Genomic DNA, 57,671 nt, shown 5'->3' with positions numbered 1-57,671 from the left:
GTCGTCACGATGCGGGAGCTGCTGGAGAGCGGCGTCCACTTCGGTCACCAGACCCGCCGTTGGAACCCGAAGATGAAGCGCTTCATCTTCACGGAGCGCAACGGCATCTACATCATCGACCTGCTCCAGTCGCTGTCGTACATCGACCGCGCCTACGAGTTCGTCAAGGAGACCGTCGCCCACGGCGGCACGGTCATGTTCGTCGGCACGAAGAAGCAGGCGCAGGAGGCCATCGCCGAGCAGGCCACCCGCGTCGGCATGCCCTACGTCAACCAGCGCTGGCTGGGCGGCATGCTCACCAACTTCTCGACCGTCTACAAGCGTCTGCAGCGCCTCAAGGAGCTCGAGCAGATCGACTTCGAGGACGTGGCCGCCTCCGGCCTCACCAAGAAGGAGCTGCTGGTCCTCTCCCGCGAGAAGGCGAAGCTGGAGAAGACCCTCGGCGGTATCCGCGAGATGTCCAAGGTGCCCAGCGCCGTCTGGATCGTGGACACCAAGAAGGAGCACATCGCGGTCGGCGAGGCCCGGAAGCTCAACATCCCGGTCGTCGCCATCCTCGACACCAACTGCGACCCCGACGAGGTCGACTACAAGATCCCGGGCAACGACGACGCGATCCGCTCCGTCACCCTGCTCACCCGCGTGATCGCCGACGCCGTCGCCGAGGGCCTCATCGCCCGCAGCGGTGTCGCCACCGAGGGCAAGGGCGAGAAGGCCGCCGGCGAGCCGCTGGCCGAGTGGGAGCGCGACCTGCTCGAGGGTGAGAAGAAGGCCGACGAGGCTCCGGCTGCCGCCGAGGCCCCCGCCGCCGAGGCCCCCGCCGCCGAGGCCCCCGCCGCGGAGGCCCCGGCCACCGAGGCCCCGGCCACCGAGGCTCCGGCCGCCGAGGGCGAGCAGGCCTGACACCGTCAGGGTTGACGGCGGGAGCGGTTGGATCCCACGGCCCCCGTGCCGCGGTGAAACCCGCTCCCGCCGTTCACCTGTAGGTCGACGAAAGGCCGGCGGCCCCGGCCGGTCCATGGTGGCCGCAGACCCCGTAGATCTTCGATCTTCCAGACTTCCAGAAAGATTCACAGACTCATGGCGAACTACACCGCCGCTGACGTCAAGAAGCTCCGCGAGCTCACCGGCGCCGGCATGATGGACTGCAAGAAGGCGCTGGACGAGGCCGAGGGCAACGTCGAGAAGGCCGTCGAGGCGCTCCGCATCAAGGGCCAGAAGGGCGTCGCCAAGCGCGAGGGCCGCTCCGCCGAGAACGGCGCCGTAGTCTCGATCATCGCCGACGACAACTCCTCCGGTGTCCTCGTCGAGCTGAAGTGCGAGACGGACTTCGTCGCCAAGGGCGAGAAGTTCCAGGCCGTGGCCAACGCCATCGCCGAGCACGTCGCCAAGACCTCCCCGGCCGACCTCGAGGCCCTGCTCGCCTCCGAGATCGAGGCCGGCAAGACCGTCCAGGCGTACGTGGACGAGGCCAACGCCAACCTCGGCGAGAAGATCGTCCTGGACCGCTTCGCGCAGTTCGGCGACGGCTACGTGACGGCCTACATGCACCGCACGATGCCCGACCTGCCCCCGCAGATCGGTGTCCTCGTCGAGCTCGACAAGCCGAACGCCGAGATCGCCAAGGGCGTCGCCCAGCACATCGCCGCCTTCGCGCCGAAGTACCTCTCCAAGGAGGACGTGCCGGCCGACGTCGTCGAGTCCGAGCGCCGCGTCGCCGAGGAGACCACCCGCGCCGAGGGCAAGCCCGAGGCCGCCCTGCCGAAGATCGTCGAGGGTCGCCTCAACGGCTTCTTCAAGGACGCCACGCTGCTCGGTCAGCCGTACGCGCTCGACAACAAGAAGTCCGTCCAGAAGGTTCTGGACGAGGCCGGTGTCACCCTGAAGCGCTTCACGCGCATCAAGGTCGGCATCTGAGTCCGTACCGCGCTCGACGCCCCGCCCCTATAGGGTCGAAGGCAGTCGATGGCGGACGCCGCCACCGCGCTCGCGCGGGTGACGGACGACAGCAGATCTGACGAGGAGGCCATTGCCGCGCATGGGATGCGAACACACCCCAACCGGCAATGGCCTTCCTCGCATGTGCACCCAGTAACAAAGGCGGGATCTCGATGACCACCAAGGCCCAGAAGAGCGACGACGGCAAAGTACACGGCCGGTTTCTGCTGAAGCTGTCCGGAGAGGCCTTCTCCGGTGGCGGGGGACTCGGTGTCGACCCGGACGTGGTGCACAAGATCGCCCGTGAGATCGCGGCCGTCGTACGCGACGGCGCGGAGATCGCCGTCGTCATCGGCGGCGGCAACTTCTTCCGCGGTGCCGAACTCCAGCAGCGCGGCATGGACCGCGCGCGGTCCGACTACATGGGCATGCTCGGCACCGTGATGAACTGCCTCGCCCTCCAGGACTTCCTGGAGAAGGAAGGCATCGACAGCCGGGTCCAGACCGCCATCACCATGGGGCAGGTCGCCGAGCCGTACATCCCGCTGCGCGCCGTGCGGCACCTGGAGAAGGGCCGCGTGGTCATCTTCGGCGCGGGCATGGGCATGCCGTACTTCTCCACCGACACGACCGCCGCGCAGCGCGCCCTGGAGATCGACGCAGAGGCGCTGCTCATGGGCAAGAACGGCGTCGACGGGGTCTACGACTCCGACCCGAAGACCAACCCGGACGCCGTCAAGTTCGACTCCCTCGGATACGGCGAGGTCATCACCCGGGACCTCAAGGTCGCCGACGCCACGGCGATCACACTGTGCCGCGACAACAAGCTCCCGATCCTCGTCTTCGAGCTTCTGGCGGAGGGCAATATCGCCCGTGCCGTCAAGGGTGAGAAGATCGGCACGCTGGTGGGTGAGCAGGGAGGCCGGGGCTGACGCCTCGGCACCGACCCGTCCGGGGGACGGACGGGACGGACCCTGGACGGGGGATGGACAATGTCCTGCCGGTCGGGAACCGTGCAGGAAGAAGACGCGACGCAGCCGGCCGCCGCCCCCCACAGGAACCGCAGCCGGGCCTTTCACTCAAGACACGCAGGAGCAAGTGGTGATCGAAGAGACCCTCCTCGAGGCCGAGGAGAAGATGGAGAAGGCCGTCGTGGTCGCCAAGGAGGACTTCGCCGCGATCCGCACCGGCCGTGCGCACCCGGCGATGTTCAACAAGATCGTGGCCGACTACTACGGTGCGCCGACCCCGATCAACCAGCTGGCCTCGTTCTCCGTGCCGGAGCCGCGCATGGCGGTCGTCACCCCGTTCGACAAGAGCGCGCTGCGCAACATCGAGCAGGCGATCCGCGACTCCGACCTGGGCGTCAACCCGAGCAACGACGGCAACATCATCCGTGTGGTGTTCCCCGAGCTCACCGAGGAGCGCCGCCGCGACTACATCAAGGTCGCCAAGGGCAAGGGCGAGGACGCCAAGGTGTCCATCCGCTCGGTCCGCCGCAAGGCCAAGGACGCCATCGACAAGCTGATCAAGGACGGCGAGATCGGTGAGGACGAGGGGCGGCGTGCGGAGAAGGAGCTCGACGACACCACCCACAAGTACGTCGCTCAGGTGGACGAGCTGCTGAAGCACAAGGAAGCCGAGCTGCTCGAGGTCTGATGAACGACTCTTCCTGGGGCGCGCCGACCGGGGCCGGGCAGGCCGGGTACTGGGGGCCCGACGATCGAGGACCCGTCCAAGGGGCCGGCCCGGCGGGTCCCGCGTACGATGCGCCTCAGGCGCAGCAGACTCGCCCCATGCCCATCGTGCCCGACGAACCCGCGTACGGCGGAGACCAGGATGACGACCGGGGGGCCGCTCGGCTGAGCGGCCCCTTGTTCCGGGAGGAACCGCCGCAGGCGCGGCCTCATCACATGCCGCAGGCGCAGCCGTTCCCGGCGGTGCCGCAGAATCCGGAGCCCATGCCCGACGCCTCGCAGCCGGCGCCCCCGCCGCAGAAGAAGAGCGCGGGACGCGACCTGAGCGCTGCCATAGGGGTCGGCGTCGGGCTCGGCGTCGTGATCGTGGCGTCCCTGTTCGTCGTCAAGGCCGTGTTCGTCGGCGTGGTCGCCGTGGCCGTGGTCGTGGGCCTGTGGGAGCTGACCAAGCGGCTGGAGGAGCGCAAGGGCATCAGGGCGCCGCTCGTGCCGCTCGCGGTCGGCGGCGCAGCGATGGTGGTCGCCGGATACGTGCGGGGCGCCGAGGGTGCCTGGGTGGCGATGGCGCTGACCGCGCTGGCCGTCCTGGTCTGGCGGATGACGGAACCGCCCGAGGACTACCTGCGGGATGTCACGGCCGGCGTCTTCGCGGCGTTCTACGTACCGTTCCTCGCCACGTTCGTCACGATGATGCTGACCGCGGACGACGGCGCGTGGCGCGTCCTGACGTTCCTGCTCCTGACGGTCGTCAGCGACACCGGCGCGTACGCCGTCGGGTGGCGCTTCGGCCGCACCAAGCTGGCGCCGCGCATCAGCCCCGGCAAGACCCGCGAGGGCCTGCTGGGCGCGGTGAGCTTCGCGATGGTGGCGGGCGCGCTGTGCATGCAGTTCCTGATCGACGACGGCCACTGGTGGCAGGGCCTCCTCCTGGGCCTCGCGGTCGCGGCCAGCGCCACGCTGGGCGACCTCGGCGAGTCGATGATCAAACGCGACCTGGGCATCAAGGACATGGGCACCCTGCTGCCGGGCCACGGCGGCATCATGGACCGCCTGGACTCCCTCCTCCCGACGGCACCGGTGGTGTGGCTGCTGCTGGTGCTGTTCGTGGGGTCGGGCTGATCCCGGCATCCCCGCCGCCGGGTCCCGAACGTCCTCCGGAGCCCCCGCTCTCGCCGAGCGGGGGCTCCGGCGCATGCCGATCAGCGTGGACTGGAGCCTGACAGCGCTGTTCTACGCGGCGACCGTCGAGGGCGGGGCGCCGGTGAGGGCCGAGACCGACGGCTCCACGGGACGGCGGCATGGGTGCCGCTGGCCGACCTGCGGGACGACGCGGCCCTGTCCCCGGCGGCGGTCGACGCGCTGGGCATGCTGGAGCGGGCGAGGGAGACGCTGGGGGCCGCTCGCGGGAGGTGATCGGCCCCACCCCACTCGCGCCCGGGGTGCCGCAGTTGATCTGCCACACTGGAAGGGTTATGCCTGCACCCGGAGAACTCACATTCGTCGCCCCGCGCGGAGCCAAGAAGCCGCCGCGGCATCTTGCCGATCTCACGCCCGGTGAGCGCAAGGACGCCGTTGCCGCGATCGGCGAGAAGCCGTTTCGTGCCAAGCAGCTCTCGCAGCACTACTTCGCGCGGTACGCGCACGAGCCGGAGCAGTGGACCGACATCCCCGCCGGGTCCCGTGCCAAGCTGCGGGAGGAGCTGTTTCCCGAGCTGATGACCGTCGTGCGGCATCTGTCGACCGACGAGGGGACCACGCGCAAGACGCTGTGGCGGCTGTTCGACGGGACGCTCGTGGAGTCCGTGCTGATGCGGTACCCGGACCGGGTCACCATGTGCATCAGTTCGCAGGCCGGGTGCGGGATGAACTGTCCCTTCTGCGCCACCGGGCAGGCGGGGCTCGATCGGAATCTGTCCACCGCCGAGATCGTCCATCAGATCGTCGACGGGATGCGGGCGCTGCGGGACGGGGACGTGCCCGGAGGGCCGGCTCGGCTGTCCAACATCGTCTTCATGGGGATGGGCGAGCCGCTCGCCAACTACAAGCGGGTCGTCGGGGCCATCCGGCGGCTCACCGATCCGGAGCCGGACGGGCTGGGTCTCTCGCAGCGGGGTATCACCGTTTCCACCGTCGGGCTCGTGCCCGCCATTCACCGGTTCGCCGATGAAGGGTTCAAGTGCCGGCTCGCCATCTCGCTGCACGCCCCCGACGACGAGCTGCGCGACACCCTCGTCCCCGTGAACACGCGGTGGAAGGTGCGCGAGGTGCTGGACGCCGGGTTCGAGTACGTCGGCAAGAGCGGCCGCCGGCTGTCCATCGAGTACGCGCTCATCCGGGACATCAACGACCAGGCCTGGCGTGGTGACCGGCTCGGGCGGCTGCTCAAGGGCAAGCCGGTGCACGTCAACCTGATTCCGCTCAACCCGACGCCGGGCTCGAAGTGGACCGCCTCCCGTCCCGAGGACGAGAAGGCGTTCGTCGAGGCCATCGCCGCCCATGGTGTACCGGTGACGATCCGGGACACCCGTGGTCAGGAGATCGACGGGGCGTGTGGTCAGCTCGCCGCCACCGAGCGGTAGTCTGACCGGCGTCAACACATCTGCATATTCCGACAGGGGAGCGCCACAGCGCTGAGAGTGCGGCACCGGCCGCAGACCCTCCGAACCTGGCCCAGGTCATTCTGGGTAGGGAGATCGGTCATCACTCGAGCTGTTGCGCCCTGCCCGAGCCCCCCGGGGCTACGGGCAGGGCCGCGTCTCTTCCTGGTCACCCCAGGAGGAATCCAGTGAGCATCACCAAGAAGGCCACGGCCCTCGCCGTCGGGCTCGGTCTCGTCGCCCTGCCGGCGCTGACCGCCTGCGGGTCGTCCGACGACGGCGGCGACGCCGGCGGCGGCGGTTCCCGGACCGTCACCCTCGTCAGCCACAACTCGTGGGCCGTGTCCAAGGACGTCCTCGCCGCCTTCGAGAAGCAGTCCGGCTACAAGGTCCGGGTCCTCAAGGACGGCGACGCCGGGCAGGCCGTCAACAAGGCCATCCTGACCAAGGACAACCCCCAGGGCGACGTCTTCTTCGGCGTCGACAACACCCTGCTGTCCCGGGCCCTCGACAACGGCCTGTTCCAGTCGTACGAGGCCAAGGGTTCCGACCTGGTCCTGCCCGAGTTCCGGGTCGACCAGGACAAGCACCGGGTCACCCCTGTCGACACCGGCGACGTCTGCGTCAACTACGACAAGGCGTACTTCAGCGAGCACGAGCTGGCCCCGCCCACCTCGTTCGACGACCTGGTCAAGCCCGCGTACAAGGACCTCCTCGTCACCGAGAACGCGTCCACCTCCTCGCCCGGCCTCGGCTTCCTGCTCGGCACCGCCGCGAAGTACGGGGATGGGGGCACCTCCCGCTCGAGCGAAGCCGAGAGTGGGGGAGGCTGGGAGGGCTACTGGAAGAAGCTGAAGGCCAACGGCGTCAAGGTCGTCGACGGCTGGGAGCAGGCGTACAACGAGGAGTTCTCCGGTTCGGCCGGCGGCAAGAAGGCCAAGGGCGACCGGCCGCTCGTCGTGTCGTACGCCTCCTCGCCGCCCGCCGAGGTGATCTACGCCGACCCGAAGCCCACCAGCGCTCCCACGGGTGTCGCGGACGGCACCTGCTTCCGGCAGGTCGAGTACGCCGGTCTGCTGACCAACGCGAAGAACGCCGAGGGCGGCAAGGCGCTCCTGGACTTCCTGCTGACCAAGGAATTCCAGGACGACATGCCGTTGAACATGTTCGTGTATCCGGTGCGGGAGGGCGCCCAGGTGCCGAAGGAGTTCACCGAGTTCGGGCCGGCGGCGGAGAACCCCGAGACCATGGACCCGGCGAAGATCGCCGCCCACCGTGACGACTGGGTCAAGTCGTGGACCTCGCTCGTCCTCAGGTAGCGGCCCGCCGTACGCGGAGCGCGGCGGCGCGGCTCGGTCTCGTGGCCGTGCCCGTCGCGTTCTTCGCGGTCTTCTTCGCCTACCCGGTCGCCGCGATCGTCGCGCGCGGCCTGCACGTCGACGGGGCGTGGCGGTTCGGGCGCCTGTGGGACGTGCTCGGGCAGTCCGACATCCGGCACGTGCTGTGGTTCACGACCTGGCAGGCCCTCGCCTCCACCGCGCTCACGCTGCTGATCGCGCTGCCCGGCGCCTACGTCTTCGCCCGCTTCGACTTCCCCGGCAAACAGGTCCTGCGGGCCGTGGTGACCGTGCCGTTCGTGCTGCCGACGGTCGTCGTCGGCACGGCATTCCTCGCGCTCGTCGGCCGCGGCGGGCTGCTGGACGAGCTGTGGGGCGTACGGCTGGACACCACCGTGTGGGCCATCCTCCTCGCGCACGTCTTCTTCAACTACGCCGTCGTCGTACGGACGGTGGGCGGCCTGTGGGCCCAGCTGGACCCCCGGCAGGAGGAGGCGGCGCGGATGCTCGGCGCGTCCCGGTGGACCGCCTGGCGGACCGTCACGCTGCCGGCGCTCGGGCCTGCCGTGGCGGCGGCCGCGCTCATGGTCTTCCTGTTCACCTTCACGTCCTTCGGCGTGGTCCAGATCCTCGGCGGTCCGGCCTTCTCCACCCTGGAGGTCGAGATCTACCGGCAGACCTCCGAGATCTTCGACCTGTCCACGGCCGCCGTGCTGACGATCGTGCAGTTCCTGGCCGTCGGCTCGATCCTCGCCGTGCACGCCTGGACCGTACGGCGGCGGGAGAGCGCCCTGCGGCTCGTCGACGCGTCCGTGACGGCGCGGCGGCCGCGCGGGGCCGGGCAGTGGGCGCTGCTCGCCGGGGTCCTGGCCGTGGTCGCCGTCCTGCTGGTGCTGCCGCTCGCCGTCCTGGTGCGGCGCTCTCTGGACGCGCCCGGCTTCGGCTACTACCGGGCGCTCACCGAGTCCGACGGCGGGGTCTTCCTCGTCGCCCCGATCGAGGCGATCGGCAACTCCCTCCAGTACGCCGTCGTCGCCACCCTGATCGCCGTGCTGGTCGGCGGACTGGCGGCGGCCGCGCTGACCCGGCGGGACGCGGGCCGGTTCGTCCGGGGCTTCGACGCGCTGCTGATGCTGCCGCTCGGGGTGTCGGCGGTGACCGTCGGGTTCGGGTTCCTGATCTCCCTGGACGAGCCGCCGCTCGACCTGAGGAGCAGCTGGATCCTGGTGCCGGTCGCGCAGGCCCTGGTCGGGGTGCCCTTCGTCGTCCGGACGATGCTGCCCGTGCTGCGGGCCGTCGACGACCGGCTGCGGGAGGCGGCCGCGGTCCTCGGCGCCTCGCCCTGGCGGGTGTGGCGGGAGATCGATCTGCCGATGGTGCGCCGGGCGCTGCTGATCGCGGCCGGGTTCGCCTTCGCGGTGTCGCTCGGCGAGTTCGGCGCGACCGTGTTCATCGCGCGGCCCGACAACCCGACGCTGCCGGTCGCGGTGGCCCGGCTGCTGGGGCGCGCGGGTGATCTCAACTACGGCCAGGCGATGGCCCTTTCGACGGTGCTCATGGTGGTGTGCGCGGTGGCGCTCCTGGTGCTGGAGCGGCTGCGCACCGACCGGACGGGGGAGTTCTAGATGCTGCTGAGCCTGACGGGCGCGACGGTCCGCTTCGGCGGCCGGGCGGTGCTCGACGCCGTGGACCTGGAGGTCGCCGAGCACGAGATCGTGTGCGTGCTGGGGCCGAGCGGCAGCGGCAAGTCGACGCTGCTGCGGGCCGTGGCGGGGCTGCAGCCTCTGGACGCCGGCCGGGTGACGCTGGACGGGCGCGACCAGGCCGGGGTGCCCGCGCACCGGCGCGGCGTCGGCCTGATGTTCCAGGACCACCAGCTGTTCCCGCAGCGGGACGTCGGCGGCAACGTGGCGTTCGGCGCCCGGATGCGCGGGGCGTCCCGGCGTGAACAGGCCGAGCGGGTGCAGGAGTTGCTGGAGCTGGTCGGGCTGCCGGGTGCCGCGGGGCGGGCCGTCGCCTCGCTGTCCGGCGGGGAGCAGCAGCGGGTTGCGCTGGCCCGCGCCCTCGCGCCCCGCCCGCGGCTGCTGATGCTGGACGAGCCGCTGGGCCAGCTCGACCGCTCGCTGCGGGAGCGCCTGGTGGTCGAACTGCGGGAGCTGTTCGGGCAGTTGGGCACCACCGTGCTGGCCGTCACCCACGACCAGGGCGAGGCGTTCGCGCTGGCCGACCGGGTGGTGGTGATGCGGGACGGCAGGATCGCCCAGACCGGGACGCCGCTCGAGGTGTGGCAGCGCCCTGCGGACGCGTTCGTGGCCCGCTTCCTCGGCTTCGACAACGTGGTCGAGGGCACCGTGGCCGGTGAGGCCGCGGACACCCCCTGGGGCAAGCTCCCGGTCGGCGAGAACGCCGCACAGGGCGTCCGGCCCCTGCTGGTCCGGCCGCCCGGGGTGCGGCTCGTCGCGCCCGACGAGGGACTGCGCTGCACAGTCGCCGCGCGGACGTTCCGGGGTACGCACGTCGCCCTGCACCTGCAGCCGGAGGACGCGCCGCGTCTGGAGGCCGCATGCGCGCTCAGGGAGGCGCCGGAGGTCGGGGACGTGGTCGGCGTGGAGTTCGACGAAGCGGAAATCGTGGTGCTCGGCTGATCACCCGGCGCTTAGGGTGCGGGCATGACGCTGCTCGCACATGATCGCTACTGCGACGAGATAGATCACCAGGTCGGCCTGCTGAGGGCGGTGGTGACCTCCGGTGCCGACCTGTCGGCCACCGTGCCGACCTGCCCCGACTGGTCGCTGGAGCAGCTCGTCCGGCACACGGGGGAGGCCCTGCGCTGGGTGGAGCTGATGGTGCGGACGCGCGCCGAGGAGGAGATCCCGGAGGAGACCGTGCCGGGCGCCCAGGGACCTGACGCGCAGGGCGACCCCGCCGCGCTCGACGCCTGGCTGGCGGAGACCGGCGAACTGCTCGTCGGCACGCTGCGCCAGGCCGGTCCGGACACCGCGGTGTGGTCGTGGGCCGGCATCCCCACGTCCGGGTTCTGGGCCCGCCGGATGACGCACGAACTAACGATCCACCGCGCCGACGCGACGCTCGCCGCCGGTCAGCCGTACGAGGTGGCCCCGGAGATCGCGGCCGACGCGATCGACGAGTGGCTGGAGATCGTGCAGTGGGCGCAGCTGACCATCCCCGACGACCCCTCGCGTGAGCTGCGCCGGCCCGGCGCGAGCATCCATCTGCACGCCACCGACCCCGCGCCGGACGTGGACGCCGAGTGGTTCGTCGACCTGGACGGGGAGGCGATCGTGTGGCGGCGCGGCCACGAGAAGGCGACGGTCGCGCTGCGCGGCACCCTCACCGACGTCCTGCTGGGTTTCTACCGCCGACTGCCGCTGGACAGCGCGCGGTTGGAGGTCCTCGGTGAGCGGGAGCTGCTGGAGTTCTGGCTGGAGCGGGCGACGTTCGGCTGAGCCCGCGCCCGGGAACGACTGTGGCCCGCCCCCGGACGGGGACGGGCCACAGTGGTGTCACGGAAGAGCCGGATCAGCCCTCGCTCTTGGCCCCACGGCGACGCAGGCCGAAGAAGACCGCGCCACCGCCGAGGGCGACCAGCGCGACCGCGATGCCCGCGATCAGACCGGTGTTGGAGTTCGCACCGGTCTCGGCCAGGTTGGAGTCACCGGCCGCCGGGGAGGGGGCGTTCTCCGCCGGAGCGGTGGACGCGCTCTCGGAGGGAGCCGGGGTCTCGGTCTCCTCGGCCGGGGTCGAGGCGGAGTCCGACGGCGTCGGCGACGGCGTGTCCGACGGAGCCGGGGGCTTCGTCTCGTCCTTCTTGCAGGCGGTGGACGGCGTCGTCAGGTTCGGCTTGATGTCCTGGTCGACGTAGCCCGCGGCCTTGACGTGCACGCGGTACTCGGCGTTCGGCTTCCAGTCCTCGGCGAAGGTGATGGTGACACCCTCGCGCGAGCCCTTGACCGTCTGCTCGCCGACCTTCTCGAGGTCGGCGCCGTTGTTCTGCAGGAACACGGTGACCGTCGCCGGGACACCGCTGGGGTCCTTGTCGGTGACCGTGATGACGCCCTTGTCGCCGTCGCACTTGGCTTCGGCGGAGAATTCACTGATGTCGCACGCGAGCGCGTTGCCCGCGACGGAGAGGGCCAGTGCGGCCGAGGCGGAAGCCACGCCCAGGGCCCGCACGGAGCGTGCGACAGTACGGCGGTTTATGGACACGTTTGTCCTTACGGGAGTTACACCACTGAGGGGGGTTGGAAGGGAGCGGCGACGGGACATCACCGTTCCCGTGAGACTCACAGATTTATAAGCGTCGCATAAGCACTGTCAACGCATATGCAGCCTACAGGCGTTGGCTTTGCCCTCTTATTAACCGAGGAGACGTTTCAGGGCCTCCGGCGCCTCCTCGATCCGGTCGACCAGGGCGAGCCGCGCCTCCATCGACCGGCCCTCCGCGAGCGACTGGAGCAGGGGCCACACCGGCAGCCGTTCGGTCCAGTGCGCCCGGTCCACCAGGACCATCGGCGTGGGCTCGCCGCGCGACTCGTAGTAGTTGGGCGTGGCGTTGTCGAAGACCTCCTGGACGGTGCCGGCGGCTCCGGGCAGGAAGACGACACCCGCCGTGGATCGCGCCAACAGGCCGTCCTCGCGGGTCGCGTTGGAGAAGTACTTGGCGATGTGGGAGGCGAAGGGGTTCGGCGGCTCATGGCCGTAGAACCAGGTCGGAATGCCGACCGAGCGGCCGCCGCGGGGCAGCCGGGCCCGCACCTCGAAGGCGACCGACGCCCACTCGGTGACGGACCGCGTGAACCCCGGTGCCTTGGCCAGCAGCCGCAGCGCGTCGCCCAACTCCTCGTCGCCGTACGGGGCGAGGAAGGCGCCGAGGTTGGCCGCCTCCATCGCGCCGGGGCCACCGCCGGTCGCGACCGTCAGGCCGGCGCGCGCCAGTTCCCGGCCGAGCCGGACGGCGCCCTCGTACTCCCGGGTGCCGCGGCGCATCGCGTGCCCGCCCATCACGCCCACCACCCGTGCGCCGGACAGGAGTTCGTCCAGGGCGTCGGAGACGGCGTCGTCGTGCAGCGCCCGCAGCGTCGAGGCGTACACGTCCCGGTCGGCCTTCGTGCGCTGGAGCCAGGCGTAGGCGCGGGCGTCCGGCGTGGCCTCGTAGCCGTCGGCCAGGGACGCGAACAGCTCGTCCGGCGTGTAGACATGACCCCGGTAGGGGTCGAAGGGCAGGTCCGGGACGGGCGGGAAGACCAGGGCGCCCTCGGCACGCACCTTGGCGGCCGCGTCCTCGCGCATCGGGCAGCCGAGGAAGACCGCGCCCGCGGCGCCGGTGGTGAGCAGTTCGCGCGTACGGTCCGTCAGATCGACGGCCTGCACGCGGAACCCGGCGAGGGAGCCGCGCGCCGAGACGGTCGCGTCGAACTCCTCCAGCGTCTCTATCTCGTGGTCGTCGTGGTGGGCCGCATGGGCGGGCATCGTCTGCACCCGCCCATGCTAGTGCTGTGACCGGGAAGGTTCACACCCGAGTACATCCAGTACGCGGGTCATGCTCCGCCTTGCGATGCACCGCACCGGACGCCGCGAGCTTCCCGGCGAACCTTCCCGGTCACAGCACTAGGTCGTCCCCGTACGGCTGTTCGTCAGCCCTCGACGGCCGCCGGGTCCATCCACACGACCTCCCAGGTGTGCCCGTCGAGGTCGTCGAAGGCGCGGCCGTACATGAAGCCCATGTCCTGGACCTTGTCCGAGGCGGTGCCGCCGGCCGCGACGGCCTTCTCCACCAGCTCGTCCACCTTGGTGCGGCTCTCCGCGCTCAGGCAGATCAGCACCTCGCTGGTCGTGGTGGCGTCCGCGATCTCCTTCTTGGTGAAGGTCGCGTAGAACGGCTTGGTGAGCAGCATCGCGACGATGGTGTCGCTGATCACGACCGAGGCCGCGTTGTCGTCGCTGAACTGCGGGTTGATCGAGTAGCCCAGCTCCGTGAAGAACTTCTTCGACGCGTCGAGGTCGTTCACGGGCAGGTTCACGAAGATCATCTGCTGGTACGCGGGGGCGGTCATCGGGGTCTCTCCCATCGGTTCGTCGCTGTTCGGTGAGGTAGACCCGGGGGCTCCGCGGAACTCATCGCCGCACGGGAACCTTTTTCCGGAGCTGGGGTCAGCGGGCCAGGGGCAGGGCGGCCAGTTCGGCCACGACCAGGGTCAGCGGGCCGAAGACGGCGAGCAGGGCACCGGCGCGCAGGGCCGCCGCGGCCCGCAGCGCGCTCGCCGGGGCGCCGAGGCGCTGCAGGGCCGCCGTGGTGCCGGCGCGGTCCTGCCGGGCCTCGACGGCGGCCGTGAGCAGCGTGGCCACGGCGCAGCCGGTGACCACGGCGGCGCCCAGCGCGGTGAGCGGGCCGAAGGAACCGGGCTCCGGTAGCGGGGTCATGGCGTACGCGGCCGAGGCCACCGCGCACACGACGCCGAGCGGGCGCCCGATGCGGGCGGCCTCCGCCATCAGGCCCCGGCCCGCCAGCAGCCGCAGCGCTCCGGGGCGCACGGCCTGCAGCAGCAGGCCGCACAGGTGGGTGAGTCCGGGGGCGGCCAGCGCGAGGCCCACCGCCGTGAGCAGCCAGCCCACGAGCACCCCGGTGGGGCCGGCGGGCAGCGCCGCGGGCAGCGCGGGACCGCCGTCGTCGGACGCGCCGGCGGCGTACGTCTCCACCGCCAGGCCCGCGGCGAGCACGGCCACGCCCCACGGCAGGCCCTTGGGCGCCGGGCTCGGCTCCGGCAGCGCGGGGAGCGTGTCCGGGGCGGCTCCGGCGGCGGGCGCCTCGACCGCCACGGTGCCGGGCGCGGACGCCGGCTCCTGCCCGGTGCCCGGCGTGCCCCGCACGGCCTCCCGCACCCGGGCGCCGAACCGGCCGTACGACCGCCCGGTGCCGCCGTCGGGAGCGGGGCCGAGTCCCTGGGGCCGCAGCACGAACGCCACCGTGGCGGACGCGATGAGCGGCACGAGGGCCAGCAGCGTCAGCGAGCCCGGAACGGGCAGCGGCGTGCCCGCCGCGAGCGCCTCCTCGGCCGCCCCGTCGAACGGCATGCCGGTCAGGTCGCCCCGCAGATGCAGGAAGACCAGCAGGGCCAGCATCGAGCCGAGCACGCAGGACAGGGCCGTGGTGGTGGCCGAGACCAGCATCAGGCGGGCCGGGCCCAGGCCGACCGCGGCGAGGCCGGGACGCGGCCGGGTGCCGGGGTCGGTGCGGGCGACGGCCACCGCGAGATGGACCGTCGCGGCGAGCGGGGGCAGGCACCAGGCGAGCCGCGCGGTCGCGTCGCCGGGCGAGTCGGGGTGGGACAGGGCGTACCCCAGGGCGCACAGCAGCAGGAAGCCGGTGCCCGCCGAGGCCGCCGTGACCAGCAGTCGGCGCAGCTGGACGGCGGGCCGGGCGCCGCGGGTCAGGCGGAGAGCGAGCACGCCGCCCGGCCTTCCGTCTCGGGGACGGGCGGCAGGTGCACGGTGTTCACGCGCCGTCCGTCGAGCAGGGCGATGGTGCGGTCGGCGAACGCCGAGCACTCGGGGTCGTGGCCGGTCAGGACGACCGTGATCCCGTGCGAGCGGGCCGCCGCCGTCAGCGTGCGCAGCACCTGGGTGCGGTCGGCGCGGTGCAGGGGCGCCGTCGGCTCGTCGGCGAAGAGCACCTGGGGCGCGGGGGCCAGGGCGCGGGCGATGCTGACGCGCTGGCGTTCGGCCCGGACGAGCTGGTACGGGCGCTTGCGGGCGGCGTCGCCGACGTCGAGACGCTCCAGCCACTCCAGGGCGGCCGTCTTGGCCTGACGCCGGCCGCTGCCGCGCAGCATCAGGGGCAGGGCGGTGTTCTCCCAGACGTTCAGTTCGGGGACCAGCGAGGGAGTGGGGCCGATCCAGGCGAAGCGGTCGCGGCGGAGCCGGTCGCGGGCCTGCGCCCCCATGGTGTGCACCGGCACGCTGTTGAACCAGACCTCGCCGCCGCCCGCCGGCGTCAGTCCCGACAGGCAGCGCAGGAGGGCCGTCTTGCCGCTGCCGCGGGGGCCGACCACGGCGAGGATCTCGCCCTCCTGGACCCCGAGCGAGACGCCGCTGAGCCCGGGCGAGCCGTCGTCGTACGAATAGTGCAGGGCGCGTGCCCAGAGCACGTCGTTGTCCGGCGGAGCCACCATGGCGTACACCTCGGTTCAGATCCGTAGTTCCCGTGCCGTTCCCCCGTCCGGGGGAACGAAGACAGGGCCGATCGGTTACCAGGCACGCTAAGGACCGGGGCGTCGAACGCCGGACAGCACGCGGCGGGGGTGCACCCTTCTCACTCCTACGGGCGCACCCCCGCCGACGGGCCGGGGTGGATCAGAGCTTGGTCCACGCCTCCGAGAGGGTGGCGCGCAGGATCTGCTCGATCTCGTCGAACGTCTGCTGGTTCGAGATCAGCGGCGGGGCGAGCTGCACGACCGGGTCACCGCGGTCGTCGGCACGGCAGTACAGGCCGTTCTCGAAGAGCTTCTTGGACAGGAAGCCGTACAGGACGCGCTCGGTCTCCTCGTCGTTGAAGGACTCCTTCGTCGCCTTGTCCTTGACCAGCTCGATGCCGTAGAAGAAGCCGTTGCCGCGGACGTCGCCGACGATCGGCAGGTCGTGCAGCTTCTCCAGGGTGGAGCGGAAGGCGCCCTCGTTGTCGAGGACGTGCTGGTTGAGGTTCTCGCGCTCGAACAGGTCGAGGTTGGCGAGACCCACGGCCGCGGACACGGGGTGGCCGCCGAAGGTGTAGCCGTGCAGGAAGGTGTTGTCGCCCTTGTAGAACGGCTCGGCGATCCGGTCCGAGATGACGCAGGCGCCGATCGGGGAGTAGCCCGAGGTCATGCCCTTGGCGCAGGTGATCATGTCCGGCACGTAGTCGAACTTGTCGCAGGCGAACATCGTGCCCAGGCGGCCGAAGGCGCAGATGACCTCGTCCGAGACGAGCAGTACGTCGTACTGGTCGCAGATCTCGCGGACCCGCTGGAAGTAGCCGGGCGGGGGCGGGAAGCAGCCGCCGGCGTTCTGCACGGGCTCCAGGAAGACCGCGGCGACGGTGTCCGCGCCCTCGAAGAGGATCTGCTGCTCGATCTGGTCGGCGGCCCAGCGGCCGAAGGCCTCGGGGTCGTCGCCGTGGATCTGGGCACGGTAGATGTTGGTGTTCGGCACCTTGTGCGCGCCGGGGACCAGCGGCTCGAAGGGGGCCTTCAGGGCGGGCAGGCCGGTGATGGACAGGGCGCCCTGCGGGGTGCCGTGGTAGGCGACCGCGCGGGAGATGACCTTGTGCTTGGTGGGCTTGCCGACCAGCTTGAAGTACTGCTTGGCGAGCTTCCAGGCGGTCTCGACCGCCTCACCGCCGCCGGTGGTGAAGAAGACCTTGTTCAGGTCGCCCGGAGCGTGGTCGGCCAGGCGCTCGGCCAGCTCCACGGCCTTCGGGTGGGCGTACGACCAGATCGGGAAGAACGCCAGCTCCTGCGCCTGCTTGAGGGCGGTCTCCGCCAGCTCGGTGCGGCCGTGGCCGGCCTGGACGACGAACAGACCCGCGAGACCGTCCAGGTACCGCTTGCCCTTGTCGTCGTAGATGTAGGTGCCCTCGCCCCGGACGATCGTCGGGACCGGCGAGTTCTCGTACGAGGACATGCGGGTGAAGTGCATCCACAGGTGGTCGTACGCGGTGCGGCTGAGGTCCTTGGTGCTCACGGTTATCGGGTCCTCACGGTTATCGGGTTCCCCACATGTAGGTCTGCTTCTTGAGCTTGAGGTAGACGAAGCTCTCCGTCGAACGCACGCCCGGGACGGCCCGGATGCGCCGGTTGATGACCTCGAGGAGGTGGTCGTCGTCCTCGCAGACGATCTCCACCATCAGATCGAAGGAGCCGGCGGTCATCACCACGTACTCGCACTCGGCCATGGCGGTCAGCGCGTCTGCCACGGACTCCACGTCGCCCTCGACGTTCACGCCGACCATTGCCTGCCGGCGGAAACCCACGGTCAGCGGGTCCGTGACGGCGACGATCTGCATGACGCCCTGGTCGAGCAGCTTCTGGACGCGCTGGCGCACGGCCGCCTCGGACAGGCCGACGGCCTTGCCGATCGCGGCGTACGGCCGGCGGCCGTCCTCCTGGAGCTGCTCGATGATGGCGAGGGAGACGGCGTCCAGCTGGGGACCGCCGCCGTTCCTGGACTCGCGGGAGTCCCTGTGCTCTGCGCTTCGACTGGCCACGGGGTCACTCTGCACGACGTATCGACAGTTCCGCAAGGTCGAAGCGATGAAATTCGTTGTTCACGTGACTGATACCTGCGGATTTCGCAGATGCGGGCTGGACGGGGGTGTTGAAAACGTCGGCCTGCCGTTTAGGGTGGGTGTCTCAGAGAATGGACAGTCGGAAAACCCAGTGAAGCCCCTGACAGGAGGCCGGCAGTGAGCACCGAGCTGCGTCGTCTGCGCAACTACATCGATGGTGAGTTCCGGGACGCCGTCGACGGACGGACCACCGAAGTGGTCAACCCCGCGACGGGCGAGGCGTACGCGACCGCGCCGCTGTCCGGACAGGCGGACGTCGACGCCGCCATGGACGCGGCGGCCCGGGCCTTCCCGGCCTGGCGCGACGCCACCCCCGCCGAGCGCCAGAAGGCCCTGCTGAAGATCGCGGACGCCTTCGAGGAGCGCGCCGAGGACCTGATCGCCGCCGAGGTGGAGAACACCGGCAAGCCGATCGGCCTCACGCGGTCCGAGGAGATCCCGCCGATGGTCGACCAGATCCGCTTCTTCGCCGGCGCGGCGCGGATGCTGGAGGGCCGCTCGGCGGGCGAGTACATGGAGGGCCTGACCTCGATCGTGCGCCGTGAGCCGATCGGCGTCTGCGCGCAGGTCGCGCCCTGGAACTACCCGATGATGATGGCCGTGTGGAAGTTCGCCCCGGCCCTCGCGGCGGGCAACACGGTCGTCCTGAAGCCGTCGGACACGACCCCCGCGTCGACCGTCCTGATCGCCGAGATCATCGGCGGGATCCTGCCGAAGGGCGTCTTCAACGTCATCACCGGCGACCGCGACACCGGCCGCATGATGGTCGAGCACCCCGTCCCGGCGATGGCGTCGATCACCGGCTCCGTCCGCGCGGGCATGCAGGTCGCCGAGTCGGCCTCCAAGGACCTCAAGCGGGTCCACCTGGAGCTGGGCGGCAAGGCCCCGGTCGTCGTCTTCCAGGACACCGACATCGCCAAGGCCGTCGAGGACATCTCCGTCGCGGGCTTCTTCAACGCCGGCCAGGACTGCACGGCCGCCACCCGCGTGCTCGTCCAGGAGTCGATCCACGACGAGTTCGTGCGGGCGCTCGCCAAGGCCGCCGCCGACACCAAGACCGGTCAGCCGGACGACGAGGACGTGCTGTTCGGCCCGCTCAACAACCCGAACCAGCTCAAGCAGGTCGCCGGGTTCATCGACCGGCTGCCCGCGCACGCCAAGGTCGAGGCGGGCGGCCACCAGGTCGGTGACAAGGGGTACTTCTACGCGCCGACCGTCGTCTCCGGGCTGAAGCAGGACGACGAGATCATCCAGAAGGAGGTCTTCGGGCCGGTCATCACCGTCCAGTCGTTCACGGACGAGGCCCAGGCCGTCGAGTGGGCGAACGGCGTCGAGTACGCGCTCGCCTCCTCGGTGTGGACCAAGGACCACGGGCGCGCGATGCGCATGTCCAAGGCCCTCGACTTCGGCTGCGTGTGGATCAACACCCACATCCCGCTGGTCGCGGAGATGCCGCACGGCGGCTTCAAGAAGTCCGGCTACGGCAAGGACCTCTCGGCGTACGGCTTCGACGACTACACGCGCGTCAAGCACGTCATGACGTCGCTGGACGCCTGACGGCCGGCTCCTCCCCGGCACACGACGCGGCCCCGGTCCCGGCACTCGCCGGCCCGGGGCCGCGTCGCGTCCCGCCGGGGCAGGCGTCCGTGACAGCACGGGGCACACCCGCACGGTTGCGGTGTGCGGTCCGCTGCCGCACAGCCCTGGCCGGCCGCGCGGTTCCCCGCGCCCCCGGGGGTACGACCTGGCGTCAGGTCTGTGGGGCGGTCCCGGTCTCGGCCGCCGGGCGGGCCATCAGGTGCAGGGGGTCGGCGGCGCGGGTGATGGCCGACTCGACGGCGGCGATCCGGTCGGCGAGCAGACCGAGGGCCGCCACCGCCCGGGTGAGCTGGTCGTCCTCGGGGCCGCCCAGGGCCTGGGTGCGCACGTACGCCGCCTTCACCTCCGCCCAGCGGGCGGCCCGCGCGGCGCTGAGCGTGCCGCGCAGCTCCGCCAGCTTCAGCAGGTTCGCCTCGGCGTCGGAGGTCAGCGTCTGCGCCTCCGCGCGGTAGTGGTCGTCGATCAGCGCGGCGAGCTCCGCGTCGTTCATGACCGGCTGGACGCGCTGGGCCATCTTGTTCATGTTCCGGTACGAGCCCTGGAGCCGGAACGGCGGTTCCGTACGGGTGGTGTCGGACTGCGCGGCGGACGCGATGTACGCGTCGTTCACCGCGAGCACGGTCGTGCGCACCGTCAGCAGATGCCGCAGCACGGCGAGGATCCGCTCCAGCTCGGCGGGCGCGTACGGGTGGGCCAGCCGGTCCGGACGCGCCGTCGGGTCGCCCTCGGCCAGCCGGACGAGCAGGTCCACGTCGGCCCGGTCGCGGCCGGCGAGCGGGGCCAGGACGGTGTTGGCGGTGAGCGCGTTCTCGAGGAAGCTCAGCGCGAAGACCTGCTCCTTGCCGGTGAGGACGTCGCCGAGGTTCCACACGTCGGCGCGGTTGGCGAGCATGTCGGGGACGTGGAAACGTCCCCCGGACTCGGTGTACGGGTTGCCGGCCATGCAGACCGCGAACCGCTTGCCGCGCAGGTCGTAGGTGCGCGGCTCGCCGTCGTGGACGCCGTCGATCCGGCGGGTGGCGTCGCACAGCGGGATGAACTTCTGCAGCAGCTCCGGCGAGGTGTGCTGGATGTCGTCCAGGTACAGCAGGGTGTTGTTGCCCGCCGCCAGCGCGAAGTTGATCTTCTCGACCTCCTGGCGGGCGGTCGCGTTCGGGGCCTCGGCCGGGTCCAGCGACGTTACGTCCCGGCCGAGCGCGGGCCCGCCGACCTTGACCAGCATCAGTCCCAGACGGTCCGCGACGTACTCGACGAGGGTCGTCTTGCCGTAGCCGGGCGGCGACAGGAGCAGCAGCAGACCGCCGGTGTCGGTCCGCTCGGCCGCGCCCGTGGTGCCGACCTGCCGGGCGAGGCTGTCGCCGACGAGCGGCAGGTACACCTCGTCGATGAGCCGGTTGCGCACGAACGCCGGCATCACCCGCGGCCGGTGCTCGTCCAGCCGCAGCCGGGCCCGTTCTGCCGCGGTCACGGCGGTACGGCGGCGCAGATGGGCGCGGTGGGCCGGGACCTCGTGCGCGGCGAACTCCCGGGTGCGGGCGAGGAATTCGTCCACGCGCAGCGTGAGCCGGCCCCCGGTGATCCGGGGGTGGGCACCGAGCAGGCCCTCCACCGTGGCGGTCAGCGGCGCGTCCCCCTCGTAGCGGGGGAGGTCCGGGCACAGCTCGGCGGCCACGGCCTCCGCCAGGTCCCCGTCGGTGACCTCGGTGCCGGTGGAGGCGGTGTACGCGGACAGCCACGCCTCGACCAGCTGGCGGCGCGCGGCCGGTCCGGTGAGCGCCGCGAGGTCGTCGTCGTAGGCGGACGTGCCGACCGTGCGGCGGAACTTCTCCAGCAGGGTGCGGGCGCCCGTGCTGAGGACGAACCCGTCCGGGCCGCCGGTCAGCTCGTCGAAGAGGTAGTCCGCGGCGGACTGCGCGCCGTCGCCGCCGATCGCCTCCGCCAGCTCGCGGCGCAGGTCGGCGATGGCCGGGGCGAGGCCGAAGGTGTCACGGGCTCGGGCCAGCGACACCGCGCGCCGGGCCCAGTCGGCGCGGGCCCCGTCCGTCGTGCCGTGCGCCCAGAACAGCTGGGCCCGCGCCCGGGCGGACGGCTCGTGGCGCAGCGGGCCCGCGCTCTCGTACAGGCCCAGAAGCGCGGTGAGGACGAGCACCGTGTCGTGGTCGTGGACGCCGGGTTCGTACCCCTCGTCGTACGCCTCCCGTGCGGCCCGGTTCACGAGGCCGGGCAGGTCGGCCCCGGCCAGGGCCGCGGCGCCGTGCGTGTCCAGCAGCCGCGCGGCCAGATGCTCGGCGCGGTAGACGTCCGGCGACTCCGAGGGCAGCGGCCGGTCCCAGTACGCGCGGGCCGCCATGAGTTCGGCGTCGGTCACCGGGGTGCGGTGGTCGGTGCCCGTGACGGCGAAGGCGAGGCCGTCGCCGTCGGGGACCAGGGTGAGGTCGAGCGGCTGGGTGTGGACGGCGAAGCGGTGGGCGCCCAGCCGCAGGGTCCGGCCGCCGTCGGCGTACAGGTCGGTACGGTCCCGCAGCGCGCGGCCGGCCTCCTGGCGCGCCGCCTTCAGCCGCCCGTCCAGCTCCTCCGCCCGCACTCGGTCACCCAGGTCGCGCAGCTCACCGGCGATGCGCCGGACCTTGCCCGGCATCGGGTCGGAGGCGAAGAAGGCGGCGACGGCGTCCGCGTCGGGCAGTGCGGCGGCCCGCCGGGCGACGGTCCGCAGCACCCTCTCCGCCGAGGCGGCCAGCCGCTCGGCGCGGCGGGCACGCTCGTCGGCGAGGGCCTGCTTGCGAGCCGTGAACGCCTCGTGGATCTCGTCGCGCCGGTCGGCGAGCGCGCCGAGGAAGTCGTCGAACTCGGCGAACCGCGACTCCAGGTTCTCCACCTGCACCAGCAGGCGGGCCAGGTGCTCCTCGCACGCCTCGGGCGTCCCGGCGGCGAGCGCGCCCGTGACCGCCTGCCCGAGCAGCGCGAACTCGGCGGCGAACTCGGCGCGCCCCTCCTGGGCGAGGAGGTCGCGGCGGCGCCCGTCCAGGACGGCACGCGCGCGGTTGACACCGCCGGCGACCTCGGCGATCCGCCCCAGGACGGCCGTACGGACCGTGGCGTCGGCGATGTCGAGACCGGCGACGACCTCCGTCACCGTGTCCAGGCCCTCGGCGAGTTCGTCGATCCGGGCGGCGACCGGCCCGGCCTCGGCGACGGTCGCGATGCCCGAGGCGTCCGTGAGGAGCCCCTCCACCCGCTCGTGATGGGCGGCGAACGCGTCCTCGCGGGCCAGGTCGGCGACCGCGCGCCGGCCGAACGCGGCGAGGTCGGACGCCACGTCCGCGGCCAGTTCGTCGATCCGGTCCGCGTCGGCGTACCGCAGGTCCTTCAGGGTGAGCAGATGCCCCTGGGCCCGGCGCAGTTCGGCGAGCCCCGACACCCACGCGTCGGCGCCCCGGGGTGCCTCGCCGCGCAGCCGCCGTACGACCGCCGCGACGCGCTCGGCGGCCTCGGTGAGCGCCTCGGCGGACTGCCGGGTCAGCGCCCGCACGGTACGGAACTCGGTGAGCACCTGCTCGGCGGTCGCCCGCAGCTGCCCCAACGGCTCGCCCAGACCGCCGAGTTCGGCCTCGTCCAGCCAGTGGTGGGCGTCGGCCGCCCGGACGCAGGCCGCCGTCAGCGCCTCGTACACCTCGACGGTCGGGGTGGTCTCGGCGACGGCCCCGGCGATCGACAGGCAGTCGGAGACGCCGCGCACCAGATCGGCGTTGCCGACCCGGGCCAGCGGGCCGGCGCCGACCGGCTGCGCGGCGGCGTGCACGTCGGAGGCGTAGGGGGAGTCCCACAGCTGGACGGGGTGGACGCGTCCCGGCTCGGCGCCCTCGGCGCGCAGCAGGACCAGCCCGCCGTCGCCGAACAGGGCCCAGCCGCCGCACGACAGCGGCGTCGACACCTCCTTGCGGATCACGTTGTACGGCAGCAGCAGGCCGCGGCCCGTCTCCCGCGCGTGGAACGTGAACAGGACGTCCTCCCCGTTCGGGGAGCGGACCGTCCGCTCGAACTCCAGGGCCGCCCCGTCCTCCGCGCCGGCGACCCCCTCGAAGATCTTGTACGCGCCGCTCGCCAGGCAGTACCCGCCCGGGAAGACGACGCCCTGGTCCTCGGGGAGCCGGCGGCACGCCTGCCCGATCCCGTCGAGGCGGACGACGGCCCTGGTCAGCGTGTTGAACACGAGGTACCGGTGGGCGTCCTCGTTGTAGGGGCGCACGCGCAGCAGGACGAGGGCGCCGACCCGGGCGTGTGCGATCTCGGCGTCCGCGAGGGACTGCAGCGGCTCGTCGACGGGCTCGGCGTACACGCCCTCGCCGGTCTCCGTGTCGTCCTCGGTCTTGACGGTGAGGGTGCCGCCGACGGTCGCCACGAACAGCTCGTCCTCGACGGCCACGTGCGGGTGCCGGCCGAGCCGGTGGTCCTCACGGGTGGCCGGGGTCCAGGCGAAGTCGTGGGCCGGCGGAAGCACATGGTCGCGGTCGCCGCGCGCGTCGAGGAAGGACACCTCGCCGGTGCCGGACACCGCCCAGCGCAGCACCCGGATGTCGTCCGCCTTCTCCCCGGTCTGGAAGACGGCCAGCAGGCGGCCCTCCGCCTGCCGCAGCCGCAGCAGCCGGGCCTGCCGGTAGTAGCGGTGCAGCGCCCCGAACTCCCGGACGAAGGCGGGGTCGTCGAGGAGGCCGGGCACGGCGTCCTCGGGCAGCCGGTTCAGGTCGCGGTCGTGCAGCGCGAAGACGTCGCCGACGGCGGGCTCGGTGCCCGCGCCCGCCGGGAGGCCGTGGCCGAAGAGCAGGACGTCCCCGACGGCCACGAGGTCGCGCGGCACGCACGCGTGCCCGGTGTGCAGCCGTTCGGTGCCGGCGAGTTCGAGGCGGACCGAGCCGAACTCCTCGGCCCGGCGGGCGTTGAGCGCCTCGGCGCGCCCGGCGAGCTCGGCGGCCTGCGCGGTGAGCCGGTCCCGCAGCACCTCGTAGGTGCCGGTGTCCAGGCTCGTCGTCCCGGTGGTCATGAGGTCCCTCTCGTACATCGGGGAGGTCACGGCGGACGGCGAGGTCGCGGTCCGGAGCCGCCGTCCCCTGCGCGGCGGCTCCGGACCGGGTGCCGGTCAGCCCTCGGCGCTGCCGTTGAGAGAGGCGAGGGGGGTCTCCGCGAGACCCAGTTCGCCCGCCCTGTCCAGCAGTTGCCGGAGCTGACCGGTGTTCGCGGTGTCCGCCTTCATGAGCTTCATCAGCAGTGCGGACACGGTCAGGTTCTGCACGTCCGCCGTGGAGACGGAACCGAGCACGTGGGTGAGGTCGTCGCCGAGGTCGCGCGTGCCGTCCAGCCAGGGCCGGCCGAGCGCCCGCGCCGTCTCGGAGTGCTGGACGAACCCGTCCACGCCCTTGCCGAGCGCGATGGAGGAGACCAGACGGTCGAAGAAGACCGACTCCCCGCCGACGATGTCGATGTCGGCGTTCTCCAGGCCGGTGGCGAGCACCGTGGCCTGGGCCTCGGCGACCTGCCGCTGCACCTCCAGCCCGGCCAGCCGGATGTCCTTCTCCGCCTCGAGGCGCAGCCGGTACTCCTCGTGGCCCCGGGACGCGTCGTCCAGCGCCGCCATCGCCGCCGCCTTCTCGGTGAGCCCGGCGGCCTCGGCCTTGAGCTTCTCGCCCACGCCCTCCGCCTCGGCGAGCGCCTTCGCCCGCGCTCCCTCGGCCTCCGCCCGCATCCGGGCCTCGGTGGCCCCGGCCTCCGCGCGGCCCGCCTTCTCGATGACGTCGGCCTCCTTGTCGCGGACCTGCACCGCGGCCAGCCCCTCGGCGGCGGCCTCGGCCTGGACCGCCTCGGTGAGCCGGAGCTTGGCCCGCGCGTCCAGGTCGGCGCTCTTCAACCGGGCCTCGGCCAGCGTCAGCTCCTCGGCCGCGCGGTGCACGGCGGCCTGCTCGGCGGCCTCGGCGGCCTTGATGTCCTTGACCAGCCGCTCCTGCGCCTCGGCCTCGGCGGCGATGATCACGGCCTGCCGGTCGCGCTCCGCCTCCTCGACGGCCCGCAGCCGCTTGATGGCCTCCTCCTGCTCGGCGACCGTCCGGTCGACGGCGACCCGCTCGCGGACCACCTCGGCGATCTGCCGCTTCTCCGCCTCGACCTCCTTGTCGGCGGCGATCCGGTTCAGCTGCGTCTCCCGCTCACGGGCGATGACCTCCAGCAGGCGGTCCTTCTCGATGCGCTCGCTCTCGACGGCGAGGACCCGCTCGCGGTTCTTCGCGGCGACGGCGACCTCGCGGGCCTGGTTCTCCCGCTGCACCCCGAGCTGTTCCTCGGTCTTGAGGAAGGCGGTCTGGGCCCGCAGCCGCTCCTCCTCCACCACCCGCGCCGTCTCGGCCTCCTCGCGGGCGCGCACGGTCTCGATCTCCCGGCGCTGCTTGATCTCGGCGTCGGCCTGCCGGCGCTCCAGCTCCAGGATGGCCTCGCGGGCGTCGACGTTCTGCCGCGTGATCTCCTTCTGCTCGGTGCGCTGGGCCTCGTTGGTGCGCACGTGCTCGACGGCCGTCAGCTCGGTGATCTTGCGGATGCCCTGGGCGTCGAGGACGTTGGCGGGGTCGAGCTGGGTGAGCGGCGTCTGCTCCAGGAAGTCGATCGCCGCGTCCTCCAGGTGGTAGCCGTTCAGGTCGACGCCGATGACCTCGATGATCCGGTACCGCAGTTCCTCGCGCTTGGTGTAGAGGTCGGTGAAGTCCAGCTGCTTGCCGACGGTCTTCAGCGCCTCGGAGAACTTGGCGTGGAACAGCTCCTGGAGCGTGTCGCGGTCGCTCGCGCGGGCCGTACCGACGGCCTGGGCGACCTTGATGACGTCCTCGACCGTCTTGTTGACCTTGACGAAGAACGTGATCCGGATGTCCGCGCGGATGTTGTCGCGGCAGATCAGTCCTTCCTTGCCGGCCCGGGTGATCTCGATGGTCTTCACCGAGATGTCCATGACCTCGGCCTTGTGCAGCACGGGCAGCACGACCTGCCCGGTGAAGGTCACGTCGACCTTGCGCATCTTGGAGACGATCAGGGCCTTGCCCTGCTCGACCTTGCGGAACAACCGGGCGACGGCCAGTACCACCAGCAGGCAGGCGACGACGAGCGCGCCGGTGCCGACGATCATGGGAACCATGACATACGTCCTTCGGGCGTAGGTGTGCGGGGAGAGACAGGTGTGGGCGCGTGGTGAGCCGCCGGGGCGGTCCCGGCGGCGGCGCGGCTCAGACGGCGCGGTCCCGCGTGCGGAGCGTGGGGGTGCCCGTGCGCGCCGCGCGCCGCGCGGCCGGGCCGGGTTCGTCGGGGAAGAGGCGGTGCAGCCGCCGGACGAGTGGACGGGTCGCGGACCGGGCCACGACGAGGGCGGCGACCGGCACGACCAGCCGCAGCAGCGGGCCGGCGGCGCTCCCGTCAGGGGTGAGCGCGGCGACCGGCACGGCCGCACCGACGCTCAGGGACCAGGCGAGGAACGTCCAGAGCGACAGCGCGACCGTCACGGGCACGCCGTCCAGCCCCCACCCGCGCAGGTCCACGTCGGCGTCGAAGCTGCGGACACCGGCGAGACCGGCGGCGGCCAGGAGCCAGAAGCAGACGGCCACGACGAGGGCGGCGCTCAGGACGAGGGTGGGCAGACCCGTGGCGGCTGTCAGAACCGTGCGCATCTCGGGGCCCCCTCTCCCCTCGGCGCCGCGCAGGGCGGCGCATGTCGTCCGGCGGGCACGGCACGGCAGCGGTCCGGTGCCGGGACACCTGCCAGTGTCCGGCACCGCGACCGTCCGTGGTGCTCCCCGCGGACCATGCTGCCGGAGGCCACCCCGCTCGCGCATTGCCGGTTTCCGGCAATGTTCACCCGCTCCTGGGTGCCGGACGCCGTCCCGGGGGAGTCACCGGCACGCTGGAAGGAAACGTTCCGCCGAGGTCACCCGGCGGGGCGCCGGTGATGGTGCCGGTGATGGACGGCGGCGCGGCCCACCGTCGCCGCCAGCCTGCCCAGCCGGCGCCAGTCCAGGCGGGCCTTGCGGCGGGGGACACCGGGGCGCCGGCGCGGCACGCGCACCCGCAGGGCGCCGGGCTGGACACGGCAGCGGACCGGGGCGGGCAGCATCAGCGCCTCCCCGTCGACACCGGCCTCGATCTCGGGGCGGTCGGCGTCCACCAGCACCTCCCGGGCGGTGACGAAGGTGAGGCCGTGCGGGCCCGGCGTCAGGAGCAGCGCGGCGGCCTGGGCGGCGCTGTCCACCCGGATGCCGAGGACGCCGAGCGTCCCGCCGTCGAGGCGGTCGCGGTAGCCGAGGCCGAAGGGGTCGTCGGTGCGGTAGACGTTGTTGCTGATCAGCACGGCCTGCGGGGCCTCGAGCGTGGTGTCCCCGGCGCGGGCGGTCAGGCGTGGGCCCTCCTCGCCGAGGAGCAGGTCGGGCAGCAGCTCCAGACTCGTGCCGATCTTGGCCTCCCGGTAGCCGGGGTTCTGCACGATGGCCGCGTACGCCCCGAAGGACGCGTTGTTGACGAAGGGCCGGTCGCCCGCGAAGCCGAGGTCGACGCGCAGCTCCACGCCGTCGGTGAGCGCGTCGAGACAGGTGGAGGGGTCGTCCCGGTCCAGGCCCAGGTCCATCGCGAAGTGGTTGCGGGTGCCGGCGCTGATCACCAGGAACGGCAGGCCGTGCTCGGCGGCGACCGCCGCGACCATTGCCTGTGTGCCGTCGCCGCCCGCCACCCCGAGCAGGTCGGCCCCGTTCGCGACGGCCTCGCGGGCCAGCGCGGTGACGTCCTGGTACCGCTCGGGGTCGAGGAGGACGACCTGCGCGCCGAGCCGCTCGGCCTTCTCCTTCAGCCCGAAGCGGCCCACCTTCCCGTCGCCCGAGAGGGGGTTCATGATCAGGAAGGGCCGCCGTACGGGCAGCGCCCTGCGCTCGCGCATCGGCCGCACCCGCGAGGGCGTCGTGGTCCCCAGCGCGTACCGCCCGCTCCACACGGCCACCGCCCACAGCGCCACCGACACCAGCAGCGACCACAGGAGGGTGACCGCGAACAGGGCGACGAGCGCGGCCGGGACGATCAGCGCCACGAGGGCCGCGACCCAGCGCAGGGGGCCGCGCAGGGTCAGCGTCCACCACAGCGCGACCGCGCTGACGGCCAGGCCGACCGCCGCGGCGACCAGGAGCAGGACACCGACGAAGCCGCCGTGCACCAGGGGCACGAGCAGGGCGAGCCCGGCGGCGACCAGGGCGGCGCGCGCCGCCCACCGCTGCTTCACAAAGGCGCGCCCGCTCACGTCGAGGGCCATCGTTCCTCCGTTCGCCCCGTGGACATCGTAGGACCGGTCTGTCTACGGATGCTCGCGCTGGGCCCGCCGAACCCCACCGGACCGGGGGGACCCGCTTTTGAACATGTTCAACTCGGGCGTAGGCTACGGCCATGAGCGACAGAGCCGCCCTGCTCAGGGGCATCCGCGTGTGGTTGGTCCTCTTCGTCGTCTGCCTGGTGCTCAGCGGCGCCACGGCCTTCCCCCTCGTCCACGAACTGCGCTGGACGGAGGACCTGCTGAGGGCCCTGTCCGTCCACGAGAGCCTGCCCGGCCTGATGGAGTGGATCGAACGCGTCCGGCAGGGACTGGACACCGCCGACGCCGAGCACCCCTTCCTCCTCTACGGCACGGACTGGCTGGCCTTCGCCCACCTCGTCATCGCCGTCGCCTTCTACGGCCCCTACCGCGACCCGGTCCGCAACATCTGGGTCGTCGAGTTCGGCATGATCGCCTGCGCCGGCATCATCCCGCTCGCCCTGATCTGCGGCCCGATCCGCGGCATCCCGCTGTGGTGGTCGGTGATCGACATGGCGTTCGGTGTCGTCGGGGTGATCCCGCTGTACGTCGTGCGTCGCAGGATCAAGCGGCTGGAGGTGCTGGCGGGGGCGCCGGTGCCCGGAGCCCCCGCCGCAGCCGTCAGCGGTTGAACGCGGGGAAGGCGAAGCGCTGGGCGATGGCCAGGCCGTCGCCCTTCGCGTCCGTGGAGGCCACCGAGTACACGACGGTCCGCGACAGGTCGCGGGTGGCGGCGACGACGGTGTGGTAGCCGGGCCGCGAACCCGTCTTGCCCCAGATCACCCGGCCGTTCAGCTCGAAGCGCTCCAGACCGGCGCCCATGGTGGCCCCCTCGGCGTCCGGAACGGTGAACATCTCCTCCAGCTGCGGCTCGGGCACCACCCGGCCGCGGAACAGCGCGACCAGCAGCCGCTCCATGTCGGCCGTCGTGGAGATCAGATCGCCGGCCGCGAACCGGTCGCTCATGTTCCACTCGGTCACGTCGACGAGCCGCCCGTCGATCCAGTCGTAGCCGCGGTTGTGCGGACCGCGGATCCGCGGGTCGGGCCCGGCCGGGAAGGACGTGTGCCGCATGCCGAGCGGACGGAAGATCCGCACGGCAGCCTGATGGGCGTACGTGTCACCGGTGACCTTCTCGATCAGCAGGCCCAGCACGGTGTAGTGGATGTTGCCGTACTGCTGGAACTCACCCGGCGCGTGCTCCGGATCGGGCCCCTTGGCCACCGACGCGGCCACCACCTCCTGCGGGGTCAGCGTCTCGAACCGGCGCTCGTAGGCGGTGTCGACGTCGTCGCCGAGGGAGGCGCCCGGCTGGAGACCGCTGGTGAAGTTCAGCAACTGCCGCACGGTGATGGGCGCGAAGTCGTCCGTCAGCAGACCGGGCAGATACCGCTGCACGGTTCCGTCGAGCGAGATCCGTCCCTCCGCCGCCAGTTGCAGCACGATCGCCGAGGTCACGATCTTCGTCGTGGAGCCGGCCCGGAACCGGGCGTCCTCCAGGGCGGGCGCCCCCGACCTGATGTCCCGCACGCCCGCCTCCCCGTGCCAGCTGCCGTGCCCGCCCACGCGGATCAGCGCGGCCGTGGCGTCCCGGTCGGGCAGCCCCTTCAGCGCCGCGCACAGGGCCGCGACGTCGGGACCGTCCGCCTCGGCGGCCTCGATCGCCCGCGCGGAGCACGACGAGGAGGCGGGCCGGGCGGACGCGGTGCCGGCCAGCGGCAGCGCGGTCAGGGCGAGGGCGAGCGCGGAGGTGACGAGCGCGGGGAACGGGCGTACGGGCATCTGCTGCTCCTGGGCGACGAGTGGACCGGGGGTCCGGCGGACGGTGCGTGATCATCGTCGTGCCGGACCGGCCGGAGCCGGATCGTCACCGAGGAGGGCGGGGACCCTGACCGGCCCCCCAGCAGATCCCCTGCGCGACAAGGGCGTTGATGAGGGATGGCCCCTACGGGCGCCGGCGTCCGCGAACGTGCCCGGACCGTCCGGCGCGCTCCCGTTCGGACAGCAGGACGTCCACGCGGTTCGTCGTCACCGAGTCCACACCGGCGTCCAGCAGACGGCGCATCGAACGCCGGGTGTCCGGGGTCCAGGCGGACAGCAGACACCCGCCACGGTGGACCCGCTCGGCGAGCGCGTGATCCACCAGGGTGAAGCGGTAGTTGAGCCAGCGCGGCCGGACCGCCTCCAGCAGCCCGGCGCGCGGCGGCGCCTTCGTCGCCCAGGTCAGCGCGATCTCGGCGGCCGGATCGGCGGCCCGCACCGCGAGCATGGCCGGGGCGCCCGCGCAGTAGTACACCCCATCCTGCGCTCCGCACGCGCGCACGGTCTCCACGATCCGCCGCACAGCCCACGGCTCGGGGGCGCCGGGCAGGTCGATCATCACCCGGCTCCCCTCGCACTCGGCGAGCGCCTCCTCCAGGGTGGGCACCCCGCCCTCGGTCAGCCCCCGCACCTCCGCCGCCGACAGGGCGAGCAGCGGCCGGTCCTGCCCCCAGAGCCGTTCCAGCGTCGCGTCGTGCAGCAGCACCGGCACCCCGTCCCGGGTGAGCCGTACGTCGATCTCCACCGCGTCCGCGCCTTGGGCGAGCGCGGAGCGCAGCGAGCCGAGCGTGTTCTCGCGGACGCGGAAGGGCTCGCCGCGGTGGGCGACGGCGGTCACATGGTCCATGGGGCCATTGTGGCCGCTCAGGGCGCGAGCCACCCGGCCGTGTAGGTGTCGATCTCCGCGGCGATCCGGGCCTTGCCCGCCTCGTCCAGGAACGACGCGCTCACCGCGTTCTTCGCGAGGTCGGCCAGGCCCCGCTCGTCGAGGCCGAGGAGACGCGCGGCGACCGCGTACTCGTTGTCGAGGTCGGTGCCGAACATCGGCGGGTCGTCGGAGTTGACCGTCACGAGCACCCCGGCCTCCACGAACCGCGCCAGCGGGTGCTCCTCGATCGTGCGCACCGCGCGCGTGGCGATGTTGGACGTCGGGCACACCTCCAGCGGGATCCGGTGCTCGGCGAGATGCGCGAGCAGCTTCGGGTCCTGCGCGGCACTCGTTCCGTGCCCGATGCGCTCGGCGCGCAGCTCGGTGAGCGCGTCCCAGATCGTCTGCGGGCCGGTGGTCTCCCCGGCGTGCGGCACGGAGTGCAGCCCGGCCGCGATCGCCCGGTCGAAGTACGGCTTGAACTGCGGCCTCGGCACACCGATCTCCGGGCCGCCGAGCCCGAAGGAGACCAGGCCCTCGGGGCGCAGCCGGTCGTCGGTCGCGAGCCGCGCGGTCTCCTCCGCCGACTCCAGTCCGGCCTCGCCGGGGATGTCGAAGCACCAGCGCAGCACGGTCCCGAACTCGGCCTCGGCCTCCTTGCGGGCGTCCTCGATCGCCTCCATGAAGGCCCGTGCGTCGATGCCGCGCCGGGTGGACGAGAACGGCGTGATCGTCAGCTCGGCGTAGCGGACCTGCTGCCGGGCCAGGTCACGGGCCACCTCGTAGGTCAGCAGCCGCACGTCCTCGGGGGTGCGGATGAGGTCCACGACGGACAGGTACACGTCGATGAAGTGGGCGAAGTCGGTGAACGTGAAGTAGTCGGCCAGCGCCTCGGGGTCGGTGGGCACCCGTGAGTCGGGGTGGCGGGCGGCGAGTTCCGCGACGATGCGGGGAGAGGCGGAGCCGACGTGGTGGACGTGCAGTTCGGCCTTCGGCAGCCCGGCGATGAACGCGTGCAGATCGCGCGGAGCGTGGGCGTCGACGAGATGGTCGGTCAAGGTTCCTCCCCGGAACGGCGTCCGCGCGGCCGGGGTGCCGGCGGCGCGACGCGGGTGATCGGCTGATCGGTGACTCGGGATCATCGTAGGCCGGGGCCGCGACCCGCAGGCCCGGGCCTTAGCATGACGGCACGTACGACTGAGGGGGGTCCGCGCATGTCCGACGACACGCAGCCGCCGGAGACGCCGCAAGGCCCCGGGACGCCCGAGGGCGGGGCCACGGCCCCGAGGACCTCGCTGGAGAAGACAGAGCCCGCCGTGCCCGCCACGGGCGAGCGGGACCCGTGGGCGCCGCCCGCGCCGGACGGGCCCGGGAACACCGTCGCCGCGAACGACCCGCCGGCCACCTGGGCCGGTCCCACCGCGCACGACCAGCGGACGATGGCCGCGCTGCCCACCCCGGGCGGCCCTGTGCAGCCCGGCGCGGCGCCCTGGGCGCATCCGGCGGCGCCCGGCCCCGCGGCCGACCCCTTCGCGCCCCCGGCGGACACCGGCCCCTACGGCTCGTACGGCGAGCCCGTCCCGCCGCCGCCCATCGGCCCCGAGGGGCCCGGCCAGGTGCCGTACGGCTATCCGGGCACCCCCGGCTATCCGGGCGCCCCCGGTCATCCGGGCACCCACGCGCCCGGCGGCTACTCCTACGGCTGGCCGGGGATGCACCACCCCCTGCCCAGCAACGGCATGGGGACGGCCGGACTCGTGCTCGGCATCATCTCCGCGGTGATCTTCTGCCTGTGGCCGATCGCCATCATCCTGGGTGTGCTGGCGCTGATCTTCGGCGCGATCGGGCGCGGCAAGGCGCGGCGCGGCGAGGCCACGAACCCCGGGCAGGCGCTCGCCGGGATCATCTGCGGTGTCGCCGGCATCGTCCTCGGCGTGGGCATGCTGGTGCTCGTGGTCTTCGTGAACCTGTAGCCGCCCGGCGCCGCGCGGCAGACCGCCCTACGGGGCTCCCGCGGAGCCCCGCAGCCGCTCCCGTGCCTCCATCAGGGCGAATCCCAGCAGGTTCGGCCCCTTCCAGCGCTCCGGATCGGCGGCGCCCTGGTCGGTCGCAGCCAGGCCTATGCCCCACACCCGGTCCAGCGGGCTGGCCTCCACCAGGACCCGGTCGCCGGTGCCGAGCAGGAAGCCGCGCAGGTCGGGGTGGGCGGCGAACTTGTGGACGGAGCCCTCCACGACGATGCGGAAGCGCTCGCGCGCCCACACCGCGTCGTCGAACCCGCGCACCAGCCGCCCGGCCTTCTTCGCCTCGCCGGGGTGCTCCGCGGCCAGCGCCCGCCGCTCCGCCTCCGCGTCCCCGAAGAGCCGGGCCTTGCCGGCCATCATCCAGTGCTCGGCCGTCGCGTAGCGCACGCCGTCCACCGTGAACGGCGACGGCCACCACTGGCTGAGACAGCTCGCTCCGACACGTCCGTCCGGTAGCGGCCGGTGTCCCCAGAAGTGGAGATACTTGACCCTCGCCCCCGAGCGGACCTCCTGTTTCAGGACATCCCAAGAATCGATCTTCGCCATGTGCCCGAGTCTGGCACGCACCACCGACAATCCGTCCTCGGTTTTCCGTGCCGACTCGACACCTGGTCGACAGATTCCGTCGCGTAACCAAATGGCAACAACGGAATCACTTGTTGGAGTCCACCCGCTCTGTCAGGATCGGCACTCAAATCGAGCCTGAGCCACGCCGGCCCCACTCCGGGGCACGGAGGGAGCGACATGCACAACCCGGGCAAGCCGACCCCGGAACGATTCCCGGCCCAGGACCACTTCGCCGACGGCGCCCAGTTCATCGCGGGCCGCCTGACGAAGGGGACCTCGGGGCGCACCCACGCCGTGGTCGACCCCGCCACGGGCGAGGAGGTGTACACCTACGACCTGGCCGGAACCGACGACGTCGACGCCGCCGTCGCCGCCGCGCGCGCCGCCTTCCCCGGCTGGTCGGGCGCCACCCCGGCCGAGCGGTCCGACGCCCTGCACCGCTTCGCCGCCGTGCTCGCCGAGCGCGCCGAGGACTTCGCCCGCGCGGAGTCCCTCCAGTGCGGCAAGCCGCTGAAGCTCACCCGTGAGTTCGACGTGCCGGGCACGATCGACAACACCGCCTTCTTCGCGGGCGCGGCCCGCCACCTCCAGGGCCAGTCGGCGGGGGAGTACTCCGGCGACCACACCTCGTACGTCCGGCGTGAGCCCATCGGTGTGGTCGGCTCGATCGCCCCCTGGAACTACCCGCTGCAGATGGCCGCCTGGAAGATCCTCCCGGCGATCGCGGCGGGCAACACGATCGTGCTCAAGCCGGCCGAGCTCACTCCGCTCACCTCGCTGCTGTTCGCGCAGGCCGCCACTGACGCCGGCATCCCCGACGGTGTGATCAACATCGTCACCGGCACCGGCAAGGAGGCCGGCGAGCACCTGGTCGGGCACCCCGACGTCGCCATGACCTCCTTCACCGGGTCCACCGCCGTCGGCCGGCGCGTCGCCGAGATCGCCACCGCCACCGTCAAGCGGATCCACCTGGAGCTCGGCGGCAAGGCCCCCTTCCTCGTGTTCGACGACGCCGACCTGGAGGCCGCCGCGCACGGCGCCGTCGCGGGCTCGCTCATCAACACCGGGCAGGACTGCACGGCCGCGACCCGCGCGTATGTGCAGCGCCCCCTGTACGAGGCGTTCGTCGAGCGCACCGCCGCGCTGATGGAGAGCGTCCGCCTCGGCGACCCGTTCGCCCCCGGCACCGACCTCGGCCCGCTGATCTCGCACACCCAGCGCGACCGGGTGGCCGGCTTCGTCGACCGGGCGCGCGGCTACGCGCGCGTCGTCACCGGCGGCGAGGCCCCCCAGGGGGAGCTCGGGAAGGGCGCGTACTATCGCCCCACCCTCGTCGCCGACGCGCCGCAGGACAGCGAAGTCGTGCAGTCCGAGATCTTCGGGCCGGTACTGGTCGTCCTCCCCTTCGACACGGACGACGAGGGCATCGCGCTGGCCAACGACACCCCGTACGGCCTCGCCGCCTCCGCCTGGAGCCGTGACGTCTACCGGGCCAACCGCGCCACCCGCGAGATCAAGGCGGGCTGCGTGTGGGTGAACGACCACATCCCGATCATCAGCGAGATGCCGCACGGCGGCTACAAGGCGTCCGGCTTCGGCAAGGACATGTCCGCGTACTCCTTCGAGGAGTACACCCAGATCAAGCACGTCATGTTCGACAACACCGCGGTCGCCGCGAAGGACTGGCACCGCACCGTCTTCGGGGACCGATAGCAGCCAGGCCGCCCGACCCGCGGCCATCTCCCGAAAGGGCACCACGCGCATGGAGCAGTACGAGCCCGACCGCCTTTCCCCGCCGCAGGTGGCAGCCATGCGGCGCAGCCTGGCCAACGGCCGGGCCGCCATGACCCGCCGCAGCCTGCTGCGCGCCTCCACGGGCGGCGCGCTCGCGGTCGGCGGCCTCGGGGCACTGACCGGCTGCGGCATCCCCGCGGCCGGCGACACCAAGGGCGGCGTCTCGGCGGAGGACCACTCGGCGAAGGAGAAGACCGTCAGCTTCTCCAACTGGACCGAGTACATGGACACCGACGACAGCGGGCGCAAGCACCCGACGCTGGACGCGTTCACGAAACGCACCGGCGTCAAGGTGAAGTACACCGAGGACATCAACGACAACACCGAGTTCTTCGGCAAGATCAAGCCGCAGCTCGCCGCGGGCCAGGACACCGGCCGCGACATCATCGTCCTCACCGACTGGCTGGCCGCCCGGCTCATACGCCTCGGCTGGGTGCAGAAGCTGGACGCGTCCAACCTGCCGCACGCCTTCGCCAACGTGGCGTCGTCGTACCGCAGTCCCGACTGGGACCCGGGCCGCGCCTACTCCTATCCCTGGCAGGGCATCGCGACCGTCATCGCCTACAACAAGAAGGCGCTCGACGGCGTCGAGGTGAAGAACCTGTCCGACATGCTCGACAACCCGAAGCTCAAGGGCCGGGTCGGACTGCTCACCGAGATGCGCGACACCATGGGCATGGCGCTGCTCGACATGGACAAGGACCCGCGCAGCTTCACCGCCGACGACTACGACGCGGCGCTCGCCAGGCTCCAGAAGTGCGTCGACAAGGGCCAGATCCGCCGCTTCACCGGCAACGACTACACCTCGGACCTGACCAAGGGCGACCTCGCCGCCTGTGTCGCCTGGGCCGGTGACGTCGTCCAGCTGAAGGCCGACAACCCGGACATCGACTTCGTCATCCCGGACAGCGGCTACATGCTCTCCAGCGACAACATGCTGATCCCCAACAAGGCGCGGCACAAGACGAACGCCGAGCGGCTGATCGACTTCTACTTCGAGCCGCAGCCGGCCGCCGAGCTCGCCGCCTACATCAACTTCGTCTGTCCCGTCGACGGGGTGAAGGACGAGCTCGCGAAGCTCGACGAGGACGCGGCGAACAATCCGCTGATCCTCCCCGACAAGGCCATGCAGGCCAAGTCCCGTGCCTTCCGCTCGCTGAGCAGCAAGGAAGACACGGAGTTCGAAGGCAAGTTCGCGAAGCTCACTGGGGCGTGACGAGATGAAGACCACCAAGGACACCACCACGGCCGCCGCGCACGGCGGCGACGTCCGCCTCTCCGGCATCAGCAAGACCTACGGCTCCTTCACGGCCGTCCACCCGCTCGACCTGACCGTCCCCGAGGGCTCCTTCTTCGCCCTGCTCGGCGCCTCGGGCTGCGGCAAGACCACCACCCTGCGCATGATCGCCGGTCTGGAGGAGCCCTCCGCGGGCACCGTCCACCTCGGCGACCAGGACGTGACCGCCCTCCCGCCGTACAAACGGCCGGTGAACACGGTCTTCCAGTCCTACGCCCTCTTCCCGCACCTCGACATCTTCGAGAACGTCGCCTTCGGTCTGCGCCGGCGCGGCATCAAGAGCGTGAAGAAGCAGGTCGACGAGATGCTCGACCTCGTACAGCTCGGCGAGCAGGCCCGCAAGAAGCCGCACCAGCTCTCCGGTGGCCAGCAGCAGCGCGTGGCCGTCGCCCGCGCCCTGATCAACCACCCCAAGGTGCTCCTCCTCGACGAGCCGCTCGGCGCCCTCGACCTGAAGCTGCGCCGCCAGATGCAGCTGGAGCTCAAGCGCATCCAGACCGAGGTCGGCATCACCTTCGTGCACGTCACGCACGACCAGGAGGAGGCCATGACCATGGCCGACCAGGTCGCCGTGATGAACGCCGGACGCGTCGAGCAGCTGGGCTCCCCGGCCGACCTGTACGAGAACCCGCGCACCACGTTCGTCGCCAACTTCCTCGGCAGCTCCAACTTCATCGAGGCCGAGATCGACTCCCGCGGCGGCGACGGCCTGGTCCTCAAGGCGGGCGGCGGCAAGCTGGTGCTGCCCGAGGCCCGCAATTCCGCTTCGACGACGACCGGCGGCAAGGTGCTGGTGGGCGTGCGCCCCGAGAAGATCTCCGTCACGCACGCCGACGAGGCCGGCGAGATACCCGAGGGCCGCAACCGCATCACGGGCCGGATCGCCGACTCCTCCTTCATCGGCGTCTCCACGCAGTACGTCGTCGACAGCCCCGTCTGCCCCGAGTTCGAGGTCTACGCCCAGAACATCGCCCGCGACCCGCGGCTCGTGCCCGGCGCCGAGGTCGTCCTGCACTGGAACCCCGCGCACACCTTCGGGCTCGACGCCACCCAGGACATCGACGCGGGCACCGAGGAAGAGGCGGCGGTCTGATGGCGACCCTCACCGAGGCGCCCCCGCCTCTCACCCCCGCCGCCCCCGAGAAGAAGGCCAAGCCGCCGCGCCGGCGCGGCCGTCTCGTCCCGTACTGGCTGCTGCTCCCCGGCATCCTGTGGCTGCTGGTCTTCTTCGCGCTGCCGATGGTCTACCAGGCCTCCACGTCCGTGCAGACGGGCTCCCTGGAGGAGGGCTACAAGGTCACCTGGCACTTCGCGACGTACTGGGACGCCCTCTCCGAGTACTACCCGCAGTTCCTGCGCTCGGTGCTCTACGCCGGTTCCGCGACGATCCTGTGCCTGCTCCTCGGCTACCCGCTCGCGTACCTCATCGCCTTCCGGGCGGGCCGCTGGCGGAACCTGATCATGATCCTGGTGATCGCGCCGTTCTTCACCAGCTTCCTGATCCGCACCCTCGCCTGGAAGACGATCCTCGCCGACGGCGGCCCGGTCGTCGGCGCCCTCAACACCCTGCACGTCCTCGACGTCACGAGCTGGCTCGGCATGACCCAGGGCGACCGGGTGCTGGCCACCCCGCTCGCGGTCGTGTGCGGTCTGACGTACAACTTCCTGCCGTTCATGATCCTGCCGCTGTACACCTCGCTGGAGCGGATCGACCCGCGGCTGCACGAGGCGGCGAACGACCTGTACGCCCGGCCGGTCACCACCTTCCGCAGGGTCACCTTCCCGCTGTCGATGCCGGGTGTCGTCTCCGGCACCCTGCTGACCTTCATCCCGGCCACCGGCGACTACGTCAACGCCGACCTGCTCGGCTCCACGGACACCCGGATGGTCGGCAACGTCATCCAGTCGCAGTTCCTGCGCATCCTGGACTACCCGACGGCCGCGGCCCTCTCCTTCATCCTGATGGCCGCCATCCTCGTCATGGTGACCGTCTACATCCGCAGGTCCGGAACGGAGGATCTGGTCTGATGGCCGTCGTCAACTGGCTCAAGCGGCACTTCGTCGTCATCGCGGGACTGGTCACGCTCGCCTATCTCCTGCTGCCGAACGTCGTCGTGACGGTGTTCTCCTTCAACCGCCCCAAGGGCCGCTTCAACTACGAGTGGCAGGAGTTCTCCACGGACGCCTGGCGCGACCCGTGCGGGGTCTCCGGGCTCTGCGGATCGCTGTCCGTCAGCCTCCAGATCGCCCTGTGGGCGACCCTCGGCGCCACCCTCCTCGGCACGCTGATCGCCTTCGCGCTGGTCCGCTACCGGTTCCGGGCGCGCGGCGCGATCAACTCGCTGATCTTCCTGCCGATGGCGATGCCCGAGGTCGTCATGGCGGCCTCGCTGCTCACCCTGTTCCTCAACATGGGCGCCCAGCTGGGCTTCTGGACGATCCTCATCGCCCACATCATGTTCTGCCTCAGCTTCGTCGTGACCGCCGTCAAGGCGCGCGTGATGTCGATGGACCCGCGTCTGGAGCAGGCCGCGCAGGACCTCTACGCCGGTCCCGTGCAGACGTTTCTGCGGGTGACCCTGCCGATCGCGGCGCCGGGCATCGCGGCCGGCGCGCTGCTCGCCTTCGCGCTGTCGTTCGACGACTTCATCATCACCAACTTCAACGCCGGCTCCACCGTCACCTTCCCGATGTTCGTCTGGGGCTCGGCGCAGCGCGGAACGCCCGTTCAGATCAATGTCATCGGCACGGCCATGTTCGTCATCGCCGTCCTGTTCGTCCTGGCCTCCATGGCCGTCGGGAACCGCCGCAAGAAGCAGAAGGCATAGACCCCTGTAGGGAGTTGACATCATGGCCCCGAGCGCCATGAGTTCTGGCAGTCACTGGACGAAGTCCCTCTCCGACGCCCAGCCGGTCCCGTACTGGCTGGACGACCCGGGCCGCCCCCGCCCCGAGCCCGCCCTCACCACCGCCGAGACCTGCGACCTGCTGGTCGTCGGCGGCGGGTACAGCGGGCTGTGGACCGCGCTGCTCGCCAAGGAGCGGGACCCCGGGCGGGACGTGGTCCTGGTCGAGGGCCGCGAGGTGGGCTGGGCCGCCTCCGGCCGCAACGGCGGCTTCTGCGCCGCCTCCCTCACCCACGGGACGGCCAACGGGCTCGCCCGCTGGCCGTCGGAGATCCACCGGCTGGAGCGGCTGGGCGCCCGCAACCTCGACGAGATCGAGCGCGCGGTCGCCCGGTACTCCCTGGACTGCGACTTCGAGCGCACCGGCGAGATCGACGTCGCCACCGAGGCGTACCAGGCGGAGGAACTGCGCGCCTGGTACGACGAGCTGCGCGACCGGGGGCTGGCCGAGGGCATCGAGTACCTCGACGCCGATGCGGTACGGGCGCAGGTCGACTCGCCGACCTTCCGGGCCGGCCTGCACGACCGCCGGGGGGTCGCCCTGCTCCACCCGGCCAAGCTGGTCTGGGGCCTGAAGCGGGCCTGCAAGGACCTCGGCGTCCGCGTCTACGAGCACACCCCCGCCCTGGACCTGAAGCCGTACGGCGCCGGGATGGCCGTCCGCACGCCCTACGGCCGGGTCCGCGCCCGCCGGGTCGCGCTCGGCACGAACATCTTCCCGAACCTGGTCCGCCGGGTCCGCTCCTACACCGTCCCGGTCTACGACTACGCCCTGATGACCGAGCCCCTGACCGAGGACCAGCTCGCGTCGATCGGCTGGAAGAACCGCCAGGGCCTCGGGGACTCGGCGAACCAGTTCCACTACTTCCGGCTCTCCGCCGACAACCGCGTCCTGTGGGGCGGCTACGACGCCGTCTACCCGTACGGCGGCCGGGTGCGGTCCGAGTACGACGACCGCCCGGAGACGTACGCCAAGCTGGCCGGGCACTTCTTCACCTGCTTCCCGCAGCTGGAGGGGCTGCGCTTCACGCACGCGTGGGGCGGCGCGATCGACACCTGCTCGCGCTTCTCGGCGTTCTTCGGCACCGCCCACCAGGGCAAGGTGGCGTACGCGGCGGGCTACACGGGCCTCGGCGTCGGGGCGACCCGGTTCGGCGCCGACGTGATGCTGGACCTGCTGGCGGGGGAGCGCACCGAGCGCACGGAACTGGAGATGGTGCGCAGGAAGCCGCTGCCGTTCCCACCGGAGCCGTTCGCCTGGACCGGGATCGCGCTCACCAAGTGGTCGCTGGCCCGCGCGGACACGCACGGCGGGCGGCGCAACCTGTGGCTGCGGACGATGGACCGGCTGGGCCTCGGCTTCGACAGCTGACGCCCGGAGACCGGGACCCCCGTGTGGGCCACATCACCCGAACGGGGTGCGGAACCCGCGTAATGCCCGCCGACGACCTCCCTCTCCCTCGTGACGCCATCGGGCGTCCACGACGAAGAGGGAGGTCATCGTCATGACAGGGGCCAAGACGGCGGTGGAATGGCTGGCATCGGTCGCACCGGATCCCGAGAGCTGCCGCTGGGAGTGGGAGCGCAATCCGCTCGGGGTGGCGCTGCTGCCGGCCGGGCGGGCCTGGGACGTGCTCATCCTCCCGGCCGAGCTGGGCTATCCCACGCTGGACGTGCTCACCCGCATCCTCGACCGGCCGGGCCCGGTCCTGGTCGACTTCGGCGACGCGCGCATGGGGTTCTTCGTGCCGCCGGGCACCGCGGCACGCTGGCTCGGCACCGGCATCCGCACCGCCGGGGCGGGCACCTGGATCGTCGTGCCGTATCCGGGGCGGGCCTCGGGCGGGGTGCGCTGGCTGGTGCCGCCGGACGGCGGCGGCACCCTCACCGACCCGTCGCTGCTCGAACTGGCCATGCACGAGGCGGCCGCGGGCCTCGCCCGGCAGGACAAGGAGGAGGGGCGCTAGTGCTGTGACCGGGCAGGTTCACCGGCTCCCAGTCACAGCGCTAGCCCGCGGCACCCCTTGACACGGCGGATTGGTCTGGACCAAGTTGGGGGCGGCTCCCTCCGCACCCCCCTCCAACTCCCCCCTGCCCGGAGGCCCTTGTGGACCGCTCCAGACCCCTCGCCCTGCTCGTCACCGCCGTGCTGGCCCTGTCCGGACTCACCGCGCTCTCGTCGGCCGCCCGTGCGGCCGACGCCGACCTCGTCCGCAACGGCGGCTTCGAGTCCGGCCTCGACGGCTGGACCTGCACGGCGGGCACGGCCGTCGACTCGCCCGTGCACAGCGGGCGTTCCGCCCTCCAGGCCACCCCGGCGGGCAGCGACAACGCCCGCTGCGCGCAGACCGTGACGGTGAAGCCGGACTCGGCGTACACGCTGTCCGGCCACGTCCGCGGCGCGTACGTGTACCTCGGCGCCGACGGCACCGGCACCACCGACGTCTCCACCTGGACCCAGTCCGCCCCGGACTGGCAGCGGCTCACCACCACCTTCCGCACCGGCCCCTCCACCACCCGCGTCACCCTCTACACCCACGGCTGGTACGGCACCGGCGCCTACCAGGCCGACGACATCTCGCTGATCGGGCCGGGTGGCGACGCCACCCAGCCGCCGGCGCCCCCGTCCGGCCTGACCGCCGGGACCGTCACCTCCTCCAGCGTCGCCCTCACCTGGCCGGCGGTCCCCGGCGCCACGAGCTACGCCGTCTACCGCGACGGCGCCAAGGTCCGTACGGTGAGCGGCACCTCGGCCACCGTCACCGGACTCTCACCCGCGACCGCGTACGCCTTCCAGGTCACCGCGCTCAACGAGGCCGGCGAGTCCGCGCGCTCGGCCACGGTGACGGCCACCACCACCGAACCGACCGGCGGCGACGGCGGCCTCCCGGCGCACGCCCTGGTCGGCTACCTCCACGCGAGCTTCGCCAACGGCTCCGGCTACACCCGCATGGCCGACGTCCCCGACAGCTGGGACGTCATCGACCTGGCCTTCGGCGAGCCCACCTCGGTCACCTCGGGCGACATCCGCTTCGACCGCTGTCCCGTCACCGAGTGCCCGAACGTGGAGAGCGACGCCGAGTTCAAGGCGGCGATCAAGGCCAAGCAGGCGGCCGGCAAGAAGGTGCTCATCTCCATCGGCGGCCAGAACGGCCAGGTGCAGCTGACCACGGCGGCCGCGCGGGACACCTTCGTCTCCTCCGTCTCGAAGATCATCGACGAGTACGGCCTCGACGGCCTCGACATCGACTTCGAGGGCCACTCCCTCTCCCTGAACGCCGACGACACCGACTTCCGGAACCCGAAGACGCCGGTGATCGTCAACCTCATCTCGGCCCTGAAGACCCTCAAGGCCCGGTACGGCGACGACTTCGTGCTGACCATGGCCCCGGAGACCTTCTTCGTCCAGCTCGGATACCAGTACTACGGCACCGGCAAGTGGGGCGGCCAGGACCCCCGTGCGGGCGCCTACCTCCCCGTGATCCACGCCCTGCGCGACGACCTGACGCTGCTGCACGTCCAGGACTACAACTCGGGCCCGATCATGGGCCTGGACAACCAGTACCACTCCATGGGCGGCGCCGACTTCCACATCGCCATGACCGACATGCTGCTCACCGGCTTCCCGGTCGCGGGCGACGCGAACAACGTCTTCCCGCCGCTGCGCCCGGACCAGGTGGCGATCGGCATGCCGGCCACGCCCAACGCGGGCAACGGCCATGTGTCCCCGGCCGAGGTCACCAGGACCCTCGACTGCCTGACGAAGCGGACGAACTGCGGTGCGTACGCGACCCACGGCACCTGGCCCGAGCTGCGCGGCCTGATGACCTGGTCGGTCAACTGGGACCGGTTCGGCGGCTGGGAGTTCCAGCGGACGTTCGACGGCTACTTCGGCTGAGGAACAGCCACAGCGCGGTGAGCAGCAGCGTGCCCAGGCACCAGCTGGCCAGGACGTCCAGGGGCCAGTGGTAGCCACGCCGGGTCAGCCCGAACCCGACGCCGAGATTCAGCGCGGCGCACAGGACGAGGAGGGCCCGGCGGGTGCCCGCGGACCGCAGCAGCGGCAGCAGGAGCAGGGCCGCGGCCCCGTAGGCGACGGCGGCCGTGGCCGTGTGCCCCGACGGGTAGTAGCCGGTGGCGGGCGGTACGGCCGGGGTGCCCGGGCGTGCCGTGAGCACCTTGAGCGGGATCACCAGCACCGGCACCAGCGCCATCAGCAGGGCGGCGGACACGCCCGGCAGCCACCAGTGGTCTGTACCGGTGCGCCGGTGCCGCCAGGTGATGTACCCGAGGGCGGCCAGCAGGACCGGCACGGCGACCTGGACGTTGCCGAGATCGGCCAGCAGTTCGGAGAGGGGGCCGGGACGCACGAGGGCCCGACTGGCGGTCTCGTCGAGACCGACCAGCGGGCCGTCCGTCACCACCTGCCAGGTGATGAGCGCGAAGAACAGGGCGGGAAGCCCGAGAAGGAGGAGGGAGGTCGGCCGCCCCGGAACAGGGGGGGTGGTTCCGAGGCGGCCGTCCGGATCGGATCGCCGCGCGCCCCGGGGGGTTTGGGGCGGGCGACTGTCCGATCGGTGAGGAGATCCGGAGCCGGAGGCGCCGGTTGTGTGCGCGAGGGCACGACCAGGTCGAAGCTGGGGAGGCCCCGGCCTGATGTCGCCCAGAGTCCCCTCCGGGCGGGGTGTATCTCTCATCTGGTTAGAACCTACGGCAGACAGATGCCGTTAGACAGTCGGAAACGCGTCCTGCCATCCACCTCGCACACCTTCTTCACACGCTCTGACGCCGACCGCCCCCGCCCCGGAACCGCGGACGGCGCGAGGGCTGGGGCGGACGAGGCGCGGGGGGCTTGTGCACCGGCCCCCACCAGTGGTTTCGCCGTGACCTCAGATACGGGCGAAAGCCTGCTCGATGATGTCGAGGCCCTCGTTCAGCAGGTCCTCGCCGATGACCAGCGGCGGCAGGAAGCGGAGCACGTTGCCGTAGGTGCCACAGGTCAGGACCAGCAGGCCCTCGGCGTGGCACGCCTTGGCCAGCGCGGCCGTGGCCTCCGGGTTCGGCTCCTTGGTGGCGCGGTCCTTGACCAGCTCGATGGCGATCATGGCGCCGCGGCCCCGGACGTCGCCGATGACGTCGAACTTCTCGGCCATGGCGGTCAGGCGCGCCTTCATGACGCCCTCGATGTTCTTCGCCCTGGCGTTGAGGTCGAGTTCCTTCATCGTCTCGATGGCGCCGAGCGCACCGGCGCAGGCCACCGGGTTGCCGCCGTAGGTGCCGCCCAGGCCGCCCGCGTGCGCGGCGTCCATGATCTCGGCGCGGCCGGTCACGGCGGCGAGCGGCAGACCGCCCGCGATGCCCTTGGCGGTGGTGATGAGGTCCGGGACGATGCCCTCGTCCTCGCAGGCGAACCACTGGCCGGTGCGGCAGAAGCCCGACTGGATCTCGTCGGCGACGAACACGATGCCGTTGTCGTTGGCGAACTTCACGATCGCCGGCAGGAAGCCCTTGGCGGGCTCGATGAAGCCGCCCTCGCCGAGGACCGGCTCGATGATGATCGCGGCGACGTTGTCGGCCCCGACCTGCTTGGTGATCATGTCGATCGCCTGGGCCGCGGCCTCGGGGCCGGCGTTCTCGGCACCGGTCGGCCAGCGGTAGCCGTAGGCCACCGGCACCCGGTAGACCTCGGGCGCGAACGGCCCGAAGCCGTGCTTGTACGGCATGTTCTTCGCCGTCAGCGCCATCGTCAGGTTGGTCCGGCCGTGGTAGCCGTGGTCGAAGACGACGACGGCCTGGCGCTTGGTGTACGCGCGGGCGATCTTCACGGCGTTCTCGACGGCCTCGGCGCCCGAGTTGAACAGCGCGGACTTCTTGGCGTGGTCACCCGGGGTCAGCTCCGCCAGCGCCTCGGCGACGGCGACGTAGCCCTCGTACGGCGTGACCATGAAACAGGTGTGGGTGAAGTCGGCGAGCTGCGCGGACGCCTTGCGCACGACGGCCTCGGCGGAGGCGCCGACGGAGGTCACGGCGATGCCGGAGCCGAAGTCGATGAGGCGGTTGCCGTCGACGTCCTCGATGATGCCGCCGCCCGCGCGCGCGGTGAACACGGGCAGGACGGAGCCCACACCCTGCGCCACCGCGGCGGTACGGCGGGCCTGCAGCTCCTGCGACTTCGGGCCGGGGATGGCGGTGACGACGCGGCGCTCCTGGGGAAGTGCGCTCATGAGGGGCTCCTGGAGGTTCTACGGACGTTTTGTCTTCTCTTTTCTCGCAGGCTAGGGCGGGGAGCGGAGGGTGGGCATGCTCCATGTGGGCGTTGTCCGCGGCGCCGGTTGTCCGTGGTGGACATGGCGGGCGCCGCAGGCTCGAAGACGAGCGGAACACCCGGGTCCGCCACGTCGGCCGCGTAAGCGGTGTCCTGACGGGTGCCGGGCACTAGATTGACTCGCTGACGGATGCAGGGAGCGGCTGGTCAGGGGGCAAGGGCGATGGACGGCGACGGCACGCAGGAGGCACGGGGCACCCACGCGACGCCTGTGCCGCGATCACGCTCCGCGCTGCCCCCGATGCCGTCGGCCCCGCCCGGCCAGGCCCCCGGCGCCCCGGTGGCCGGCTGGCTGGACGAACCGCGTCCCGAGACCGGTCCCGGCATCTGGCGCTTCGGATACCGCCCGCCCAAGGCAGCGAAGGCCGAACGGGTCAGCCCCACGACCGTCGTCGGCATGCTGATCCCGCTGGCCGCCGCGCTGCTGGTGTGGTCGTTCTGGCGGCGCGGGGCGCTGCCGTACCAGTTCACCCTGCTGCGGCTGTTCACCCCGGAGGACTGGTGGTGGGGCGGCACCCTGGCCCGTCCCAAGCACCTGGAGGGCCAGGCGCTGCAGTACCCGGGCGTGGAGGCCCTGGACGTCTACAACGGCCTCTTCTTCGCCCTCCTCCTCTACACGGTCGCCCGGCTCGGCAGCTGGCCCGCCGTCGTCCGGCACCTCCTGGACGGCAGGCCCCAGCCGGCCCGCGCCCTGTGGGCGGCGTTCGGCGCCCTGGCCGCGCTCACCCTCGTCCACCCGGACGCGTTCCCCCTCGTCGGCTGGGACCCGCTGCCCGTCGTGAGCCCGCTGTTCTCCCTGATCGTGCTGCTCAGCGACTCCTACGACGTCTACTCGGCCCCCTGGGAGTCCGTCCTCCACCTGCTCGTCACCGCCCTCGTGGTGTGGCCCTTCGCGCGCCTCGGCGGCTGGTGGTCACTGGCCCGGGACCGGCTCGCGGGACGCGGGGCGGCGCAGGGGGAGGAGCCGGAGGCCGCCCCCGTGGAGCCGCGCTCCCGCTTCCCCGAACTGCGCGAGGCCGGCCAGCACCAGGCCGCCGACGTCCTCGCCGCCGAGGTCCTCGCCGGGCGCATGACCGACGTCGACTGCGCCCGTCTCGCGCACCACTGGACGCGCGCCCGGGGGCAGGGACGCCCGGCGGACTTCACGGACGCCGTCCTGCGGCAGGGCGCCGCCGCCTTCACGCACCCGTCCGGTGCCCGCGACCTGCACGCCCGCACCGCACGGCACGACCTGCTCAGCGGGCAGGTGCGCATCGGCCGGTGGGCCGCCACCGAGCGCACCCCGGCCGCGTACGGCGGGGCCGGCGCGGCCCTCGAACCCGCGACGCTGGGCACCTCGCTCCTGGTCGTCGGGCCGTCCGGGTCCGGGAAGACCCGGCAGGTGATCGCCCCGCTGGCCGAGTCCCTCGCACTCCAGGCGCTCACCGGGAGCTGCGCGGTCGTCGTGGTGTGCGGCGCGGGCGCCGCCGTCGGCCCGGACAGCTCGTACGACGTCGTGGTGCGGATCGGCGACCCCGCCTCCACACACGACCTCGACCCCTACGCGGGCGGCGACGACCCCGACGAGGCCGCCGGATTCCTCGCCGAGGCACTCGCCGGGGACCTCGACGCGGTCGGCGCCGAGCGTGCCACCACCGCGCTCGCCCAGCTGCTCGGCCCCTACCGGGCCGCCCACGGACGCTTCCCCGCCCTCCCCGACCTGCGGGACCTGCTGGAGGGCGACGAGCGGGCCCTCACCGATCTGCGCGAGCGGCTGGCCGGCGACGCGCACACGCCGATGCGCCGCGAACTGGACGCCCGGATCCGGCTGACCGGCACCACCGGCGACGCCGGCCCGGTCCTCGCCGGCCGGCTCGCCCTGCTCGACCGGCCCGCCTTCGCCGGCTTCCTCGGCGCCGGCGGAGAGGAGCACCGCCCCTTCTCGCTGCGGGCGGTCGCCCACCACCCGCTGCGGGTCCGGATCGACCTGCCGGAGCGCACCCACGCGGAGGTCTCCCGGCTGATCGCCCGCCTGGTCCTCGCCCAGTTCACCGAGGTCGTCCAGGAGGGCACCGGCGAGCACTTCGCCGCGCTCGTGCTCGACGACGCCACGGGCACCGTCACCCCCGAGTCCGTCCGGCGCGTCCAGCGGCTGCGGCCGCGCAACGCCGGTGTCGTGCTGGCGCTGCGCACGGTGTCCGACGTGCCGGAGGCCCTGCACGGGCCGCTGTACGGGGCCGTGGGCTGCCGGATGGCGCTGTCCGGCGTCACCACCTGGGACGGCGGCCGCTTCGCCGAGGCCTGGGGCACCGAGTGGGTGGAGACCCGGGACGTCGCCCAGCACACCGTCTTCGCCGACCAGCCCATGACCCGCGCCCTGCACCGCCTGCGCAAGCTCGTCACCGGCAAGGCGGTCACCACCGAGGCGGTGACCGTGCGGCAGGTCGAGCGGGAGCGCTGGTCGGCCTCCGAGCTGGCGCACGGGGTGCCGCCGGGGCACGCGGTGCTGTCGGTGACCAGCGTCCGGGGCGAGCACGCCCCGCCCCTGCTGGTGGATCTGCGGGGCTGACCGCGCGATCCGGGCACGGGGCCACGCGATGACCGTACGGTGAGGCAGAATCGGCACAGGCCGTTCATACACGGCGGCCAATTGATCACACGGATCACCGGAGATCCGGCGATCACACCCGATCACACCGATGTGAAGGCCCCATGCCCCCGACGCTTGCCTCGCTCGTCCATCACTCCGCGCTCAAGCTGACCGTGCGGGCGGGCGCGGACCGCCTGGACGTGCCCGTGCGCTGGGCGCACGTCAGCGAGCTGGCCGACCCCGTCCCCTATATGGAGGGCGGCGAGCTGCTGCTGATCACCGCCCTCCAGCTGGACGCCGAGGACCCGGAGGCGATGCGCCGCTACGTCCGGCGGCTGGCCGGGGCCGGAGTGGTCGGCCTCGGCTTCGCGGTCGGCGTCACTTACGAGGAGATCCCCAAGGCGCTGGTCGACGCCGCCGAGGAGGAGGACCTGCCGCTGCTCGAGGTGCCGCGCCGCACCCCTTTCCTCGCCATCAGCAAGGCCGTCTCGGCCGCCATCGCGGCCGAGCAGTACCGGGCGGTGACCGCGGGCTTCGCCGCCCAGCGGGAACTGACCCGGCAGGCCCTGACCGCCGGCCCCGAAGGCCTGCTGGCCGCGCTGGCCTCCCAGGTCGACGGCTGGGCCGCGCTGTACGACGCGTCCGGCGCCGTCGTCGCCACCGCCCCCGAGTGGGCCGGGCGGCGGGCGGCCCGGCTCACCCCGGACGTGGAGCGGCTGCGCGAGCGCCCGGCGCCGGCGTCCTCCGTGGTCGGCGGGCCCGAGAACGAGGACCGGGTCGAACTGCACACCCTGGGCACCGGGCGCCGCCCGCGCGCCGCGCTCGCCGTGGGCACCGCGGCCGCGCCGGGCACGGCCGAGCGGTACGCCGTCCACTCGGCGATCGCCCTGCTGACCCTGACCACCGAGCGGTCCCGCTCGCTCCAGGCCGCCGAGCAGCGGGTCGGGGCCGCGGTCCTGCGCATGCTCCTCGCCGGGCAGCCCGACCACGCCCGCGCCGTCGCCGGGGGCCTGTACGGCGACCTGCTGGACGCGCCGTTCCGGGTGATCGTCGCGGAGGCGGCGTCCGTCTCGGCGGCCAGGGTCGTGGACTCCGGCACCCGGGTGGCGCTGAGCAAGGCGTCCGCCGCGGCCCTCGTCGTCGCGGCCGACGCCGGCGACCCGCTGGGCGCGCTCACCGAGGTCGTCGAGTCGGCGGCGGCCCGCGCGGGGGAGGCGGTGCTGGTGGTGCCCGAGACCGAGACCGGGCGCCTCGTGGTGCTGGCCTCCGACGGGGGCGCCGCCGTCTCCGCGTGCGCCGAGTACGCGGCCGGACTGGAGGCGGCGCGGGCCGGGGCCGTAGCGGACCGGCCGGGCGGCGACGAGGACGAACTGGTCGTCGGGCTCTCCGCGCCCGCCGGGCCGATCGCCGCGGCCGCCGCGTACAAGCAGGCCGGGCAGGCGCTGTCGGTGGCCCGGCGGCGGGGACGCGTGTGCGTGGAGCACGAGCAGCTGGCGTCCGGGTCGGTGCTGCCGCTGCTCGCGGACGACGCGGTGCGGGCGTTCGCCGACGGCCTGCTGCGGGCCCTGCACGAGCACGACGCGACCGGCCGGGGCGACCTGGTGGCCTCGCTGCGGGCGTGGCTGTCCCGGCACGGCCAGTGGGACGCGGCCGCCGCCGACCTGGGCGTGCACCGGCACACCCTGCGCTACCGGATGCGGCGCGTCGAGGAGATCCTCGGGCGCTCCCTCGACGACGCGGACGTGCGCATGGAGCTGTGGCTCGCCCTGAAGGCGACCTCCACCGAGGAGTAGGACGACCGGCGGGACCGGCAGGGCTGCGCCAATCCGTCGAAGCCCGGCACCCCACCAGTACACCCCGGACAAACACCCGGATGCCCCGGCGCCCCTACCGTGGGTCTCGACAGACCAGGACACCCCCAACGCGGAAGGGCCGGGAACCCACATGACTTCCACCCACGCCTTCTGGCTCGCCGGCCGCCAGGTCGGCGGCGAGGACAGCTTCGACGTCACCTCGCCGTGGGACGGCCGTGTCGTCGGCACGGTGAGCGTGCCCACGGACGCGCAGACCGAGGAGGCCGTGGCCGCCGCGTACGCCGTCCGCGACGAGTTCGCCGCCACCCCGGCCCATGTGCGCGCCGCCGCCCTCGACCACGTCAGCAAGCGGCTCGTCGAGCGGACCGAGGAGATCGCCCGGCTCATCTCGGCCGAGAACGGCAAGCCGATCAAGTGGGCCCGTGGCGAGGTCGGCCGTGCCGTGTCCGTGTTCCGCTTCGCGGCCGAGGAGGCCCGCCGGTTCAACGGCGGCGAGGCCCAGCGGCTCGACACCGACGCCGGCGGCCAGGGCCGGCTCGCCCTCACCCGCCGCTTCCCGAAGGGCGTCGTCCTCGGCATCGCGCCCTTCAACTTCCCGCTGAACCTGTGCGCCCACAAGATCGCCCCGGCCATCGCCGCCGGCGCCCCGATCATCCTCAAGCCGGCCCCGGCCACGCCGCTGTCCGGCCTGATCCTCGGTGACCTGCTCGCCGAGACCGACCTCCCGGCCGGTTCCTGGAGCATCCTGCCGGTCCCGAACGAGAAGATGCCGGCCCTGGTGCAGGACGAGCGCCTTCCGGTCATCTCCTTCACCGGGTCCGAGAAGGTCGGCTACGCGATCATGGACTCGGTGCCGCGCAAGCACTGCACCCTGGAGCTCGGCGGCAACGGCGCGGCGGTCGTCCTCGCCGACTTCGCCTCCGACGAGGACCTGGACTGGGCCGCGACCCGGATCGCGACCTTCTCCAACTACCAGGGCGGCCAGTCCTGCATCTCCGTGCAGCGGGTCATCGCGGACGCCTCCGTCCACGACCGGCTGCTGCCCCGTATCGTCGCCGCCGTCGAGGCCCAGGTCACCGGTGACCCGAACGACGACGCCACCGACGTCGGCCCGCTGGTCAGCGAGGACGCCGCCAAGCGCGTCGAGACCTGGGTGGACGAGGCCGTCGCCGCCGGCGCCTCCCTCCTGACCGGCGGCAAGCGCGACGGCGCCTCCTACGCGCCGACCGTCCTCACCGACGTGCCCTCCGACGTCACCCTCGCCTGCGAGGAGGTCTTCGGGCCCGTCCTCACCGTGCAGCGGGCCGACGGGGAGGCCGCCGCCTTCGCCGCCGTCAACGACTCCAAGTACGGCCTCCAGGCGGGCGTGTTCACCCACGACCTGCAGGCCGCCTTCCGCGCCCACCGGGCGCTGGAGGTCGGCGGTGTCGTCATCGGCGACGTCCCCTCCTACCGCGCCGACCAGATGCCGTACGGCGGCGCCAAGCAGTCCGGCGTCGGCCGCGAGGGCGTCAAGTTCGCGATGGACGACTACACCTACGAGCGGGTCCTGGTCCTCACCGGCCTCGCTCTCTGACGCCACCCTCGGTCCGACGGCCGGAGCCCGCTGTGCGGGGGCTCCGGCCGTCGGCGTACGCGGGCCGCCGGGCCACCCGTCCGGCGCAGACGGCCCGCTGGACCGCGCGCACCGGCCCACCGGCCCGGACGCCCGCCGCGGACCCGTGGGAGCCGGACAACGGCTGCGCGCGGGGTGGTGGCCGCGTCCGTAATCGGGTAGATACGATCGGGTAGCACCCGTCGGTAGCCAAACGGCCCATGATCCCGATTCGCGGCGAGGTGAGCCTCTTGTCCGCAGCACCCCCCAAACCCACCGTCACCGAACGTGAGGCACGGCAGGTGGCCGAGGCCGCCCGCCAGCAGGAGTGGCGCAAGCCCAGCTTCGCCAAGGAGCTGTTCCTCGGGCGGTTCCGCCTCGACCTCATCCACCCCCACCCGATGCCCACGGACGAGGCGGCCCAGCGCGGCGAGGAGTTCCTCGCCAAACTGCGCGACTTCGTCGAGACCAAGGTCGACGGCGCCCTCATCGAACGCGAGTCCCGCATCCCGGACGACGTCATCGACGGGCTCAAGGAGCTCGGCGCCTTCGGCATGAAGATCGACACCAGGTACGGCGGTCTCGGCCTCGGGCAGGTCTACTACAACAAGGCCCTCACCCTGGTCGGCTCGGCCTCCCCGGCGATCGGCGTCCTGCTGTCGGCCCACCAGTCGATCGGCGTGCCGCAGCCGCTGAAACTGTTCGGCAGCCCCGAGCAGAAGGAACGCTTCCTCCCGCGCTGCGCCCGCACCGACATCAGCGCCTTCCTGCTGACCGAGCCCGACGTCGGCTCCGACCCCGCCCGCCTGGCCACCACCGCCGTGCCCGACGGGGACGACTACGTCCTCGACGGCGTGAAGCTGTGGACCACCAACGGCGTCGTCGCCGACCTCCTCGTCGTTATGGCCCGGGTGCCGAAGTCCGAGGGCCACAAGGGCGGCATCACCGCCTTCGTTGTCGAGACCAACTCGCCCGGCATCACCGTCGAGAACCGCAACGCGTTCATGGGCCTGCGCGGCATCGAGAACGGCGTCACCCGCTTCCACCAGGTGCGCGTCCCCGCCTCCCACCGCATCGGCCCCGAGGGCGCCGGCCTGAAGATCGCGCTGACCACGCTGAACACCGGCCGGCTCTCGCTGCCCGCGTCCTGCGTGGCCGCCGGCAAGTGGTGCCTGAAGATCGCCCGCGAGTGGTCGGCGGCCCGCGAGCAGTGGGGCAAGCCCATCGCCCACCACGAGGCCGTCGGCTCGAAGATCTCCTTCATCGCGGCCACCACCTTCGCCCTCGAGGCCGTCACCGACCTCGCCTCGCAGATGGCCGACGAGGACCGCAACGACATCCGGATCGAAGGTGCCCTCGCCAAGCTGTTCGCCTCCGAGATGGGCTGGCTCATCGCCGACGAGCTCGTCCAGATCCGCGGTGGCCGGGGCTTCGAGACGGCCGACTCGCTCCGGGCGCGCGGCGAGCGCGGCGTCCCCGCCGAACAGGTCCTGCGCGACCTGCGCATCAACCGCATCTTCGAGGGCTCCACGGAGATCATGCACCTCCTCATCGCCCGCGAGGCCGTCGACGCCCACCTCTCCGTCGCCGGGGACCTCATCGACCCCGACAAGTCCCTCCAGGACAAGGCGAAGGCGGGCGCGAACGCCGGCGTCTTCTACGCCAAGTGGCTGCCGAAGCTGGTCGCCGGGCAGGGGCAACTGCCGTACACCTTCAGCGAGTTCAAGCAGGGTGTCGACCTCTCCGGACACCTGCGGTACGTCGAGCGCACCGCCCGCAAGCTCGCCCGCTCCACCTTCTACGGCATGTCCCGCTGGCAGGGCCGCATGGAGAGCAAGCAGGGCTTCCTCGGCCGGATCGTCGACATCGGCGCCGAGCTGTTCGCCATGAGCGCCGCCTGCGTCCGCGCCGAGCACCTGCGGGCCCGCGGCGAGCACGGGCGCGAGGCGTACCAGCTCGCCGACGCGTTCTGCCGGCAGTCCCGGCTGCGCGTCGAGGAGCTGTTCGGCCGGCTGTGGTCCAACACCGACGACCTGGACCGCAAGGTCGTCAAGGGCGTGATGTCCGGCACGTACGAGTGGCTGGAGCAGGGCATCGTCGACCCGTCCGACGACGGCGGCGTCTGGATCGCCGACGCCACCCCGGGCCCGAGCACGCACGACAACGTCCACCGCCCGATCCGCTGACCGCCCCGTGAGGGGTCACCGCCCGCGGCGGCCCCTCACCATCCTGTTACCCACCGGATGGGGACACGCGGTCCTGCCCGCGGACCGCTGCGGCCACAATGGTGGGATGAGCGACAGTCCAGCCTCCCCCCTCGCCGACCCGCACCTCGTCTACGACCCCGTGGCGGGCGGCGGTCCCAAGGACGTGGTGATCCTCGGCTCCACCGGCTCGATCGGCACCCAGGCCATCGACCTCGTGCTGCGCAACCCCGGCCGGTTCCGGGTGACCGCGCTGTCCGCGAACGGCGGCCGGGTCGCGCTCCTCGCCGAGCAGGCGCACCGGCTGAAGGCCCGGACCGTCGCCGTCGCCCGCGAGGACGCCGTCCCGGCCCTGCGCGACGCTCTGCGCGACCGGTACGGCGCGGGGGAGCCGCTCCCCGAGATCCTCGCGGGACCGGACGCGGCCACCCAGGTCGCCGCCTCCGACTGCCACACCGTCCTCAACGGCATCACCGGCTCCATCGGCCTGGCCCCCACGCTCGCGGCGCTGGAGGCCGGCCGCACCCTCGCGCTCGCCAACAAGGAGTCGCTGATCGTCGGCGGCCCCCTGGTCAAGGCGCTCGCCAAGCCCGGGCAGATCATCCCGGTCGACTCCGAGCACGCCGCCCTCTTCCAGGCGCTGGCGTCCGGCTCGCGCGCCGACGTGCGCAAGCTCGTCGTCACCGCGTCCGGCGGCCCCTTCCGCGGCCGGACGAAGGCCGAGCTGGCGGACGTGACCGTCGAGGACGCCCTCGCGCACCCCACCTGGGCGATGGGGCCGGTCATCACGATCAACTCCGCGACCCTCGTCAACAAAGGGCTCGAGGTCATCGAGGCGCACCTGCTCTACGACATTTCCTTCGACCGCATTGAGGTGGTCGTGCATCCCCAGTCGTATGTCCACTCGATGGTCGAGTTCACCGACGGTTCCACGATCGCCCAGGCGACGCCGCCCGACATGCGCGGCCCCATCGCCATCGGCTTGGGCTGGCCCGAGCGCGTCCCGGACGCCGCCCCCACCTTCGACTGGAGCAAGGCGTCGACGTGGGAGTTCTTCCCGCTCGACAACGAGGCCTTCCCGTCGGTGAACCTGGCGCGGCACGTGGGCGAGCTCGCGGGCACGGCCCCGGCGGTGTTCAATGCCGCCAACGAGGAGTGCGTCGAGGCGTTCCGGGCCGGCGCACTGCCGTTCAACGGCATCATGGAGACCGTCACGCGGGTGGTGGAGGAGCACGGCACCCCGCGCTCGGGAACTTCGCTGACCGTCGCGGACGTCCTCGAAGCGGAGACCTGGGCCCGCGCACGCGCCCGGGAACTGGCGGCACACACGGCGGAGGCCCGTGCATGACACTCCTGATGTTCATCCTCGGCATAGTGCTGTTCGCGATCGGGCTGCTCTTCTCGATCGCCTGGCACGAACTGGGGCACCTGTCCACGGCCAAGCTGTTCGGCATCCGCGTGCCGCAGTACATGGTCGGCTTCGGCCCCACCATCTGGTCGCGGAACAAGGGCGAGACCGAGTACGGCGTCAAGGCGATCCCGTTCGGTGGCTACATCCGGATGATCGGCATGTTCCCGCCCGGCCCCGACGGCCGGCTGGAGGCCCGCTCCACCTCACCGTGGCGCGGCATGATCGAGGACGCGCGCTCGGCGGCCTTCGAGGAGCTGAGGCCGGGCGACGAGAGCCGCCTGTTCTACACGCGCAAGCCGTGGAAACGGGTCATCGTGATGTTCGCGGGCCCCTTCATGAACCTGATCCTCGCGGTAGTGCTGTTCCTCACCGTGCTGATGGGCTTCGGCATCCAGCAGCAGACCACCACGGTCAGCTCGGTCTCCCCGTGCGTCATCGCGCAGACCGAGAACCGCGACACGTGCAAGGCGTCCGACCCCCGCTCCCCGGCCGCGGCCGCGGGCATGAAGGCCGGCGACAAGATCGTCGCCTTCGGCGGGGTGCGCACCGAGGACTGGAACACCCTGTCCGACCTCATCCGCGACAGCGCCGGCAAGCAGGTGCCGATCGTCGTCGACCGGGACGGCCGCGAGGTCACCCTCCAGGCGAAGATCGCCACCAACCGGGTCGTCAAGAAGGACGCGAGCGGGGCGTACGTCGAGGGGGAGTACATCAAGGCCGGCTTCCTCGGCTTCAGCGCGGCCAACGGCGTCGTCAAGCAGGACTTCGGCGAGTCGGTGACCTGGATGTCGGACCGCGTCGGCGACGCCGTCGACTCCCTGGTGGCCCTGCCCTCCAAGGTCCCGGCCCTGTGGGACGCGGCCTTCGGCGACGGCCCACGCGAGCCGGACTCCCCGATGGGCATCGTCGGCGCGGCCCGGGTCAGCGGGGAGATCGCCACGCTCGACATCCCGGCCTCCCAGCAGCTGGCCACGTTCGTCTTCCTGCTGGCCGGGTTCAACCTCTCCCTCTTCCTGTTCAACATGCTCCCGCTGCTGCCGCTCGACGGCGGTCACATCGCGGGCGCGCTGTGGGAGTCGCTGCGCCGGAACCTGGCGCGGGTGCTGCGCCGGCCCGACCCCGGCCCGTTCGACGTGGCGAAGCTCATGCCGGTGGCCTACGTGGTCGCGGGGGTCTTCGTCTGCTTCACCCTGCTGGTACTGGTCGCGGACGTCGTCAACCCGGTCAGGATCTCCTAGCCGTCCGGCAGCCGTACGGCCATCGAGGCGGCCCGGGGCCCTGTGCCCCGGGCCGCCTTCCATCGAGTGGGTTTACGGGGCGTGAGGTGAGGGGCTGAGCGTCCGTGCCGTAATCTCGAAGCCTGGAGCCCGCTGCTGACGGGACCGGACCTTGATCCACGACTTGGGGTTGCACAGCAGATGACTGCGATTTCTCTCGGCATGCCGTCCGTTCCGACCAAGCTCGCCGAGCGCCGCAAGAGCCGGCAGATCCAGGTCGGATCCGTCGCGGTCGGCGGGGACGCCCCGGTGTCGGTGCAGTCGATGACGACGACGCGTACGTCCGACATCGGTGCGACGTTGCAGCAGATCGCGGAGCTGACGGCGTCGGGCTGTCAGAT

General features: G+C 72.2%; 45 protein-coding genes and 1 riboswitch (1 of these 46 running past the window's edge). Of the genes, 28 read left to right on the top strand and 17 right to left on the bottom strand.

Translation table 11 applies throughout. The annotated features are described in order from the left end of the window. The 10 genes from rpsB to ADL34_RS24715 form a co-directional block, all read left to right on the top strand. Positions 1–903: the 3' portion of a 30S ribosomal protein S2 gene (rpsB, locus tag ADL34_RS24760; protein ID WP_062666740.1), read on the top strand. The gene continues 6 nt to the left of window position 1, outside the view; only the last 903 of its 909 coding nucleotides appear in the window; its start codon lies off the left edge, out of view; it ends in the stop codon at positions 901–903. Positions 904–1,080: 177 nt separating this feature from the next. Further along, entirely contained in the window at positions 1,081–1,917 is an 837-nt protein-coding gene (gene tsf / locus ADL34_RS24755; protein WP_062666742.1) for a translation elongation factor Ts, read from the top strand. A 194-nt stretch (positions 1,918–2,111) separates the two neighbouring features. After that, on the top strand, positions 2,112–2,870 hold the full coding sequence (pyrH, locus tag ADL34_RS24750) for a UMP kinase (RefSeq protein WP_055623272.1): 759 nt from the start codon (positions 2,112–2,114) through the stop codon (positions 2,868–2,870). Positions 2,871–3,039: 169 nt separating this feature from the next. Then, positions 3,040–3,597 (top strand): ribosome recycling factor, encoded by a 558-nt coding sequence (gene frr, locus ADL34_RS24745; protein WP_062666818.1) that lies wholly within the window; start codon positions 3,040–3,042, stop codon positions 3,595–3,597. Then, entirely contained in the window at positions 3,597–4,754 is a 1,158-nt protein-coding gene (locus ADL34_RS24740) for a phosphatidate cytidylyltransferase (RefSeq protein WP_079034084.1), read from the top strand. Before frr ends, ADL34_RS24740 begins: the two co-directional genes overlap by 1 nt. A 353-nt stretch (positions 4,755–5,107) precedes the next feature. After that, positions 5,108–6,214, top strand: coding sequence for a 23S rRNA (adenine(2503)-C(2))-methyltransferase RlmN (gene rlmN / locus ADL34_RS24735; RefSeq protein WP_062666744.1), 1,107 nt, complete (start codon positions 5,108–5,110; stop codon positions 6,212–6,214). A 24-nt stretch (positions 6,215–6,238) separates the two neighbouring features. Beyond that, a riboswitch (TPP riboswitch) is annotated at positions 6,239–6,344 on the top strand. Positions 6,345–6,420: 76 nt separating this feature from the next. After that, positions 6,421–7,551 (top strand): thiamine ABC transporter substrate-binding protein, encoded by a 1,131-nt coding sequence (locus ADL34_RS24730; protein WP_062666746.1) that lies wholly within the window; start codon positions 6,421–6,423, stop codon positions 7,549–7,551. Then, on the top strand, positions 7,527–9,194 hold the full coding sequence (locus ADL34_RS24725; protein WP_079034085.1) for an ABC transporter permease: 1,668 nt from the start codon (positions 7,527–7,529) through the stop codon (positions 9,192–9,194). Before ADL34_RS24730 ends, ADL34_RS24725 begins: the two co-directional genes overlap by 25 nt. After that, a complete protein-coding gene (locus ADL34_RS24720; RefSeq protein ID WP_062666751.1) occupies positions 9,195–10,214 on the top strand; it encodes an ABC transporter ATP-binding protein in 1,020 nt (339 codons plus the stop codon). It begins immediately after the preceding gene. Positions 10,215–10,238: 24 nt separating this feature from the next. Further along, a complete protein-coding gene (locus ADL34_RS24715; RefSeq protein ID WP_062666753.1) occupies positions 10,239–11,036 on the top strand; it encodes a maleylpyruvate isomerase family mycothiol-dependent enzyme in 798 nt (265 codons plus the stop codon). A 73-nt stretch (positions 11,037–11,109) separates the two neighbouring features. Here the strand turns inward: ADL34_RS24715 and ADL34_RS24710 are convergent, their stop codons facing one another. The 7 genes from ADL34_RS24710 to ADL34_RS24680 all read right to left on the bottom strand — a co-directional run bounded on the left by ADL34_RS24710 (position 11,110) and on the right by ADL34_RS24680 (position 17,842). Beyond that, on the bottom strand, positions 11,110–11,763 hold the full coding sequence (locus tag ADL34_RS24710; protein WP_256959214.1) for an LAETG motif-containing sortase-dependent surface protein: 654 nt from the start codon (positions 11,761–11,763) through the stop codon (positions 11,110–11,112). A 183-nt stretch (positions 11,764–11,946) separates the two neighbouring features. Further along, positions 11,947–13,068 (bottom strand): LOG family protein, encoded by a 1,122-nt coding sequence (locus ADL34_RS24705; RefSeq protein ID WP_062666756.1) that lies wholly within the window; start codon positions 13,066–13,068, stop codon positions 11,947–11,949. A 155-nt stretch (positions 13,069–13,223) separates the two neighbouring features. Beyond that, entirely contained in the window at positions 13,224–13,643 is a 420-nt protein-coding gene (locus ADL34_RS24700; protein ID WP_062739815.1) for a VOC family protein, read from the bottom strand. A gap of 97 nt (positions 13,644–13,740) precedes the next feature. Further along, positions 13,741–15,036, bottom strand: a complete 1,296-nt coding sequence (locus ADL34_RS24695; RefSeq protein ID WP_062666758.1) for a hypothetical protein — start codon at positions 15,034–15,036, stop codon at positions 13,741–13,743. Beyond that, entirely contained in the window at positions 15,018–15,758 is a 741-nt protein-coding gene (locus ADL34_RS24690; protein ID WP_062666821.1) for an ABC transporter ATP-binding protein, read from the bottom strand. Before ADL34_RS24690 ends, ADL34_RS24695 begins: the two co-directional genes overlap by 19 nt. Positions 15,759–15,939: 181 nt before the next feature. After that, a complete protein-coding gene (locus tag ADL34_RS24685) occupies positions 15,940–17,304 on the bottom strand; it encodes an aspartate aminotransferase family protein (protein ID WP_062666760.1) in 1,365 nt (454 codons plus the stop codon). Positions 17,305–17,323: 19 nt separating this feature from the next. Beyond that, the gene (locus tag ADL34_RS24680) at positions 17,324–17,842 is read right to left on the bottom strand and encodes an Lrp/AsnC family transcriptional regulator (protein ID WP_062666762.1); all 519 of its coding nucleotides are present in this window, start codon (positions 17,840–17,842) and stop codon (positions 17,324–17,326) included. A 183-nt stretch (positions 17,843–18,025) separates the two neighbouring features. Here ADL34_RS24680 and ADL34_RS24675 point away from each other — a divergent pair, with 183 nt between their 5' ends. Then, positions 18,026–19,465, top strand: coding sequence for a gamma-aminobutyraldehyde dehydrogenase (locus tag ADL34_RS24675; protein WP_062666764.1), 1,440 nt, complete (start codon positions 18,026–18,028; stop codon positions 19,463–19,465). A gap of 193 nt (positions 19,466–19,658) precedes the next feature. Here ADL34_RS24675 and ADL34_RS24670 read toward each other — a convergent pair whose 3' ends face one another. The 4 genes from ADL34_RS24670 to ADL34_RS24655 all read right to left on the bottom strand — a co-directional run bounded on the left by ADL34_RS24670 (position 19,659) and on the right by ADL34_RS24655 (position 28,823). After that, the gene (locus ADL34_RS24670) at positions 19,659–24,545 is read right to left on the bottom strand and encodes a DNA repair ATPase (RefSeq protein ID WP_062666823.1); all 4,887 of its coding nucleotides are present in this window, start codon (positions 24,543–24,545) and stop codon (positions 19,659–19,661) included. Positions 24,546–24,641: 96 nt separating this feature from the next. After that, a complete protein-coding gene (locus ADL34_RS24665; RefSeq protein WP_062666766.1) occupies positions 24,642–26,675 on the bottom strand; it encodes a flotillin family protein in 2,034 nt (677 codons plus the stop codon). A gap of 88 nt (positions 26,676–26,763) precedes the next feature. Continuing rightward, on the bottom strand, positions 26,764–27,201 hold the full coding sequence (locus ADL34_RS24660; RefSeq protein ID WP_062666768.1) for a hypothetical protein: 438 nt from the start codon (positions 27,199–27,201) through the stop codon (positions 26,764–26,766). Positions 27,202–27,458: 257 nt separating this feature from the next. Then, entirely contained in the window at positions 27,459–28,823 is a 1,365-nt protein-coding gene (locus ADL34_RS24655) for a diacylglycerol/lipid kinase family protein (protein WP_062666770.1), read from the bottom strand. Between the two features lie 131 nt (positions 28,824–28,954). Between ADL34_RS24655 and ADL34_RS24650 the strand changes: the two genes are divergently transcribed. Next, a complete protein-coding gene (locus ADL34_RS24650) occupies positions 28,955–29,491 on the top strand; it encodes a hypothetical protein (protein WP_062666772.1) in 537 nt (178 codons plus the stop codon). Here the strand turns inward: ADL34_RS24650 and ADL34_RS24645 are convergent. From ADL34_RS24645 to ADL34_RS24635, 3 genes are all read right to left on the bottom strand, one after another. Further along, on the bottom strand, positions 29,481–30,641 hold the full coding sequence (locus ADL34_RS24645; RefSeq protein ID WP_062666774.1) for a serine hydrolase domain-containing protein: 1,161 nt from the start codon (positions 30,639–30,641) through the stop codon (positions 29,481–29,483). The two genes, ADL34_RS24650 and ADL34_RS24645, sit on opposite strands and share 11 nt — an antisense overlap. 163 nt (positions 30,642–30,804) lie before the next feature. Then, positions 30,805–31,527 (bottom strand): glycerophosphodiester phosphodiesterase, encoded by a 723-nt coding sequence (locus ADL34_RS24640; RefSeq protein WP_062666776.1) that lies wholly within the window; start codon positions 31,525–31,527, stop codon positions 30,805–30,807. A gap of 17 nt (positions 31,528–31,544) precedes the next feature. Further along, complete coding sequence (locus ADL34_RS24635) at positions 31,545–32,606, bottom strand: adenosine deaminase (protein WP_062666777.1); 1,062 nt, start codon at positions 32,604–32,606, stop codon at positions 31,545–31,547. 156 nt (positions 32,607–32,762) lie between these two features. Here ADL34_RS24635 and ADL34_RS36810 point away from each other — a divergent pair, with 156 nt between their 5' ends. Continuing rightward, complete coding sequence (locus ADL34_RS36810) at positions 32,763–33,521, top strand: DUF4190 domain-containing protein (protein WP_234375102.1); 759 nt, start codon at positions 32,763–32,765, stop codon at positions 33,519–33,521. Between the two features lie 27 nt (positions 33,522–33,548). Here ADL34_RS36810 and ADL34_RS24625 read toward each other — a convergent pair whose 3' ends face one another. Beyond that, a complete protein-coding gene (locus ADL34_RS24625; protein ID WP_062666779.1) occupies positions 33,549–34,118 on the bottom strand; it encodes an NADAR family protein in 570 nt (189 codons plus the stop codon). 198 nt (positions 34,119–34,316) lie between these two features. Between ADL34_RS24625 and ADL34_RS24620 the strand changes: the two genes are divergently transcribed. The 8 genes from ADL34_RS24620 to ADL34_RS24585 all read left to right on the top strand — a co-directional run bounded on the left by ADL34_RS24620 (position 34,317) and on the right by ADL34_RS24585 (position 44,034). Continuing rightward, positions 34,317–35,852, top strand: a complete 1,536-nt coding sequence (locus tag ADL34_RS24620) for a gamma-aminobutyraldehyde dehydrogenase (RefSeq protein WP_062666781.1) — start codon at positions 34,317–34,319, stop codon at positions 35,850–35,852. A gap of 49 nt (positions 35,853–35,901) precedes the next feature. After that, on the top strand, positions 35,902–37,149 hold the full coding sequence (locus ADL34_RS24615; RefSeq protein WP_062666783.1) for a polyamine ABC transporter substrate-binding protein: 1,248 nt from the start codon (positions 35,902–35,904) through the stop codon (positions 37,147–37,149). A gap of 4 nt (positions 37,150–37,153) precedes the next feature. Next, on the top strand, positions 37,154–38,323 hold the full coding sequence (locus ADL34_RS24610) for an ABC transporter ATP-binding protein (protein ID WP_062666784.1): 1,170 nt from the start codon (positions 37,154–37,156) through the stop codon (positions 38,321–38,323). Beyond that, complete coding sequence (locus tag ADL34_RS24605; RefSeq protein WP_062666786.1) at positions 38,323–39,258, top strand: ABC transporter permease; 936 nt, start codon at positions 38,323–38,325, stop codon at positions 39,256–39,258. The genes ADL34_RS24610 and ADL34_RS24605 overlap by 1 nt, the downstream gene beginning before the upstream one ends. After that, a complete protein-coding gene (locus tag ADL34_RS24600) occupies positions 39,258–40,058 on the top strand; it encodes an ABC transporter permease (protein WP_062666788.1) in 801 nt (266 codons plus the stop codon). The genes ADL34_RS24605 and ADL34_RS24600 overlap by 1 nt, the downstream gene beginning before the upstream one ends. Before the next feature lie 22 nt (positions 40,059–40,080). After that, positions 40,081–41,508, top strand: a complete 1,428-nt coding sequence (locus ADL34_RS24595; RefSeq protein ID WP_062666790.1) for an NAD(P)/FAD-dependent oxidoreductase — start codon at positions 40,081–40,083, stop codon at positions 41,506–41,508. A 133-nt stretch (positions 41,509–41,641) separates the two neighbouring features. After that, positions 41,642–42,103 (top strand): hypothetical protein, encoded by a 462-nt coding sequence (locus tag ADL34_RS24590; RefSeq protein WP_062666792.1) that lies wholly within the window; start codon positions 41,642–41,644, stop codon positions 42,101–42,103. A 140-nt stretch (positions 42,104–42,243) separates the two neighbouring features. Then, complete coding sequence (locus ADL34_RS24585; RefSeq protein ID WP_062666795.1) at positions 42,244–44,034, top strand: chitinase; 1,791 nt, start codon at positions 42,244–42,246, stop codon at positions 44,032–44,034. Here ADL34_RS24585 and ADL34_RS24580 read toward each other — a convergent pair. Both ADL34_RS24580 and gabT read right to left on the bottom strand, forming a co-directional pair. After that, complete coding sequence (locus ADL34_RS24580) at positions 43,973–44,833, bottom strand: phosphatase PAP2 family protein (protein ID WP_079034087.1); 861 nt, start codon at positions 44,831–44,833, stop codon at positions 43,973–43,975. The two genes, ADL34_RS24585 and ADL34_RS24580, sit on opposite strands and share 62 nt — an antisense overlap. 192 nt (positions 44,834–45,025) lie before the next feature. Then, entirely contained in the window at positions 45,026–46,360 is a 1,335-nt protein-coding gene (gene gabT, locus ADL34_RS24575; RefSeq protein WP_062666797.1) for a 4-aminobutyrate--2-oxoglutarate transaminase, read from the bottom strand. A 264-nt stretch (positions 46,361–46,624) separates the two neighbouring features. Between gabT and ADL34_RS24570 the strand changes: the two genes are divergently transcribed. From ADL34_RS24570 to ADL34_RS35110, 7 genes are all read left to right on the top strand, one after another. Next, the gene (locus tag ADL34_RS24570) at positions 46,625–49,009 is read left to right on the top strand and encodes a hypothetical protein (protein WP_062666798.1); all 2,385 of its coding nucleotides are present in this window, start codon (positions 46,625–46,627) and stop codon (positions 49,007–49,009) included. A gap of 143 nt (positions 49,010–49,152) precedes the next feature. Continuing rightward, a complete protein-coding gene (locus tag ADL34_RS24565) occupies positions 49,153–50,823 on the top strand; it encodes a PucR family transcriptional regulator (protein WP_062666799.1) in 1,671 nt (556 codons plus the stop codon). A gap of 151 nt (positions 50,824–50,974) precedes the next feature. Next, a complete protein-coding gene (locus ADL34_RS24560; RefSeq protein ID WP_062666800.1) occupies positions 50,975–52,420 on the top strand; it encodes an aldehyde dehydrogenase family protein in 1,446 nt (481 codons plus the stop codon). 239 nt (positions 52,421–52,659) lie between these two features. Then, a complete protein-coding gene (locus ADL34_RS24555) occupies positions 52,660–54,624 on the top strand; it encodes an acyl-CoA dehydrogenase family protein (RefSeq protein ID WP_062666801.1) in 1,965 nt (654 codons plus the stop codon). Between the two features lie 106 nt (positions 54,625–54,730). Beyond that, positions 54,731–55,990 (top strand): 1-deoxy-D-xylulose-5-phosphate reductoisomerase, encoded by a 1,260-nt coding sequence (gene dxr / locus ADL34_RS24550; RefSeq protein WP_062666802.1) that lies wholly within the window; start codon positions 54,731–54,733, stop codon positions 55,988–55,990. An 8-nt stretch (positions 55,991–55,998) separates the two neighbouring features. Continuing rightward, a complete protein-coding gene (locus ADL34_RS24545) occupies positions 55,999–57,291 on the top strand; it encodes a M50 family metallopeptidase (RefSeq protein ID WP_199835630.1) in 1,293 nt (430 codons plus the stop codon). 180 nt (positions 57,292–57,471) lie between these two features. Beyond that, positions 57,472–57,671, top strand: a 200-nt coding sequence (locus tag ADL34_RS35110; RefSeq protein WP_030422095.1) for a flavodoxin-dependent (E)-4-hydroxy-3-methylbut-2-enyl-diphosphate synthase, incomplete at its 3' end; no start/stop codon positions are given.

The organism is Streptomyces sp. NRRL WC-3605 (assembly GCF_001509795.1).
GTDB classification, from domain to species: Bacteria; Actinomycetota; Actinomycetes; order Streptomycetales; family Streptomycetaceae; genus Streptomyces; species Streptomyces viridochromogenes.
The sequence above is the reverse complement of the archived record's forward strand: the minus strand, read 5'-3'. Positions and strand labels throughout refer to the sequence as shown.

What these genes read in the sequence shown, in the direction of transcription:
- tsf (WP_062666742.1), top strand. Translation starts at nt 1,081, where the DNA reads ATGGCGAACTACACCGCCGCTGACGTCAAGAAGCTCCGCGAGCTCACC.
- pyrH (WP_055623272.1), top strand. Translation starts at nt 2,112, where the DNA reads ATGACCACCAAGGCCCAGAAGAGCGACGACGGCAAAGTACACGGCCGG.
- ADL34_RS24740 (WP_079034084.1), top strand. Translation starts at nt 3,597, where the DNA reads ATGAACGACTCTTCCTGGGGCGCGCCGACCGGGGCCGGGCAGGCCGGG.
- rlmN (WP_062666744.1), top strand. Translation starts at nt 5,108, where the DNA reads ATGCCTGCACCCGGAGAACTCACATTCGTCGCCCCGCGCGGAGCCAAG.
- ADL34_RS24720 (WP_062666751.1), top strand. Translation starts at nt 9,195, where the DNA reads ATGCTGCTGAGCCTGACGGGCGCGACGGTCCGCTTCGGCGGCCGGGCG.
- ADL34_RS24715 (WP_062666753.1), top strand. Translation starts at nt 10,239, where the DNA reads ATGACGCTGCTCGCACATGATCGCTACTGCGACGAGATAGATCACCAG.
- ADL34_RS24700 (WP_062739815.1), bottom strand. Translation starts at nt 13,643, where the DNA reads ATGACCGCCCCCGCGTACCAGCAGATGATCTTCGTGAACCTGCCCGTG.
- ADL34_RS24690 (WP_062666821.1), bottom strand. Translation starts at nt 15,758, where the DNA reads ATGGTGGCTCCGCCGGACAACGACGTGCTCTGGGCACGCGCCCTGCAC.
- ADL34_RS24670 (WP_062666823.1), bottom strand. Translation starts at nt 24,545, where the DNA reads ATGACCACCGGGACGACGAGCCTGGACACCGGCACCTACGAGGTGCTG.
- ADL34_RS24665 (WP_062666766.1), bottom strand. Translation starts at nt 26,675, where the DNA reads ATGGTTCCCATGATCGTCGGCACCGGCGCGCTCGTCGTCGCCTGCCTG.
- ADL34_RS24660 (WP_062666768.1), bottom strand. Translation starts at nt 27,201, where the DNA reads ATGCGCACGGTTCTGACAGCCGCCACGGGTCTGCCCACCCTCGTCCTG.
- ADL34_RS24655 (WP_062666770.1), bottom strand. Translation starts at nt 28,823, where the DNA reads ATGGCCCTCGACGTGAGCGGGCGCGCCTTTGTGAAGCAGCGGTGGGCG.
- ADL34_RS24650 (WP_062666772.1), top strand. Translation starts at nt 28,955, where the DNA reads ATGAGCGACAGAGCCGCCCTGCTCAGGGGCATCCGCGTGTGGTTGGTC.
- ADL34_RS24645 (WP_062666774.1), bottom strand. Translation starts at nt 30,641, where the DNA reads ATGCCCGTACGCCCGTTCCCCGCGCTCGTCACCTCCGCGCTCGCCCTC.
- ADL34_RS24640 (WP_062666776.1), bottom strand. Translation starts at nt 31,527, where the DNA reads ATGGACCATGTGACCGCCGTCGCCCACCGCGGCGAGCCCTTCCGCGTC.
- ADL34_RS36810 (WP_234375102.1), top strand. Translation starts at nt 32,763, where the DNA reads ATGTCCGACGACACGCAGCCGCCGGAGACGCCGCAAGGCCCCGGGACG.
- ADL34_RS24625 (WP_062666779.1), bottom strand. Translation starts at nt 34,118, where the DNA reads ATGGCGAAGATCGATTCTTGGGATGTCCTGAAACAGGAGGTCCGCTCG.
- ADL34_RS24620 (WP_062666781.1), top strand. Translation starts at nt 34,317, where the DNA reads ATGCACAACCCGGGCAAGCCGACCCCGGAACGATTCCCGGCCCAGGAC.
- ADL34_RS24615 (WP_062666783.1), top strand. Translation starts at nt 35,902, where the DNA reads ATGGAGCAGTACGAGCCCGACCGCCTTTCCCCGCCGCAGGTGGCAGCC.
- ADL34_RS24610 (WP_062666784.1), top strand. Translation starts at nt 37,154, where the DNA reads ATGAAGACCACCAAGGACACCACCACGGCCGCCGCGCACGGCGGCGAC.
- ADL34_RS24605 (WP_062666786.1), top strand. Translation starts at nt 38,323, where the DNA reads ATGGCGACCCTCACCGAGGCGCCCCCGCCTCTCACCCCCGCCGCCCCC.
- ADL34_RS24600 (WP_062666788.1), top strand. Translation starts at nt 39,258, where the DNA reads ATGGCCGTCGTCAACTGGCTCAAGCGGCACTTCGTCGTCATCGCGGGA.
- ADL34_RS24595 (WP_062666790.1), top strand. Translation starts at nt 40,081, where the DNA reads ATGGCCCCGAGCGCCATGAGTTCTGGCAGTCACTGGACGAAGTCCCTC.
- ADL34_RS24590 (WP_062666792.1), top strand. Translation starts at nt 41,642, where the DNA reads ATGACAGGGGCCAAGACGGCGGTGGAATGGCTGGCATCGGTCGCACCG.
- ADL34_RS24580 (WP_079034087.1), bottom strand. Translation starts at nt 44,833, where the DNA reads ATGAGAGATACACCCCGCCCGGAGGGGACTCTGGGCGACATCAGGCCG.
- gabT (WP_062666797.1), bottom strand. Translation starts at nt 46,360, where the DNA reads ATGAGCGCACTTCCCCAGGAGCGCCGCGTCGTCACCGCCATCCCCGGC.
- ADL34_RS24570 (WP_062666798.1), top strand. Translation starts at nt 46,625, where the DNA reads ATGGACGGCGACGGCACGCAGGAGGCACGGGGCACCCACGCGACGCCT.
- ADL34_RS24565 (WP_062666799.1), top strand. Translation starts at nt 49,153, where the DNA reads ATGCCCCCGACGCTTGCCTCGCTCGTCCATCACTCCGCGCTCAAGCTG.
- ADL34_RS24560 (WP_062666800.1), top strand. Translation starts at nt 50,975, where the DNA reads ATGACTTCCACCCACGCCTTCTGGCTCGCCGGCCGCCAGGTCGGCGGC.
- ADL34_RS24555 (WP_062666801.1), top strand. Translation starts at nt 52,660, where the DNA reads ATGATCCCGATTCGCGGCGAGGTGAGCCTCTTGTCCGCAGCACCCCCC.
- dxr (WP_062666802.1), top strand. Translation starts at nt 54,731, where the DNA reads ATGAGCGACAGTCCAGCCTCCCCCCTCGCCGACCCGCACCTCGTCTAC.
- ADL34_RS24545 (WP_199835630.1), top strand. Translation starts at nt 55,999, where the DNA reads ATGTTCATCCTCGGCATAGTGCTGTTCGCGATCGGGCTGCTCTTCTCG.